The organism is Maridesulfovibrio spiralis (SeqCode), assembly GCF_048571135.1.
Lineage (GTDB): Bacteria > Desulfobacterota > Desulfovibrionia > Desulfovibrionales > Desulfovibrionaceae > Maridesulfovibrio > Maridesulfovibrio spiralis.
In genome coordinates this window covers 4,146,543-4,204,213 of record NZ_CP182344.1, presented here as the reverse complement: position 1 = coordinate 4,204,213, position 57,671 = coordinate 4,146,543, and the positions used below count along the sequence as shown (strand labels likewise).

Annotated in this window: 44 protein-coding genes and 3 tRNA genes (2 of these 47 cut by a window edge); 32 read left to right on the top strand and 15 right to left on the bottom strand. The window is 45.1% G+C overall.

Going from position 1 to position 57,671, the window contains the following annotated elements; all coding sequences use genetic code 11:
* The 5 genes from ACNI29_RS18900 to ACNI29_RS18880 form a co-directional block, all read left to right on the top strand.
* On the top strand, positions 1-554 hold the 3' portion of the coding sequence (locus ACNI29_RS18900) for a DUF3431 domain-containing protein (protein ID WP_419779915.1). Its footprint begins 112 nt before the window's first position; 554 of the gene's 666 nt are visible here — the last part of the coding sequence; its start codon lies off the left edge, out of view; it ends in the stop codon at positions 552-554.
* 327 nt (positions 555-881) lie between these two features.
* Positions 882-1,112 (top strand): thioredoxin family protein, encoded by a 231-nt coding sequence (locus ACNI29_RS18895; protein ID WP_419779914.1) that lies wholly within the window; start codon positions 882-884, stop codon positions 1,110-1,112.
* 19 nt (positions 1,113-1,131) lie between these two features.
* Entirely contained in the window at positions 1,132-1,554 is a 423-nt protein-coding gene (locus tag ACNI29_RS18890; protein ID WP_419779913.1) for a thioredoxin family protein, read from the top strand.
* Between the two features lie 3 nt (positions 1,555-1,557).
* The gene (locus ACNI29_RS18885) at positions 1,558-2,256 is read left to right on the top strand and encodes a cytochrome c biogenesis CcdA family protein (RefSeq protein WP_419779912.1); all 699 of its coding nucleotides are present in this window, start codon (positions 1,558-1,560) and stop codon (positions 2,254-2,256) included.
* 151 nt (positions 2,257-2,407) lie between these two features.
* Positions 2,408-2,953, top strand: a complete 546-nt coding sequence (locus ACNI29_RS18880; RefSeq protein WP_419779911.1) for a nitroreductase family protein — start codon at positions 2,408-2,410, stop codon at positions 2,951-2,953.
* A gap of 112 nt (positions 2,954-3,065) precedes the next feature.
* On the opposite strand, the gene ACNI29_RS18875 is transcribed toward ACNI29_RS18880, so the two are convergent.
* The 5 genes from ACNI29_RS18875 to ACNI29_RS18855 form a co-directional block, all read right to left on the bottom strand.
* Positions 3,066-4,136, bottom strand: a complete 1,071-nt coding sequence (locus ACNI29_RS18875; protein ID WP_419779910.1) for a GGDEF domain-containing protein — start codon at positions 4,134-4,136, stop codon at positions 3,066-3,068.
* A 191-nt stretch (positions 4,137-4,327) separates the two neighbouring features.
* Entirely contained in the window at positions 4,328-5,614 is a 1,287-nt protein-coding gene (locus ACNI29_RS18870; RefSeq protein WP_419779909.1) for a TRAP transporter large permease, read from the bottom strand.
* Positions 5,611-6,099: a TRAP transporter small permease gene (locus tag ACNI29_RS18865; protein WP_419779908.1), complete on the bottom strand. Its 489-nt coding sequence runs from the start codon at positions 6,097-6,099 to the stop codon at positions 5,611-5,613. Before ACNI29_RS18865 ends, ACNI29_RS18870 begins: the two co-directional genes overlap by 4 nt.
* A gap of 54 nt (positions 6,100-6,153) precedes the next feature.
* Positions 6,154-7,131, bottom strand: a complete 978-nt coding sequence (locus tag ACNI29_RS18860; RefSeq protein WP_419779907.1) for a TRAP transporter substrate-binding protein — start codon at positions 7,129-7,131, stop codon at positions 6,154-6,156.
* A 126-nt stretch (positions 7,132-7,257) separates the two neighbouring features.
* Complete coding sequence (locus ACNI29_RS18855; RefSeq protein WP_419779906.1) at positions 7,258-8,031, bottom strand: DUF169 domain-containing protein; 774 nt, start codon at positions 8,029-8,031, stop codon at positions 7,258-7,260.
* A 355-nt stretch (positions 8,032-8,386) separates the two neighbouring features.
* Here ACNI29_RS18855 and ACNI29_RS18850 point away from each other — a divergent pair, with 355 nt between their 5' ends.
* The 7 genes from ACNI29_RS18850 to ACNI29_RS18820 all read left to right on the top strand — a co-directional run bounded on the left by ACNI29_RS18850 (position 8,387) and on the right by ACNI29_RS18820 (position 19,674).
* The gene (locus tag ACNI29_RS18850) at positions 8,387-9,487 is read left to right on the top strand and encodes an ABC transporter substrate-binding protein (protein ID WP_419779905.1); all 1,101 of its coding nucleotides are present in this window, start codon (positions 8,387-8,389) and stop codon (positions 9,485-9,487) included.
* Positions 9,488-12,553: an ATP-binding protein gene (locus ACNI29_RS18845; protein WP_419779904.1), complete on the top strand. Its 3,066-nt coding sequence runs from the start codon at positions 9,488-9,490 to the stop codon at positions 12,551-12,553.
* 41 nt (positions 12,554-12,594) lie between these two features.
* On the top strand, positions 12,595-15,039 hold the full coding sequence (locus ACNI29_RS18840; RefSeq protein ID WP_419779903.1) for a PAS domain-containing protein: 2,445 nt from the start codon (positions 12,595-12,597) through the stop codon (positions 15,037-15,039).
* A 197-nt stretch (positions 15,040-15,236) separates the two neighbouring features.
* Positions 15,237-16,382 carry a DNA-binding transcriptional response regulator gene (locus tag ACNI29_RS18835; RefSeq protein ID WP_419779902.1) on the top strand — a complete coding sequence of 382 codons (1,146 nt, stop codon included), beginning with the start codon at positions 15,237-15,239 and terminating at the stop codon, positions 16,380-16,382.
* A complete protein-coding gene (locus ACNI29_RS18830) occupies positions 16,375-17,622 on the top strand; it encodes a cyclic di-GMP phosphodiesterase (protein ID WP_419779901.1) in 1,248 nt (415 codons plus the stop codon). The genes ACNI29_RS18835 and ACNI29_RS18830 overlap by 8 nt, the downstream gene beginning before the upstream one ends.
* Positions 17,622-18,005, top strand: coding sequence for a bacteriohemerythrin (locus ACNI29_RS18825; RefSeq protein WP_419779900.1), 384 nt, complete (start codon positions 17,622-17,624; stop codon positions 18,003-18,005). The genes ACNI29_RS18830 and ACNI29_RS18825 overlap by 1 nt, the downstream gene beginning before the upstream one ends.
* 25 nt (positions 18,006-18,030) lie before the next feature.
* Entirely contained in the window at positions 18,031-19,674 is a 1,644-nt protein-coding gene (locus ACNI29_RS18820) for an ATP-binding protein (protein ID WP_419779899.1), read from the top strand.
* 23 nt (positions 19,675-19,697) lie between these two features.
* On the opposite strand, the gene ACNI29_RS18815 is transcribed toward ACNI29_RS18820, so the two are convergent.
* Positions 19,698-22,598: a PAS domain S-box protein gene (locus tag ACNI29_RS18815; protein ID WP_419779898.1), complete on the bottom strand. Its 2,901-nt coding sequence runs from the start codon at positions 22,596-22,598 to the stop codon at positions 19,698-19,700.
* Positions 22,599-22,788: 190 nt separating this feature from the next.
* Between ACNI29_RS18815 and ACNI29_RS18810 the strand changes: the two genes are divergently transcribed.
* The 5 genes from ACNI29_RS18810 (at position 22,789) to ACNI29_RS18790 (ending at position 29,584) form a co-directional block, all read left to right on the top strand.
* Positions 22,789-23,208 carry a bacteriohemerythrin gene (locus tag ACNI29_RS18810; protein WP_419779897.1) on the top strand — a complete coding sequence of 140 codons (420 nt, stop codon included), beginning with the start codon at positions 22,789-22,791 and terminating at the stop codon, positions 23,206-23,208.
* A gap of 66 nt (positions 23,209-23,274) precedes the next feature.
* The gene (locus tag ACNI29_RS18805; protein ID WP_419779896.1) at positions 23,275-26,175 is read left to right on the top strand and encodes a PAS domain S-box protein; all 2,901 of its coding nucleotides are present in this window, start codon (positions 23,275-23,277) and stop codon (positions 26,173-26,175) included.
* Entirely contained in the window at positions 26,165-27,412 is a 1,248-nt protein-coding gene (locus tag ACNI29_RS18800; protein ID WP_419779895.1) for an HDOD domain-containing protein, read from the top strand. The genes ACNI29_RS18805 and ACNI29_RS18800 overlap by 11 nt, the downstream gene beginning before the upstream one ends.
* 9 nt (positions 27,413-27,421) lie before the next feature.
* The gene (locus tag ACNI29_RS18795; protein ID WP_419779894.1) at positions 27,422-28,561 is read left to right on the top strand and encodes an HD domain-containing phosphohydrolase; all 1,140 of its coding nucleotides are present in this window, start codon (positions 27,422-27,424) and stop codon (positions 28,559-28,561) included.
* A 9-nt stretch (positions 28,562-28,570) separates the two neighbouring features.
* Positions 28,571-29,584, top strand: coding sequence for an HD domain-containing phosphohydrolase (locus ACNI29_RS18790; RefSeq protein ID WP_419779893.1), 1,014 nt, complete (start codon positions 28,571-28,573; stop codon positions 29,582-29,584).
* Positions 29,585-29,822: 238 nt separating this feature from the next.
* Here the strand turns inward: ACNI29_RS18790 and ACNI29_RS18785 are convergent.
* Positions 29,823-29,899: transfer RNA gene (locus ACNI29_RS18785), tRNA-Arg, on the bottom strand.
* Between the two features lie 60 nt (positions 29,900-29,959).
* Between ACNI29_RS18785 and ACNI29_RS18780 the strand changes: the two genes are divergently transcribed.
* The 4 genes from ACNI29_RS18780 to selB all read left to right on the top strand — a co-directional run bounded on the left by ACNI29_RS18780 (position 29,960) and on the right by selB (position 35,977).
* Complete coding sequence (locus tag ACNI29_RS18780; protein ID WP_419779892.1) at positions 29,960-31,174, top strand: bifunctional folylpolyglutamate synthase/dihydrofolate synthase; 1,215 nt, start codon at positions 29,960-29,962, stop codon at positions 31,172-31,174.
* Between the two features lie 81 nt (positions 31,175-31,255).
* Positions 31,256-32,656 (top strand): L-seryl-tRNA(Sec) selenium transferase, encoded by a 1,401-nt coding sequence (gene selA / locus ACNI29_RS18775; protein ID WP_419779891.1) that lies wholly within the window; start codon positions 31,256-31,258, stop codon positions 32,654-32,656.
* 5 nt (positions 32,657-32,661) lie between these two features.
* Positions 32,662-34,056, top strand: a complete 1,395-nt coding sequence (locus ACNI29_RS18770; RefSeq protein WP_419779890.1) for an aminopeptidase — start codon at positions 32,662-32,664, stop codon at positions 34,054-34,056.
* Between the two features lie 13 nt (positions 34,057-34,069).
* Positions 34,070-35,977, top strand: a complete 1,908-nt coding sequence (selB, locus tag ACNI29_RS18765; protein WP_419779889.1) for a selenocysteine-specific translation elongation factor — start codon at positions 34,070-34,072, stop codon at positions 35,975-35,977.
* A 45-nt stretch (positions 35,978-36,022) separates the two neighbouring features.
* Here the strand turns inward: selB and ACNI29_RS18760 are convergent, their stop codons facing one another.
* The 3 genes from ACNI29_RS18760 to ACNI29_RS18750 all read right to left on the bottom strand — a co-directional run bounded on the left by ACNI29_RS18760 (position 36,023) and on the right by ACNI29_RS18750 (position 38,368).
* A complete protein-coding gene (locus ACNI29_RS18760; protein WP_419779888.1) occupies positions 36,023-36,298 on the bottom strand; it encodes a type II toxin-antitoxin system RelE/ParE family toxin in 276 nt (91 codons plus the stop codon).
* Positions 36,298-36,534, bottom strand: coding sequence for a CopG family ribbon-helix-helix protein (locus ACNI29_RS18755; protein WP_419779887.1), 237 nt, complete (start codon positions 36,532-36,534; stop codon positions 36,298-36,300). Before ACNI29_RS18755 ends, ACNI29_RS18760 begins: the two co-directional genes overlap by 1 nt.
* Positions 36,535-36,649: 115 nt before the next feature.
* Complete coding sequence (locus tag ACNI29_RS18750) at positions 36,650-38,368, bottom strand: SulP family inorganic anion transporter (RefSeq protein ID WP_419779886.1); 1,719 nt, start codon at positions 38,366-38,368, stop codon at positions 36,650-36,652.
* A 322-nt stretch (positions 38,369-38,690) separates the two neighbouring features.
* Here ACNI29_RS18750 and ACNI29_RS18745 point away from each other — a divergent pair, with 322 nt between their 5' ends.
* Complete coding sequence (locus ACNI29_RS18745; protein WP_419779885.1) at positions 38,691-39,224, top strand: hypothetical protein; 534 nt, start codon at positions 38,691-38,693, stop codon at positions 39,222-39,224.
* Positions 39,225-39,303: 79 nt separating this feature from the next.
* On the opposite strand, the gene ACNI29_RS18740 is transcribed toward ACNI29_RS18745, so the two are convergent.
* Positions 39,304-39,379 (bottom strand) — tRNA-His (locus ACNI29_RS18740).
* 41 nt (positions 39,380-39,420) lie between these two features.
* A tRNA-His gene (locus ACNI29_RS18735) sits at positions 39,421-39,496 on the bottom strand.
* A gap of 324 nt (positions 39,497-39,820) precedes the next feature.
* On the opposite strand from ACNI29_RS18735, the gene murA reads away from it, so the two are divergent.
* The 5 genes from murA (at position 39,821) to metG (ending at position 47,759) form a co-directional block, all read left to right on the top strand.
* Positions 39,821-41,074, top strand: a complete 1,254-nt coding sequence (murA, locus tag ACNI29_RS18730) for a UDP-N-acetylglucosamine 1-carboxyvinyltransferase (protein WP_419779884.1) — start codon at positions 39,821-39,823, stop codon at positions 41,072-41,074.
* A gap of 15 nt (positions 41,075-41,089) precedes the next feature.
* A complete protein-coding gene (locus ACNI29_RS18725; protein WP_419779883.1) occupies positions 41,090-43,492 on the top strand; it encodes a DNA internalization-related competence protein ComEC/Rec2 in 2,403 nt (800 codons plus the stop codon).
* Between the two features lie 124 nt (positions 43,493-43,616).
* Positions 43,617-44,015, top strand: coding sequence for a response regulator (locus ACNI29_RS18720; RefSeq protein WP_419779882.1), 399 nt, complete (start codon positions 43,617-43,619; stop codon positions 44,013-44,015).
* A 241-nt stretch (positions 44,016-44,256) separates the two neighbouring features.
* The gene (locus ACNI29_RS18715; RefSeq protein ID WP_419779881.1) at positions 44,257-45,570 is read left to right on the top strand and encodes a PSP1 domain-containing protein; all 1,314 of its coding nucleotides are present in this window, start codon (positions 44,257-44,259) and stop codon (positions 45,568-45,570) included.
* Between the two features lie 248 nt (positions 45,571-45,818).
* Positions 45,819-47,759 (top strand): methionine--tRNA ligase, encoded by a 1,941-nt coding sequence (gene metG, locus ACNI29_RS18710; RefSeq protein ID WP_419779880.1) that lies wholly within the window; start codon positions 45,819-45,821, stop codon positions 47,757-47,759.
* A gap of 85 nt (positions 47,760-47,844) precedes the next feature.
* Here the strand turns inward: metG and ACNI29_RS18705 are convergent, their stop codons facing one another.
* The 3 genes from ACNI29_RS18705 to ACNI29_RS18695 are packed head-to-tail and all read right to left on the bottom strand — an operon-like array spanning position 47,845 to position 48,712.
* Positions 47,845-48,078, bottom strand: a complete 234-nt coding sequence (locus ACNI29_RS18705; RefSeq protein WP_419779879.1) for a SlyX family protein — start codon at positions 48,076-48,078, stop codon at positions 47,845-47,847.
* A 55-nt stretch (positions 48,079-48,133) separates the two neighbouring features.
* Positions 48,134-48,400: a hypothetical protein gene (locus ACNI29_RS18700; RefSeq protein WP_419779878.1), complete on the bottom strand. Its 267-nt coding sequence runs from the start codon at positions 48,398-48,400 to the stop codon at positions 48,134-48,136.
* Positions 48,401-48,448: 48 nt separating this feature from the next.
* The gene (locus ACNI29_RS18695; RefSeq protein WP_419779877.1) at positions 48,449-48,712 is read right to left on the bottom strand and encodes a FeoA family protein; all 264 of its coding nucleotides are present in this window, start codon (positions 48,710-48,712) and stop codon (positions 48,449-48,451) included.
* 180 nt (positions 48,713-48,892) lie between these two features.
* Here ACNI29_RS18695 and carB point away from each other — a divergent pair, with 180 nt between their 5' ends.
* The 5 genes from carB to ACNI29_RS18670 all read left to right on the top strand — a co-directional run.
* A complete protein-coding gene (carB, locus tag ACNI29_RS18690) occupies positions 48,893-52,126 on the top strand; it encodes a carbamoyl-phosphate synthase large subunit (protein WP_419779876.1) in 3,234 nt (1,077 codons plus the stop codon).
* A 73-nt stretch (positions 52,127-52,199) separates the two neighbouring features.
* Positions 52,200-53,588 carry an amidophosphoribosyltransferase gene (purF, locus tag ACNI29_RS18685; protein ID WP_419779875.1) on the top strand — a complete coding sequence of 463 codons (1,389 nt, stop codon included), beginning with the start codon at positions 52,200-52,202 and terminating at the stop codon, positions 53,586-53,588.
* Between the two features lie 27 nt (positions 53,589-53,615).
* The gene (locus tag ACNI29_RS18680; protein WP_419779874.1) at positions 53,616-54,146 is read left to right on the top strand and encodes a YkgJ family cysteine cluster protein; all 531 of its coding nucleotides are present in this window, start codon (positions 53,616-53,618) and stop codon (positions 54,144-54,146) included.
* A gap of 12 nt (positions 54,147-54,158) precedes the next feature.
* The gene (locus ACNI29_RS18675; protein ID WP_419779873.1) at positions 54,159-56,570 is read left to right on the top strand and encodes a penicillin-binding protein 1A; all 2,412 of its coding nucleotides are present in this window, start codon (positions 54,159-54,161) and stop codon (positions 56,568-56,570) included.
* Positions 56,571-56,746: 176 nt separating this feature from the next.
* Positions 56,747-57,671: the beginning of a methyl-accepting chemotaxis protein gene (locus ACNI29_RS18670; RefSeq protein ID WP_419779872.1), read on the top strand. 1,247 nt of this gene lie beyond the right edge of the window; the window shows 925 of its 2,172 coding nt (coding positions 1-925); its start codon is at positions 56,747-56,749; its stop codon lies beyond the right edge, outside the window.

The following is a 57,671-nucleotide window of genomic DNA, read 5'->3' as shown; positions in this document are numbered from 1 at the left end:
CTGCCGGAGATGACCGGGCTGTTCCTTTGCCCAACGTGGGTCGGGAGGCGCATACATATTTCACTCATATTATTGAAAGATATCCTGATTTTCCTGACTACACCATCTTTTTACAGGGCGATCCTTTCTTTCATACACACGATTTAAGCGCAGAACAGCTCTTTGAATTGGCTGATGAAAAGATGGTCCGCAATATCGGTTTTTTTGGGTTTGCATGGTTCAAGATCAGATGCGACCGCTTAGGTCGGCCCCACGATATGCATGATCCTGCTAAAGAAGGTAAGTGGAAAGGGTGGGGCAAGGATATTCCTGTCGGTGAGATTTTTGAAAAACTGTTCAAAAGAACATCTCCGGAACAGTTTATTGCTAATGCTCCTACTGGAAATTTCATTGTCGGCAAAGAGAGGGTTCTGACTCGGCCCAAGTCTTTTTATGAAAACGCATTAAGGCTGATTATGGCTGATCCGGAGGACGTGAACAACACCGGGCATGCATTTGAACGTCTTTGGCAGATTGTTTTTAATGGATCAGGTGCTATTAACCCACCGGAGTAGTTTGTTATTGGTCTGCTAGGGAATTGTAAATATAATGCTTTTGCTTGACATCAAGGCTGCTTGGCAATATTGCCAAATGAGAAACTATGGTTTGGTGATAGTTGTTTGATGCGTTGTGTCGGCGATCTTTACATAGTTGCAGCGGCTAGCGCTGTTTTTTTTGTTTTGAGATTGGCTATTTTGCCAAATAGCATACGCACAACTGTTATTGAACTGCGGTTTGTATGACGTTTGTTTTCGGTTTTAGTTAATTGGCATAATGCCAGAAGATGTTTGACGTACTAGGCAAATGAAATAAGGTATAATTCTAAATTACAGGAGAAAATAATGAAAATTCAAGTTCTTGGTCCCGGTTGTCCCAAGTGTGCACTGGCAGAGAAAAATGTAAAAGAAGCCGTTGCTGAGAGCGGTGTTGAGGCTGAGGTTGTAAAAGTTAGTGATTTTCAGGAAATTGCCATGATGGGCGTATTTTCAACCCCGGCAGTTGTTATTGACGGTGTAGTGAAAGTTACTGGTAAAGCTCCGGGCAAGAATGAAGTGCTTAAGTGGCTGAAGTAGTATTGCGGCAGGAGTCATTATGCGAAATAAAATTATGTTGTTGGGGTGTCTGTTAATTGTGTCCTTTGCTCTTTGCGCCTGTTCTGCAGATGCCGAAGAGTCGGGAACAGCTTCGGTGACGGCTTCAGATTTTATCTCCGGTAAGCCGCATGAACTGCCTATCGCCGGGAAAGTTACTATGGTTGATCTCGGTGCACACTCCTGCGTACCCTGTAAGATGATGTCCCCGATAATCAAGGAGTTGTCCCGCGAATATGACGGGAGAGCGGTCATTGCGTTCATTGATGTCTGGGAGCATCGTGAAGAGGCTGAAAAATACGGAATCAGTGCTATCCCAACTCAGATTTTCTATGATTCACAGGGCAAGGAGCAATATCGCCATGTTGGCTTCATGGATAAGAAGAGTATCATCAGTAAATTAGAAGAGCTGGGTGTCCGGTAGATTATGGATCAGTTCTTGTTAGCCATTAACAGCTGGATCATAAGCGGCACAGTCTGGGCCGGACTTGGTTGTTTTCTGTGGGGTATGGTGAGTGTGCTGCTTTCGCCATGCCATCTGGCTTCAATTCCGTTGATTGTCGGCTATGTCGGTGGACAGAATGTGCTGGTGGAAGGGCGCAAAGCCTTCGTCTATGCCGGATTGTTTACCGTGGGACTCTTCATTACTATTGCCTTGATCGGTACAGTCTGCGCCATGTTCGGGCAGATGATGGGCGATGTCGGTCCTTGGTGGACGGTTTTTGTCGGCGGCATTCTGCTTTGGGTTGCGCTGGATATGCTTGGTGTTGCCAGTTGCTCAATGTCAGGAAGCCTGATGGGGCGTTTCAAGCTCAAAGGCTACAGCGGGGCATTTGTGCTGGGGCTGGCTTACGGCATCCTTTCGGGGTCCTGCACTTTCGGGTTCATTGCGCCTATTTTAGCGATTATTACTGTGCAGGGTAAGATTGCTGCCGGAATTCTGTTGATAATTCTTTTCGGGATAGGGCATTGCCTGCCTATCGCTGTGGCAGGAAGCTCCACTGCAATGGTTCGACGTATGCTGGAAAGCAGCAGCTGGCAGCAGGGAGGGGCGGTTTTCAGAAAAGCGGCAGGCGTAACCATCGGTCTGCTTGGTGTATATTTTTGTGTACGCCCTTTTTTTTAGATCTCTAAGTGTTTGATTAAACTCAATTGTCACCTATTGAATACTACGTTAAAAAAATGTGCCTACTTGTATGAATTGAATATACTGCTATTCTTCGAAGAACTTGGATTTGGTTGCGCTTGAGTGATTAATTTTAAAGCAGGAGATTAAAATGAACGCAATCGACATGATCAAAGAACGTAGAAGTGTACGCAAGTATAAGAATGAAAAAGTTGACCGCGAACTCATGAAGGAAATTATTGATATAGCCCGTTGGGCTCCTTCATGGGCCAATTATCAGGTTGCCCGTTACACCCTTGTTGATGACGAGAAGATAATCAAACAGCTTGCAACTGACGGTGTTAAGGGTTTTACATACAACATCAAGACTCTCGAAAATGCGAAAGGTGTTGCCGTACTCAGTTTTGTAAAAGGCAAATCCGGAAAACTCCCGGATAATGAAGATTATGCTACCGAGAAAGGTAGTGTCTGGGAAGTTTTTGACGCCGGTATCGCCTGTCAGACTTTTTGTCTTGCAGCTCATGCCAAGGGTATCGGGACCTGTATTTTCGGTGTTATTGATGAAAATACTATCCCCGGTATCGTTAACCTGCCCCAAGACGAAACCGTTGCAGCACTGATAACTTACGGCCATCCTGATGAAGAGCCTCCGGCAACCAAGCGTAGAGAAGTCGATGAAATTGCAAGGTTCCTGTAGTTTTACAGATTTATAAATCTTAGAATAATTAAAGGCGGGCGCTGATCGTTAAGATCCAGTGCCCGTCTTTTTTTATATTTAATAGAAAATGTCAGTGTCTTTGTACAATCTTTTATCGGCTGCCTTCATCAATAACCAGCAGGTTACGACCATTGTTTTTGGCTTTGTAAAGGGCCGCATCTGCACGTCTTAGGATGTTGGAAACAGGATCATCTGACAGGGGGCTGCTTTGCGCTAAGCCCATGCTGATGGTCAGGCCTACCTCGACCTGTTTTCCATTGTCATCCTCGATTGCCAGCTTCATGTTCTGTACGGATTTACGCAGGTTTTCGCCGATTTCGACTGCCTTTTCGAACTCAAAACCGGTAAGGCATAAGGCGAATTCTTCTCCACCGAAGCGCGCGGGAAAGTAGATCAGATCCTCGCGGTTTTCGTATTGCTTGCCCGGTTGTTTCAAGAGATCGGCTACGGCCTGTAGGACATAGTCACCGACCAGGTGACCGTATGTGTCGTTGATATTCTTGAAGTGGTCGAGGTCGAGCAGGAATACCTGCATTGGCTGCATGGTGTTTTTGTTGATCAGAATATCTGCGAGAAATGCATCCAGCGAACGCCTGTTGTATAGTCCGGTCAATCCGTCTTTTTTGGTGATAGCCCGCAGGGCGGCGATGTCTTTTTCCATTCCGGCAATTACTTCACGGAATGATGACTGGATATTTTTGATCATGGCCTCGGGGTCAATGCCGGACTTGATGTCGCGGACAGTGTTTTCCCCCAGATTTGAAACACGGCTTTTATTTTTATCAAGGAACATGCTGTATTCTTCAGCTATGGCCGCTGTTTCCATTAAGGCTTCCTGAAGTTTTTGCTTCAGCGGGCTGTTCATGATGTCCTGCATTTCCTTGATCAGCTTTTTATAGCTTTCGTCAGAGTAGTCCCGCTCTTTTGTCACCTGAATGACCAGTTTACGCATATTTTTCTGTTGATTCTGGTCAAGGGAATCCTGATCGGATAAGCTTCTGAAATATAGAATTAAAGAACGCCATTTTCCCTGATTTGGAACACCTGCTTTATCCAACATCTCGCACATGGGTTTTTTCCCTGAAAAAATGCAGTATTCCTTTCTGCAAGGAAGTGCGGATGTGTTTTTCCATAACTCTTTTCTGTTCTTATTCTCTGACATGATTCCTCTTTGCTCGACGAAATGCGGACAAGAAGCATAATGGAAAGTTATATTCCAGTCCAATCCTAAGTAGCAGTGTAGCCAATTTGTTTTTAGGCTTAATTGAGGTCTTCGTGCAGAGAGATTAAGTAGTTCTTTTTGGCATGACAACCGGAACAATTGGAAGCGGTTTCAGGATATTTGAGACTATATTACTGGTGTCCCGGATAAAGCACGCCCGGAAGCCAGAGTGATATTTCGGGGATGTAGGTGATAATTCCAAGGCAGAATATCGCCAGTCCAAGCCATGGGAGTATTGCTTTTACCATCCTGAAGTAGCTTACACCGAAAGCTCCGCTGGCAATGAATAAGTTCAGCCCGAATGGCGGAGTAATGTTGCCCATATCCGCATTGACCGAGGCAATTATTCCGAAATGAAGTTCACTGATTCCTGCGGAATGGAGTAGCGGTTTCATTAGTGGGGTAAAGATCAGTATGTTGGAAAATACATCAATAAACATACCCGAGATCAGCATAAAACCATTGGCGAACATGAGTACTGCCCACGGTGGCGGCTCCAGGGCCATAACCGGGGCTACCAGTTGGGTGGTTATATTTTCCACTGTCAGCAGCCATGAAAACAGGGTCGCCGCCGCAACCATTATCAGAATTCGGGCTGAAACATTTCCTGTCTCGCAGCATATGTCCCACAATTCTTTTATGGAAAGCTCCCGGTGAATTGCCATGGTAATGAACATTGCATAAGCCACGGCAACAGCCGCAGACTCCGTAGGGGTAAATACACCGGAATAAATTCCGCCCAGAATGATTGCCGGAAATCCGAGTCCCCATCCGGCCTCGCGTCCGGCTTGTATAATTTCATCTAGCCTGGCTTTCGGGGCAAGACGGAGTCCATTGCGTTTGGCGTAGAGTACGCACCAGCCGGAATAGACACTAACAAAAACAAGTCCGGCCCCGATGCCGGCCATGAATAAAGCTCCAACCGAAACTTTGGTGATGGAGCCGTAGATGATCATGGCGTTACTGGGCGGGATGATCATGCCCAGCAAAGCAGAGCTGGTTACCAGTCCGAGGGAAAAATTTTTATCATAGCCCGCTTCTCGAAGGGCCGGATATAAAATGCCGCCGATGGCAACCACTGTTGATGCGGTCGAACCGGTGATAGCCGCAAAGAACAGGCTGGAAAGCACGGCGCAAATTCCAAGTCCTCCGGGTAGATGTCCCACAAGAGTTGAGGCAAAACGGATAAGTCGCGCCGTAACTCCGCCTTTACCCATAATTGAGGCCGCGAGCATATAAAAAGGAATTGCCAGCAAAGCCATTCCTTCTACACCTGCAAACATGCGCTGCGGAAGAATATCGAGCGGCATGTTGGTAAACAGGGCGAAAATGACAAAGGCCGTACCTGCCAGAGCAATGAAGATCGGTATGTTCAATCCGATGAGTATGAGTAATAAAACGAAAATGAGTGCTGTCATCTGGCTGCCCCTTTTCCTTTGTAGCCGAACAATTGAAAAGCATAGCGCAGAGACATCAGCGCGCTTCCGGCGGGAACAGCCAGATAAGCCCACCACATGGGCAGATCCAGTGCGGCTGTTACCTGCTGCGCATTACAGACGCGCATGGTGTGTTTCCAGCTGTAGTATGTCAATGCCACGCAGAAGATGAGGCTGAACAGGTTTCCAAGTTTCGAAAGATACAAATTCCCGCGCGTACCGAGGATTCTGGTAATGATATTGACTGAAATGTGTCCTTCGACCCCCGCAACCTGACTTGCCCCCAGAAAAATAAGCCAGACCATGAGATAGCGTGCCAGTTCCTCTGCCCAGAAAATAGGGGCGAGGAAAAGGTAGCGCATGACCACATTGGTGAATAAAAGCACACTGGCAAAGAGAATTATGCTGCCGAGCATGCTTTTGATGATGAATGACAGGACGTTGTCAGCGGTGTGGATCAAAGACATGGTATACCATATGATAACGGCCCGGAGCGCTGGGTCTCCGGGCCTTATTTTTAATTATTTACCGATCATATCCAGATATTTGGAGCCGCCGCTGACGTTTTTGCGGAACCATGCGTAAACAGGTTCAAGGGCTTTCTGGAAATCAGCGGTCTGCTGCGGGGTAAGTTCATTTACCTGCACACCGGCTTTTTTGATGGTATCAAGGTAACCGGCGTCACGCTTTTCAATCAGGTCCAGCTGATAAGTTGCAGACTTGGCAGCAGATTCCTGCAGAAGCTTCTGGTATTTTGCGGGCAGGCTTTCGAAGAAGGGTTTGTTGATCACAAGTCCATACGCGAGAAAAGCGTGGTTGGACATAGCCATATATTTCTGCACTTCATAGAGCTTCATGGTGCAGATCCCTACGAGGGGGTTTTCCTGACCGTCTACTACTTCCTGCTGCAGTGCATTGTAGAGTTCGTGGAAGTCAATGGGAACCGGACTTGCGCCCAGAGCCTTGAACTGTTCGCGGATAACAGGGGAAGGCATTACGCGGATTTTCTTGCCTTTGAAATCCGCAGGTTTGTGGATGGGAAAATTACCGGTGAGTTGTTTAAAGCCCATGCCCCAGTATGAAAGTCCGTGAATCCCCTTGGCCTCGAGAGGTTCGTACAGGGCTTGGCCAAAGTCGGTGTAGAGCCTGTCATAGAGACCCTGTTTGGTGGGGAAGAGAAAGGGCAGGTCAAGAATCTGGAATGTGGGGGCGACAGCCTGAATCTTGGCGGTCGGCACGGCAATCATTTCAACTGCACCGGCTTGTACCATCTCCACCATCTGTGTACCGGAACCAAGTAATTGGTTGGGGTACAGAGTGACTTCAATTTCTCCGCCGGAACCTTCTTCGATGAGCTTTTTAAGGTATTTTGCAGCATCATGGTGAGGGCTTTGTTCCCTCTGGTCATGACCGAACTTGATTTTGTATTTGGCCGCCATGGCAGGGGCGGTCGGCAGAATAAGAGCCGCAGCAAGAAAAAACAGCACTAGTTTACGCATAATCTCTCCCTCAGAATTAAAGTTTTAAACTTATCATTGATAGGGGAAAAAGCACGGCTGTTACAAATCGAAAAATATAATTAATTTAATGTCTAATGGTTAGAAAATTCAATGGATGGAAAATAATCAGGCGCGCAGAAAGTAGCAGTTCCCGGCAGGGATGTTCAAATTGATTCCAGCCGCTTCACATCTTTGGGCAATAGCTGTTCTCCTGTACTCCGGTTCCACCGCGGGGATGGTTTTGATTAAACCGTCTAATAATGACTCCACACAATCAAATGGCATGCCGAATCCAAGTTCGGCATCAGACCATTTAGCAGTGTAGCGGGTATTCGCGCATAATGGAGTCAGGTTCGGTTTCCCCTTTACGATGGGCCGCGCAACCCCTTCAGAACAAATTCCCCGGTTGCCTACAAGGTACATGTTTTCCAGCGGGCCGTTATGGTAAGCCCAGCCCTGTACCAGCCGCATAGCCTGATATCCGTTTACCAGTAGCAGGAGTGAGTCAGGCGAGTTTTTTGATGCGGATAGGGGAGACGTGAGGATTCCGTATCCCGAAGTTTCAATACGGGCCATGGAACTTTGTACGTTGGCTGCGAGATTTTGATTCGCGTAAAGCCCGAAACCCTGCAGCCGTTGACCGGAGATAGCTTCCGGGGATGGCTTTGATAAGCCTAGAGCCTCTAAGGCTCCGGGGCAGCAGATATCTTGAGCTGTGGCTTTGCGTTCGTGTCCAAGAGATGCAATCCGTGCCATTGCACAGAATGAGAGCCTTCCTTTGAGTTTGGCAGCGGTTGTTTTGTTAAAATTATTTTCGGAACCAAGCATAGTTACGGCGACAATGTCGCGGCTGAGGTCCAGAATGCATGAAAGAATATGAGCTGATTTTTGTAGGTCCATGTGGTTTCTCATGTGCTGAAAGGCAGAAAATGCATAATGCTGTGCATCAGATTCCAACCCGATAATTAGTTTGATCCGGCAATACGAAGCAGGACCATATTTTGTTTTATCGGAAATCGCAATAGGTGGTAACGGTATTGGTGATATGTGGAGAATGGGTATCCTTTCTCGTTTGTAAGTACTTGATTTAAAGAAGATAGTGGTTGTGCTGAGTGGGGCGGTGGAAATGTTGAGCTAAAGGTTTGTTAAATGTTTTGTTGAACTAGAATAGAATTAATAACTGTGCTATCGTTAGGTAAATTTTTTGTGCGTACTGTTCTTGATTAAGTGAAAATAAATGCAAATGGGGTTAATTATGCAAAAGAAGCTTTGTTTATTAATCATTTGTATAGCATCTTTTCTAATATCAGGTTGTCCTGACTCTAAAGATGATTATAGAATTGGTGCGATATTTGTTCTTAGTGACCAAAGTGATGAAGAATTTATAAATGAACATCAGGTTCTTACTGGGATGGAGGTTGCTGTAAACAAAATTAATGAAGAAGGTGGCGTTAGGGGTAGGAAATTAAGTTTGATTGTACGTGATTGTGAGCGGGATAGTGTGTTGGCCAGTAAGCAGGCTTTAGAAGTAATGGAGTATGATCCTGTTGTAGTTATATCGATTTATAGTCATATTTCAAAAGCCATAATACCTGTTGCTACAAAACATGGCTTTACTCATGTTGCAGCTCTTTCTACTGCTGAAAATATTTTCAAAAATGCGACTCATAGTTTTAGATATGGTCCGTGGGCCTCGAAGGAAGTTGAGTCTGCATTGCCAATAATGCATAAATTAAGTGCCAAAAAAATAGCTTTGGTCAATATAGATAATATATATGGTAATTCTGTTTCTGATCAATTGGCTGCACTTGCAAATTCAGAAGGGATTGCAACGCAAAAAATCGTCTACAATAAGATTGGTAGTGAGCTTGAGGTTAAGCTTAGGGGTATGCAAGATCTCGATTTGATATATTTCTCCTGCTTCCCTGAGGATGTATCAGGGTTGGTGAAAATGTTTAAGAAAGTGTTTCCCGGACTTCCGATTATCGCACCGCAGATAGTTGCCAGTCCTACGTATGCTAAGAGGCCTGAGCTTGATGGTGTATATGTTGCCGCACCGCTTATTTATAATTCGGAATTTCCGTTTATTGCTGATACAAATAATTATTTTATGAAAGAAACCAATGAAGCTCTGACTCATTATTCAGCAATAGGCTACGACCTTGTAAACTTGCTTGCGCAGCTGATTGGCCGTTCAGATGAGTCTCCGCCTGCACTGACTCGCGAACTGTTTTCCGGATTTGTTTATCCCGGACTATTTGGTGATGTTGTTAATGAGTCCGGATCGAATGAGTTTTCATTCCCTTTATACCCTGCTCAAATTCAGGGCGGTTCTTTAGTTTATCAAGAGCGATAAATGAAACTTAATACCCGTATCCTCATATTTATTACAGTTTTTACTGTTCTGTTTCTTGGTATATCAGCGATTGTATACCAAAAAAGTTACAATGCCCTTAATGAAAGAATCTTGATAGATGCTTCACTTGTTGCCTCGAGAATTAATAAGCATTTGCAGAATAATATTAAATTTATAGAAGAGGATATGAACCTTTTTAATGTTACTGTTGATTTAAGTAAGTATATATTAAATAGGGAGGGGCGTGCCCAGATCGAATCCATGCTCAAAAAAAGATTTATATCTTTCTTTGAGAGAGAGTACGGGTACAAAATATATGAGAATGTTATTATCTATGATGTTTCCGGTAATAATATTGCGTCTGCTGTATCAGGTGAGCTTGTAACGTATCCTTCGTTGCCGGTCAGTTCAGAAGGTAAAACTGCAGTGGAGATTGTACGGCTGAAAAATGGGAGGACGGCAATCAGCACTCTTATCGTTTTGAAAGACAATCAGAGGCGAATTATTGGTTTTATGCAGGGGGTCTCCCCGCTTTCTGCTTTGATCCACGGGGAGAATATATCGCTTCGAGACCTTAATGTCCGTCAGGTAGATATCCTAACCTACGATGGTAAAGTTATATATTCCACAGCATTACATAAACCGAATGAAAAGTTTAGAGATCAGGAATTATTTAGGAGATTGAAGTCGGGTGGTCAGGTCGTTGTCGAAACTGCGGGTGTTGGGGAAAAGCTGATAGTCAGTAAAGAGTTTAAGCATGATAGGTCGCCATATCTTTCATGGACGCTAATGTTGTATCTGGACCACGAACAGTTGTTTTCTAAAGTTTTGGCTCTTCGCTGGTGGATCGCTTTTAGTATGGTTTTCATCATTGCCATAAGTGTCGTCTTTTTTTGGCTTATTTCCAGATCCATAGCCAATCCTATTAGAACGATTTCCAGTGCTGCCCGAAGGATTGGCGCGGGCAATCTGTCTGAACGAATCGGAAATGATCTGCCTGTTGATTTCAGGGTGTTAGTGAAAGTTTTTAACTCCATGGCTGAAAGCGTGGAGAAGAGTCAGGATATTCTAGAAGATAAAGTCAAAGAGCGAACAAAAAACCTTGTTCAGGCCAATGTTAAACTATTGCACGAGATAGATGAGCGTAGACTTATTCAAAATGAACTAAAGAAAAGTGAATCTCGCTTAAGGGATGCCCATCAGCTTGCTGGTCTGGGCTACTGGACTTGGGATATTGAGACAGGACACGTGGATTGGAGTGATGAAGTCTATGATATTTTTCATCTTTCACCTAATGTATTTGCTCCTTCTATAGATTCTATAATGGCTTTGTCGCCTTGGCCTGATGAAAATTCACGAGATGAAGAATTAATAGAAATTGCTTCCAACGACGAAGCCAAGGGTGAGTTTGAACAAAAATTTTTGCGGCCGGACGGAAGTCATGGGTACTATCAATCCTCGTTCAAGGGGGAATATGATGATGGGAATCTGGTCAAAATACATGGAACCGTGATTGATATTACTAAACGTAAAACAGCGGAACTTGCTTTCAGGGAGACCTCAGCTATTTTGCAGGCTGCACTCGATTGTAGTCCTGCAGGAATCGTTATTGCCGATGCCCCGGATGGTCAGTTGCGCTATGTGAACAAAGCAGGGCTTGGGATAGCGAAGAGAAATGAAGATGAACTCGTAAGTGGCGTTAAGGTTGAAGATTACGTATCCCGGTGGATCATGCTCCATTTTGATGGAGAGCCTTATGCTTCTGCTCATGTACCCCTTGCCCGTGCACTCAAAAATGGTGAAACTGTCAACGAGCGGTATATTTTACGCAGGCCTGATATTGAAGACCGTATTGTCTGGGCTCATGCTGCCCCAGTTTATAATAACGGTGACCTGGTTGCCGCTGTCGTCGTATTTCCTGATATCACAGATGTTGTGCAGGCTGAAATCGAGATTAAGAAGTCTGAAGCTCTTTTAAATCTCGCAGCGCAGAGTTCCGGTCTTGCTCTTTGGGAGTATAAGAAAGATGGAAATAAAGTTACTGTAAGTGATCATTGGTACTCTATTAGAGGGATTTCAAAATCAGAGTGGGATGGTTCAATAAAACAGGCTGGTGAACGGATTCATCCTGATGATATGGTTCGTATAGTGCGTGAAATTCAGGAATTGCAAAGTGGTAAGTCGGACAAAGTTGATATTGAATATAGATATGAACGTAATGACGGTATCTGGATATGGGAACATGTTGTTGCGAAAGTTACCGAAAGAGCAGAAGATGATACAATTTTACAAGTAATGGGTTCTTTAAAGGATGTAACTAAGAAAAAAAATATTGAGCAACAGTTGGCTTTGTCTCGAAAGATGGAGTCTGTCGGGCAGATTGCAGCAGGTATTGCTCATGAGATAAATACTCCACTACATTATATTAATGGTAATTTGAAGTTTATGAATAGTTCTTTGCCGGAATTGAAAAATACTGAGGATTATGAACTGTTGCAGGATCTGATGGGCGCTGTTCAGGATTCTATAGTGGGTGTTGATCATATTTCTAAGATTGTGCGTGCAATGAAACAATTGTCACATCCCGGTGGAACCGGATATCAAAAAGTCGACTTGAACAGTATCGTAGAAAGTGTTGTGACTATAACAAAAAATGAATGGAAATACGTATCCGATATAAAGTGTGATCTTGATACAAATTTAGCACTACCCACGTGTGATCCTAGTGAAATAAGTCAGGTTGTACTTAACTTAGTAGTAAATGCGGTAGATTCAATTAAGTTGAAATATGACAAGTCGCAAGAGCAAGGGCGTATAGTCATTTCATCAAGAAATAAAGGCTCTGATTATATAGAGCTAGTTGTCGAAGATGATGGTGTTGGTATTCCTTCAAATATTATCCACAGCATTTTTGATCCATTTTATACCACAAAGGATGTTGGTGAAGGGACAGGCCAAGGATTGGCAATTGCTTATTCTATTGTTGAAAAGCACAGAGGTATTATAAGTGTGGAGTCAGTCCCTGGCGAAGGGGCAAAATTCATATTAAAGATACCGGTTGAATAACTTCATACGTGAAATAGCAAATTGTAAGCTAGTGGGTGTGTATGAGAAATAAGTTTATTTGTTATCTGCTGATGCTTTTTGTTTTTATGTTTGGCTTTATATCAATTGTTAATGCAGGTGAATCAGTTCTTTCAAATGAAGAACGTAAATTTCTAAGCCGTAACCCAGTTATAAGTTTGGGTCTGGATAGTCATTGGGAGCCAGTTGTCATAGATGAAGATGGTAAACTGAGTGGGTATGCTGTTGATCTTGTACATGAAGTAAACAAGTTGACCGGGGCAAACTTCGAAGTTGTTGCCGGAGAGTGGGCGAAGGTTCTTCAGCAAGTCAGGGATGGTGAACTTGATGGTATGATGTGCAGTGTTGCTCTTCAGGAAAGAAGTACGGATTTTGTGTTTTCTTCTCCCTATCTTTCAATTGACAGGATGGCAATGATCCTTCGTGGTAATTCTTCGAAGTATAAGAATATTATAAATTTACAAGGAAAGCGCATAGCGTATCAGAAGGGTCTTTTATTTGACAAGAAAATGGCCGAAAAAGTGCAAGGTGCAAAACTGGTTGAAGCAGAATCGGTTGATGAGATGTTACGAAAACTTGCATTTGGTCAGGTTGATGTTGTGTTGGGTAATGCCGGATATATGATCAGGGCTGCTGGTCTTGGTATTACAACGATCGAATTTGCTTTCAATTTGCCTGAAAAAATGGTTTTAGTCGCATCTTTTAAAAAGGATAAATCCATTGCAAGAGATATTTTTAATAAAGGCTTAAGTGCTCTTTCTGCGGGAAAAAAAGCAGAAATCCATAATAGGTGGTTCGGTTCGTCTTATATAGATACTTCAAGTTCTGAAAAATTGTTTCGGATGTACGCGGTTTTGCTGGTTTTTGCGATTATCTTTGGCGGCTGGATAACCTATCTCTTCAGGATAAATAAAAGGCTTAAGTTGGCTCAAGGTAAGGCTCGCAGAAATGAATTGTTGTGGCGTGAGTCTGAACGGCAACTGAAAAGTTTTATAGCCAACCTTCCGGGTGCTGCGTTTATTTGCCAAAATGATAAGGACTGGACAATGGATTTCATAAGTGACCGAATTGAAGATATTTCCGGATATAAGCCAGAGCAGATAATTAATAATGAGCAGCTTTCTTACAATGAGATTATATTTGAAGGCGATAGAAAGAGGGTTCGGGAAATTGTGATGCATGAATTGGCCGTAGGTTCGGCTTATGAGTTAGAGTATAGAATTGTGAGCTCGGATGGAAGCTTGCGTGATGTTTGGGAATCTGGGTGTGGTGTTGTGGAGGATGGCGAAGTTGTAAGACTTGAAGGTCTTATCATTGATATTTCGGAAAGGAAAAAGATTGAAAATGCTTTAAGGGAGAGTGAGACCCGTTTCAGCTATGCTTTTGGTGGAACAAACGACGGTCTGTGGGATTGGAATATCGAGAGTGATAAAATCTATTTAAACCCCAGATGGTACACTATGCTGGGGTATGATTATCTCGAATTTCCTGGGACTTTTGAAAACTGGAAGGCTCTTTGCCATCCAGATGATAAGGATAGGGTTGCGGCTGCTATTAAAGATCATTTACGAGAAGGAACTCCGTTTTCTGTTGAGTTTCGCATGAAAACAAAAAATGACAAGTGGCTCTGGATACTTAGCCGGGGGAGAGCCGTAGAGTTTGATGCGCAGGGTAATCCTGTCCGTATGACTGGAACACACGTTAATATTTCGCCGCGAAAAGAGCTGGAGGAGCAACTGTTGATGTCCAGAAAGCTTGAGTCTATCGGGCAGCTGGCTGCAGGGGTTGCGCATGAAATAAACACGCCAATACAATACATTAAAGCTAATTTAAGATTTATATATGACGTTCTTGCCATGACTGATGATGGTGGGAAGGAAGTTTGTTCTGAAATGAAGGATGCGGCAAAGGAATCAATTTCGGGTATTGATAAAATCAGCAGGATTGTTGGCACTCTTAAAAGGATATCTCATTTGCAGCCGGGAAGTTTGGTACTTGTAGATGTCGTAAGCGTCATAAATGAAGCTGTTCTTGTGAGTAAGAATGTCTGGAAGTACTTTGCTGAAGTCTCTCTCGACCTTCAGGATGAAATGCCAATGCTGTATTGTGATCCCGTCGAGATTGAGCAACTTGTTCTTAATTTAATTGTTAACTCTGCGCATGCTCTTGAGGATAAATATACAGGTACTGGTAAAGTCGGTAATTTGAATATAAAGACCACATTTGATGAACAAAATATTTATCTTGAAGTTTCCGATGATGGGTGTGGAATATCGGAAGAGCATATCTCAAAAGTATATGATCCTTTTTTTACAACGAAAGAACAGGGTAGGGGCACAGGGCAGGGGTTGTCGCTTGTTTATAGTATTGTAAAAAAGTATGATGGATATATTGATATCAGTTCTGAGTACGGTGATGGAACAAAGGTTCGCATAGCTTTTCCCTATAATAATGGAATTGGTCTTTAGGTCATTTGGGTGCGGTTCTGTTTTGCCGTATCGAATGCAAAATGGGCTTGAAGCTTTCATCTCTAAGCGTCTGGACGCTGTTTGCATATCATTGGCGAATTTTCCTTAAAATATAAAAATTGTATTAATTGTTGAAAGTTATGATTAAATTCTGCTATTAAGAAAGTAAGTTTTTTTCAGATATTTAGGAGGACTCCTTGAAGCAGGTTTTAATCATTTCAAACAGCAACACTCTTTCCAGTTTATTAGTAAAGCTACTGCATGAGAAGTATCATGTATTGGTTGCGGAAAATGATTACTCTTCAATCGTGTTGACTATAAGCGATGTTCGGCCTGATGTTGTTGTATTTGAATGTAAGACTTATTCTGACGTTAAAGATAATATTTCAAAAATTCGTTCAAAGTTTATTTCAGCTAATATTGTTTTAATTTCATCATATCTGGATTCTGCAGACCGGGAAGAGATTAAAGATGATAACAATGTTGATCAGATAATTGTCAAGCCGTGCAGCAGGAAATCTATTCTCGCCGCTGTTCAAAGCTCTCCTCAAAGAAAAAAGAGGAATATTGATCAAAAGCTTTTGCACCTTATTGTTGAACTTTATGGTTCAAAAAGCATCCTTTTTCAAAGGAGCTATTCAAGAATTAGTAATTATCTTCAGAGGATGAATTCGCATATAGATTATGATTTGGACTATGTGCACGATCTACTTGCTTACTACTTAAGCATTATGACCACAATGGATGACACTCTTACAATGGATTTATTGTCGGGCAACCATACAAAAAAAGAAGCTACACCTTCCCTAATCAAGCAAATTGACAAGATGGAGGAAATGGCCGGATTTGTGATGGTTGAAATTGATACGAAGCCATTAAGGGAGATGAAATACATAAATAAAAGGTATAACGGAAAAGGTTTGCCTAGCGATGATGTAAAAGAAACGGAAATACCATATGCTTCCCGTTTGCTTAGAGTGCTTTTCGATGCTCATTATCTTGAAGAGAAAGGTAAGAGCCTTGGCGAGTGTATCTTCATTCTGAATAGTCGTAAGGACTGGTATGATAGGGATATTTTGAGTGTTTTTAAAGATTCTTTAGGCGATGAGGCTTCATACTATAATCGTGAAGTTTTTCCATTAGGCTTGCAAAGAGATATGATTATGGCTCAGGATTTATATGGGGTCATAAAAGGTAAGAAGGTTTTACTGATCAAGCAGGGGCAGTCTTTAACTGAAAAGAATATTGATTTTATACACCGACATGCGCATGACATCCTCGATGTTACTGAACCGGTCCTGATCCGGGAAAGTGTTCTTCTTTGTGAGGATGATGATGCTTAAGAAAATTTCTGTCAAAAGACTGCAGGCCGGGATGCATATTCATTTGAAGGATCTGCCCTGGTTTAGTCATCCTTTTTTTCGGTCAAATTTTAAAATTAAAAAGCAGAGTCAGATTAATGATTTAGTAAATGTCGGGTGTGAATTCGTATACTACGATCCTGACAAGAGCGATGCTCATCCTATGGAAGTCGACTCTAAGGTAAAGCCCGTTAAACCTGCTACTGACCATGCTGCCATAAAAGAGAAAAAAGCTTCTGCTCTCAGGAAAAGAAAAGAGGCTTATGTTCAAACGGAAAAAAATTTTTTTGAATCGGCAAAAGAAGCAAACCGTATAATGCAGGGCGTATTGAACGGTCAGGTTTCTTTTTGTGATGAAGCTGAGAAAATGGCTCATAGTTTTGCCGATTTCTTTTTAAGCGATGTAGAAACTACGCTGAACTTAATTAATCTTTCTGCTTCAGACGATGAAGAATTGTATTATCATTCGTTAAATGTTTCGATTCTTTCCTGCATGCTGGGAAAAGAGCTTGAGCTTGAAGATGAAGAAATGAAAGATCTTGCATTCGGTGCGTTGGTCCACGATATAGGCAAGTCCAAAATACCTAAGCGAATAACCTACAAAAAAGGCCCTCTAACAGCTCCTGAATACAATTTATATAAAATGCACCCTTTGTTCGGGGTCGGGCTTCTCTCAGGGATGAAGTCGGTTACTCGTGGAGTAATGAGGGTCGTATACCATCACCATATATATGAAGATGGCAAGGGATACCCTGCACAGATTCCTTATGAGAATTTAGGCCTTCTGCCAAAAATTGTCTCTACAACAGATATTTATGACAATCTTATTAACAAGAGAGATCATACCAAGTCTTTGACCCCTCATCAGGCTCTGGCACTTATGTTTAAGTCTTATGGTAAGAAGCTGGATGATCAGATTTTATCTGTATTTATCAGGATGCTGGGAGTTTATCCGCCCGGTTCTCTGTGTGAACTTGATTCAGGCGAAATTGCTATGGTGGTCAGTATCGGCGAAAATCCGTTGCTTCCGGAGGTTGTTATCTGTGACCTTAATGTCCCTAAGCATGAGGCGATGATATTGAGGTTGGGGACAGATCTTGATTCGAGAGTGGAGCGGGTGCTTTCGCCGAAAGAATTAACCAAGGATCAAATGAACTATCTGGCTCCTAAAGCCAAGATAGGATATTATGCAGATACCAAAAAGAATCCCAAGGATAATTAATGGATAAGATAGTCTGGGATAAAAAATATTCTGTCGGAAATGCTGAAATAGACGAACAGCATAAAAAATTGTTCGAAATTCTTAATCGCTGCGCCGTTGCAGAAAAACGCTCCAGCTCAAAGTATCTCGTGATTGTCCGAGAATTGTTGAACTATTGTCAGGAGCATTTCAGGCTGGAAGAGCAATTGATGCTTGAGGTAAATTATCCGGATATGGCTAGCCATGTAGCTGAGCATAAAAAAATACTCAATGCTGTCGAGACGTTGGTTGAAAAACTCTATGCCGGCGAACAAATTGACAGTGATGTTATCGATCGTTTTGTGGCTTCATGGGTGAAAAAACATATAATTACTAAAGATTTACCGCTGAAGAAATATTTATAGTTTTAAGGAAAAGTGTTGGTGAATTATGCATGAATTGGCGATTTATCTCAAAGAGAATGAGTCAGAATTGATGGAAAGGATTCTTCATTATGCCAAAATTCAAGGTTATGCAGAATATACCTCTACACTTCTTGAAGCATGGCGGGTGTCCATCGTTGGCCTGTCGGATGCCATTATTCAGGGTTTGGATATTGCTGAGAATAAGTTGCCTGAGTTTTCACCGGAAGATCGGTTCGAAAACAGTTTAATTGCAGATTTTGGGATTAAGGAGGCTCGTCTTCACCGTAAACGTGGCATCAGTCTGCAGATGTTTCTAGGATTGTATAAATACTACAGGTATGTTTTTGAAGAAGTGGTCATGGAGATGGATGTAGCGGATACGCAAAGGGAATTTTATAAAAAGTTCGTGGAAAGAGTCTTTGACTTGATTGAGATAGCTTTCTGTTCAGAGTGGTCCGGTTTGAATTCGGATAATGTAATTTTAGAGCTTCAGCATTCGAACAGGGAGATGACTAACGAAAAGAATAAGTACCTGACCCTCTTTGAAAGTATAAGTGTCCCTGTCTTTCTTGTTGATGCCCATGGAAACGTTGGCAATCTCAATTACGCCGCGGCTGTACTACTTGGAATAGAGACAAGCTCTGGTGCTGGTTATTACGGTGATGATTATGTAAAAGAACATTTGCCCATTGGTAAAAAGATTACCTCTATATTGCCCTGGCTTTCTATAGAGAGTAATGAATTTTTAACTGGTGATTTGCCTAAAAGAAGTTTTGAAAAAAATGTTTTTATCGGAGGTAAAGCTAGTTATTTTATGATTCATTTTGCCAGGATGAAAGATGTGAGTGGCAAATTTGAAGGCGGTATATTTATTGTTCAGGATATAACCAACCGAAAGGACATTGAATTCCAGTTGGCTCAAGCGCGCAAGATGGAGAGTGTTGGTCAGCTGGCTTCAGGTATCGCGCATGAAATTAATACCCCGATCCATTTTGTTGGCCATAATCTCGATTTTATCGAAGAGAGTCTTTCATCTCTCCTGTCGGGGAAAGGTAAAGATTTATCTCTTGCAAGTGATGATTTGCAATATCTGAAGCAAGAGCTTCCTTCTGTCATTAAAGAGTCGAAAGACGGAATTAGGCGGGTTTCAAGAATTGTTAAAGCATTTAATAAGTTTGCTCATCCTGAACACGCAGATAAGAGCGTTGTTAAACTGAATGAAATAATTGCTAACGTCATTGAAATTACCAGAAATGAGTGGAAGCATGTTGCTGAAATAACAAAAGACTACGACCCCAATCTGCTATTGGTTGACGCAATTTATAGTGAATTGAATCAAATTATTTTGAACATTTTGATGAATGCCATTCATGCTGTTCGGGCAAAGTTTGGTGAGAATCATTTGGGTGAAATATCAGTGCGTACCCAAAATATTGGAAGGTTTGTTGAGGTTGCTATCAAAGACAATGGGTGTGGGATTACTGAAGATATCCAGCATCGAATTTATGATCCGTTTTTTACGACCAAGGATATTGGAGAAGGGACAGGGCAAGGGCTTTATATAGTCCACACATTAACCACCAAGAATGGTGGTGAAATTCGGTATTCTTCTGAAAAAGATGTAGGCACTACCTTTTTCATCCATTTCCCGGCTCACAATAAAAATTAGTCATAACTTATGGCTGTGCCGACCTACGTTGGTAGCTTGATAGTCAAAGTTGTTCCTTCGCCTTCTTTTGAATCAATCTGAATACTTCCACTATGGGCAGTAACAATTACATTATGCGTTATTGCGAGTCCTTGTCCTGTTCCTTTGCCTACTTGTTTGGTGGTGAAGAAAGGATCGAATGCCCTCTCTATGACTGATTGCGACATCCCACAGCCGTTATCTTTAATTTTCAATACAACGGAATCTTCTTCCAGAAAAGTGGAAATAGCTATAGTCCCTTTGTCTTGTTGTTTTTTTTCTTCAATTGCATGAGCACTGTTGACTATCAAATTGAGGACAACCTGCCCCATTTCCCCTTTTAAGCAGGGTATTTCCGGTAAGTCCGGCTCTAAGTCAAGCTCGATGTCAGCGATATATTTCCATTCGTTGGCAGATACAGTTACAGCATCATTGATTATTTCATTCAGGCTGTAATACCCTTTTCGGGTTTCTCCTGGATGGGCCAATTGCCTGACTGATTTTACTATTTCAGATATACGCCTTAAACCTTCCTCTGATTCATTGATGGCGTTGGGAATGTCTTCAGCTAAGTACGAGATGTTGTCATCGTCTATCATTTGATTCAGGTCAGCAGCGAGTTCTTCAATAGAGCTGTTATTTAAATTGGATCTTATGTTTTTGATTTTATTCAAGTTTTCAATTAGTTCGCCAAAGCTCTCGTCAAGAAATTTGATGTTGGTTGTTACGTACTGTGTTGGCGTGTTGATTTCATGGGCTATCCCTGCTGCAAGCTCGCCTATGGATTCAAGTTTCTGGGCTTGTCTGAGTTGGGCTTCCACCATTAATTGCTGGCTTATATCTTTGGCTACGCCGACAAAGCTGACAATTTGACCATTTTCATTTTTAACCGGTGTGATTGTTGCTTCCTGAGTGTATCTTTTCCCGCTCTTGGTATGGTTGATGAATCTGCCGGTCCAGGTTTTGCCTTGAGTGATTTTTACCCACATCTCAGTATAAAAATAATCGTCGTGTTCGCCACTTTTCAGAATGCTGGGATTCATGCCGATTGCTTCCGCTGCACTGTATCCCGTGATTCTTTCAAAAGCCGGATTGACATACTCGATGATTCCAGATGTGTCCGTTATGATAATTGCTTCTGCTGCCTGATGAATTGCTGTACTGAGCCTGCGGTGTTCCTGCTGCGCCTCTTTAACATTGGTGATATCTGTTATGGTTATGACGTATCCCGTCATCGTGTGGTTGTCTTCCAGTTCAACGAGCTGGCCCAATACCCATCGGGGTTGACCGTTCTTTCTTATGATTCTGAATTCAGCCTTGTTTGAGAGAGCCGGAACAGTCTTGTACCAGTTGTTTTCGAGTTCAGTCTGGTCTTCAGGATGGATCTTTTTTGTCCAGCTTTCAGACATAAGTTCTTCGCGTGTTGATTCGCAGATCTTGACCATGCGTTTGTTGACATATTGAATCTCGCCATGCGTATCTGTAATCATGATTCCTACCGGAGAAGCTTTGGCTATGCCTTTGAATCGCCTTTCGCTTTCTGCCAGCTCATGTTCCACAGTTTTGCGGGCGGAGATGTCTTCAAGCGTGGCGATAACTTCATATGGTGGCTCATGGCTTTTAACAGGGTTGAATACCGCCCTTAAGTAGGTTGTTTTTTGGCCTGTAATGGAGGTGTATACCCCCTCGAACGAGGAAAACCGACCATGAATGGATTTTTTTAGAGCATTTTGCATGTCAGGGTAGCTTTTTTCGGCTGTATTGAAGCCGATTATTTTGTTTCTGGGTGCACCCATCAAGTCTAAAAAAGTGTCATTACAGTCTGAAATTTCACCGTTGTTTTTAAAATACACCATAGCTAGCGGGGCATTTTCAAATATGTTTCGATATCTTGATTCGCTCTCTTTGAGTTTTTCAAGGGCGTTATACTTAGCTGTGATATCGTTACCTATGCAGAGTAAGCTCTTGGGGGTTCCGTCTGGATTATGGGTGGTTCTAATTCTCCAAGCAAGCCAAACAATGTTTCCTTCCTTAATGCAGGGGCGTTCATATGGCCCACCATCTGGGCCAAAAAAGCGGATTGCAGAGTGGATGGATGGAGTTTCTCCTGTGTCAGGCTTTAAATCTCCTGAGAGAATAGCCAGAAGCGGCTCTCCGATGAGTCCAGAGTTCTCCTGTGCAAGAATAGTTGTTGCAAAACTATTGGCAAAGCTTATTAAGCCTTTTTCGTTAACTCGTATAATCAGTGAATTGGCATTTTCAACCAATTCACGGTATTCATGTTTGCTTTTTTCCATTTTTTTAAAAAATGGATCACTGAAAAAGTGAAGTACTGTGATGCTTATTGCAAACAGCAGGATTCCAATCGCAAAAATTTCAATGCTGACGATGATAAATGGTTTTTGTATGTCTACGAGGTCTATTTTAGCAACCATGCCCAGTTTTAAGCCGGCTCCTGAAACACAAGTATATGCAGCAAGGACTTTTTGTCCCTCATAGTCCAGACCGATAATTGTTCCTGAATCACCTTCCAGAGCTTTTTGCATTGGAAGTGCTCTAGGGTCTCCGAACGTTATTTTGTTCAATGGGCTTTCATTTTTTACCCTTTGCCCGTTTACAACTAAAAAGTTAATCAAGTTGTTGTTTTTTACAGCCATGGTGAATTCACCGCTATTGCTGTTAACTGTGAATTTCTGTTGGGCGTTTGCCAGATGGTTCAAGGCGTATTCAAGGTTAAGGGTGTCTTTGTCCCTTTTTGCGTCAGGGGAATGGTAATTTATAAATTCTTTGGCAAGGCTGGCTTGGCTGACTACGAGGTCATTTAATCTGTTTCTTTGTTCAGTCAGGAAGGTTTGGTAAAGCATATAAGATTGTATGCCGGAAACCAGAAGAGTAAGAGTAGCCATGATACTGGCGAGAATAATGAAATTCAGTTTGTTTTTCCACATATAGAACTTTCTTATTTGTTTCAAATTATGAACTTTTTATTCCAGAAAATAAAAATTGATGCTAATTTTTAGATAACATCATAGACGCGATTCGCAAAGCTAAACCTTACACAAGATTCAGTACTCATTGCCTACACACGGAGGTGGGATGAAGAGATTGGAGTGGTCTGATAAACTTAACCTAGGTGTGCCTCAGATTGATAATCAGCATAAGGAGTTGATCCGACTTGTAAATGGTTTGATCAGTGCCGTCTCATTGGATCGCCCTGAAAAAACCATCAAGAATGTGCTTAAAAAACTTCGTGAATATACAGTATTTCATTTCAATTCAGAAGAAGTGTTTATGGATAGTATTGGCTATGATAATTTAAACAAGCATGTTGCCGAGCATATAGACTTGAAGAAAAAAGTTAAAGAATTTCAGCGTTCTATATATAAAGGCGAAAGTGTTGAAGTGATGACATTACTTGATTTTTTGAAGCCATGGCTTTTGAATCATATTCTTGAGTCCGACCGTGAAATTGCTGCGTTTATTAAAAGGGAGAAAATTTCATTGGAGCACTTTTGATTGAAGAAGCCTGCATGGATCGTAAATTAGAGATCAAGGAAGAAATTTGTTAAAGGTTAGCTAATCATGCGAAAAGAAATTGAAAAATCTAGAGATGAGCTGAAAGCTGAAGTTCAAAGGCTACAGCAGAGAGTTCACGAGCTTCAGTCAAAGCAGGCATTGCTCAGCAGTGACTTGTGTTCTTCTTCAGAGGAGATTCACAAAATAGCTATTGATAGTCTTATTGAGGGTGTATGGATTATTAATAAAGATGCTAATACTGTGTTCGTAAATGGAGCCATGGCGGATATTCTCGGATATACTACTGAAGAAATGTTGGGCAGACATTTATTCGATTTTATGAATGATGATGTTGTTGAACAATGTAAGAAGTATATAGAAAAGAGAAAAGTAGGTATTAAGGAAGTTCATGATTTCGTTTTTATGCATAAAAAAGGTTTTCAAGTTTACTGTAGGATATCGACTTATCCTGTTAATAGTCCAGATGGGTCATATTTAGGAGCTGTTGCTACTATTGTAGATGTTAGCGACATCCATATTTTGCAGGAAAGGTTGCATTCTGAATTTGATAATGCTCCTGTCGGTATAGTGCATATGGATCTCTCGGGGAATATCTTACGTGTGAATAAAGCCTTTTCAGCCATGATGTCTTTTTCTGCAAAAGAATTAGTTAATATGAGTTTTCTCGATATTACACATCCGGATGACCGCGAAGAGTGCAGAGCACATAAAGAGAGTGTACTAAATGAAACCACTGCTAAGAAATTGATCAAGCGGCATATAACTAAGGATCAACGCATTATCTGGCTTGAGGTCTCTTTTTCAGTTGAAAGAGACGAACATGAAATCCCAGAGTATATAGTTGTTTTTGTCGAGGATATTACAGCACAAAAGAGGTCAGAGCAGGTTCTGGGAGCAAGGTTGCATCTAATGAATTATGCTGCCGGTAATTCGCTGGGAGATTTGTTGGTTGAAACTGCAAATACCATAGAAAAATTAACAGAAAGCAAGATCAGTTTTTTCCATTTGTTTGAAGATGATGAAGAGTTAGTTGATTTGCAGAGGTGGTCGACCAGAACTACATCCGAGTTTTGCAAAATCGAAGTTATTGAAAAGAATTACCCTTTATGTGCAGCCGGAATATGGGCGGATTCCATACATAGCAGAAAGACAGTTGTCCACAATGATCTAAAGGTGCAGAAGAAAATGCGCTTTCCTGACGGGCATCCTGTGCTGATCAGGGAAATGACGACTCCGGTAATACGAAATGAGCGTGTTGTCGCGGTCTTAGGTGTTGGTAATAAGATTATTGAGTATTCTGATGAGGATGTTTCTCTTATAGAACTTCTCGCGGATTTTGCTTGGGATATTGCAGAGCGCAAAAAGAATGAAGAAAAATTAAGACTGAGCGAGCAGCGGTTTAAGAAATATTTTGATTTGGGTCTTGTGGGGATGGCCGTTCTTAATGCGGATGGCAGCTGGCAGTATTATAACAACCGTCTGTGTGAAATTTTAGGATATTCTTACGAAGAATTATCTGAAGTAAGCTGGCAGGATATTACTCATTATGAAGATATTGAGGAAAACAGAAGATTAATGGATTCCTTAAGGAATGGATTAATCGATAATTATTCATTGGAAAAGAGGTATTTAAGAAAAGATGGAGCCATTCTTCATGTTGCGGTCTATGCTACTTGTACTCGTAAGGAGGATGGGTCCTTAGAATATGTCATGGGCCATATTCTTGATGTGACTGAGAGTGTTAAAGCAAAAGAACAGTTGCAGGAGTCAAAGGATATTCAGGATAAGATTCTTACAGGAATCAAGGCCGGAATCATGATTATTGATCCTGAAACTCGGGTTGTTGAATTCATAAATTCAGTTGCGTTGGATATATTTGATGTCAGTGAAGAGGATGTTTTAGGTAAGACTTGTGATGTTTTTCGCTGGAAAAAAGCTGATGGTCATTTGTTTACGCATTGCCCTGCAAGGGAAAAGTCGTTTTTTGGTATGCAGCTTAGGGCTAGAAAATTATCCGGACATACAATACCTATTTCTAAAACTGTTATTTCTGCATCTTATGAAGGTAAAACAAAGTTTGTTGAAATAGTCTTCGATATATCTGAACAGAAAGATTTGGAAAGAAGGCTTTCCTTGGCTCAGAAGATGGAGGCTCTTGGTAATTTGTCTGCTGGTATAGCCCATGAAATCAATACCCCGGCGCAATATCTTGGTGATAATATAAAATTCCTCAATGAAAGTTTTGATGTAGTATTGAATGCGATCATGAATGTAAAGAATAAGTGTAGAGTCAAAAAAGGTTGTGAATTGTTTAAAAATGATATTTTTAACAGTGACATGGAATATTTCATGGAAGAAATTCCGACAGCTTTGGAGCAGTCGGAAGATGGCGTGAATAGGATTATAAGCATTGTTAAGGCTATGAAGGTTTTTGCTCACCCTGCAGTAGAATCATTCCAAAGTGTCGATATCAATGCCATATTACTCAATACAGTCACTGTCTGTAGAAATGAATGGAAATATAATTCCGAAGTTGTATTTGATCTTGATCATAATTTACCCACCGTTCCCTGTTATGCTAATGATATAAGCCAAGTCTTTCTAAATGTTATAGTTAATTCAGCCCATACAAATTCAAACAAATATGCATCTGGCAATGAACTTGGGTTGATAACTATCCGAAGTTTTGTGGAAAATGGTTATGCTGTCATTGAGGTTGAAGATACCGGAGAAGGTATCGCGGATGAAAATTTGGATAAGGTTTTTAATCCATTTTTCACAACAAAAGATGTGGGTAAGGGTACAGGGCAGGGTTTAACACTCTGTTATTCTATAGTTAATAAAAAACATAAAGGCAGCATTGCTTTTACCAGTAACTATGGTGAAGGCACGACTTGCAGGATCAAGCTCCCATTAAAAGTTACTGAGGTTTCTTATGAGCAATAAAGTCAGAGTTCTTTTTGTAGATGACGAGCCAAATGTGTTGGCGGCTATTCGGCGTATGTTGCGCTCCAAGCATAAAGAGTGGGAGATGGCCTTCGCAGAATCAGGTGAAGATGCACTTGTCTTATTTGAGAAACATTCTTTTGATGTCATAGTTTCTGATATTCGTATGCCGAAAATGGATGGGGCCGAGCTTTTGCAGAAGGTAAAAGATGCATATCCCAGTACTATACGTATTGCTTTGTCCGGCCAAGTGGGGCTTAATGAAGTTGTGCGCAGTATACGCGCTGTGCATCAGTATATCTCAAAGCCCTGTGATGCAGAGGATCTTATTGAAAAGATTGAAAGTGCCTTGAAATCACGTAAGATTTTAAATGATCCTATGATGCAGGAACTTGTGACTGAGATTGATGCGCTTCCTGTTATTCCTAATGTTTTCAAGGAAATTGAGGAAGAACTGAGAGCTCCGGAACCATCTATCAACAAAGTTGCTGATCTGATTTCCATGGATGTCGGTCTGGTGGCTAAAACACTTAAGCTGATAAATTCACCATACTTCGGTTTACCCTCACAGATTGATTCTATTTTTCAGGCTATTACTATGCTTGGTCTGGACACGATTAAGGCTCTTGTTCTCGGAACACATCTTTTCTCCATGTATGATGAGAACTTGCTTCCTAATTTTTCTCTAAGCATGCTTTGGGAACACAGTTTCAGGGTTTCCAATATTGCTCGACTTATTGCAGAGTATGAAGGAATGTCCAGGGACCAAGTAGTTCAGGCGCGTATGACAGGACTTTTACATGATGTAGGAAAATTGGTTTTAGCAAATAGTTTTCCTGAAAGGTATAAGAGGGTTCTGGACAATGTTTCTGATGTAAAAAGAACTATATATGATTGCGAACAGGAAGAATTCGGGACTACCCATGCTGAAATTGGAGCCTTTTTGATGGGGCTATGGGGGATGCCGGGTGATCTTGTACATGGCATTGGTTACCACCATTCTTATGATTTGTATGACCTTAGTTCCCCCATGCTTGTCTCAGTTGCAGACCTGATAGATCTCCATTGTGTTGTGATTAATGAAGAGTATATTCGTCCATCAATCCCGATAGAACTCACGGTCCATAGTGGGGCAGATAAAATTAAAGAGTGGGTTTTACATGTTTCCGAGAACTGGCAGGGAGTTGTTGAATTTAATGTTCTTGATTCGGATATGCTGGAGCAGTTGAGGAAATAAGGAGCGGAAATGAAGCCAAGCATTTTACTTGTCGATGACGAACCGAATGTACTGTCGGCCTTAAAACGACAGTTGAGGTCCGATTTTGACGTATATACAGAAACAGATCCTGAAATGGCTTTAATTGAACTTGGACAACGTAAACCGTTTGCCGTTGTTGTTTCCGACTACAGAATGCCTCAGATGAATGGTATTGAATTTTTGAAACGTGTCAAAGAAATCTGTCCGGAAACAACCAGAATGATTTTGACCGGATATGCTGATCTGGAAAATGCTATAAGCGCGGTTAATGATGGTCATGTTTTCAGGTTTCTTACTAAACCGTGCGACAGCGTAGTCTTGATTGAAAATATTAAAGAAGCGGTTAACCAGTATGATCTTGTTACCGGTAGAAGGATATTGCTTGAGAAGACCCTCAAGGGTAGCGTGGAGTTGCTTACTGAGATTACTACTCTTGTCAATCCAGAAGCCGGAGCAAGGATAAACAGAGTTCGTCGATACGTTAAGTATTTAGCTAAAAAGAAAAAAGTTAAGGATCTGTGGCGGTATGACATCGCGACCATGCTTTCTCAGCTTGGAACGCTGATACTTCCTCCGGGAACTTTGGATATTCTTATCTCAGGAGATGAGCTGACTTTGGAGCAGGCCCAGATTTTTGAAATGCACCCGGTTGTCGCAAGTAGCCTTATTTCCAAATTACCTAAACTTGAAACCATAGCAGAGATGATAGCCTATCAACTTAAAGGTTTTGACGGTTCCGGTACGCCGAGAGATAAAGTTGAGGGAGAGGCTATTCCTCTTGGAGGCAGAATTCTTCGTGTAGCTCTTGATTATGATCTTTATTTAAATCTGTACAACAATCCCAGACAGGCTTTTGCAAAAATGGAAGAGCAGGTTCAAGTTTATGACCCTGAACTTCTATATTATCTTGAAGGTATGCTTGGTGTTGAAGCCCGTTATGAAGTTAAAGTTCTTCGTAGAAATGAATTACAATCGGGTATGATTTTATACGAAGACATAGTTTCAGCAAAAGGAGCTTTGTTACTGCGTAAAAGCCTTGAGCTTGATAAGGACAAAATAGATAGAATACAGATGTTTGCTGATAAGGTCGGTATTGTTGAGCCGATAAGTGTTTTAGTGCCTAATTAAGGGGATTTTATGTTTGGTAATTACAAAAGTGAAAAGATTCTCCTAGTTGATGACGAACCGAATGTCTTGACCAGTTACACTAGAGTTCTCAGTAAATGGTTTACTATTCAGACTGCGTTGGGAGGGCAGGAGGCACTTGATATATTGAATAGTAAAGGACCGTTTACTGTGATTGTCTCAGATGTGAAAATGCCGGGTATGACCGGGGTTGAACTTTTGGAAAAGGTTCGTGATCTATATCCGGATACCGTACGAATGGTTTTGACCGGTTTTGCTGACTTGCAGACCGCAATTGATGCTGTCAACAAAGGAGATATTTTCAGGTTTTTGACCAAGCCTTGCGAGACTGAAGATTTGATTGGTGCTATAGTTGCGGGGATTCAGCATCATCAAATGGTTAGGGATTCTCGTGAGTTCGCAGCTATGCGCCGCCTCAAGGAAGGTTTGCAGGGTACTTTAACGGCGTTTACGCGTCTTGTAGAGTTTCGTGATCCATACACAGCAGGGCATATGGAACGCACTGCTCGTCTTTCGGTTAAAATTGCCAGCAGTCTGGGTATGGATGAGAATACGATTGAGGGACTCCGGTTGGCAGCTCTGGTGCATGATATCGGCAAAATTGCTGTTCCGGCAGGTATTTTGAATAAACCGGGCACATTAAGTGAAGCAGAGTTCTCAATTATCAAAACCCACCCAATGGTTGGTGCAGAAATATTCAAAACTATGAAAACTCAATGGCCGATACAGAGAATTATACGCGAACATCACGAAAGAGTGGATGGTTCCGGTTATCCCTATGGGCTTAAAGATGATGAGATATTGCAAGAGTCGAAGGTTTTAGCAATTGCCGATTTCATCGATGCGGTCCTTACTGACAGGCCTTATCGCAGAGGTTTAAGCGAACAGAAGGTGCTATCTTTGCTCGCGCAGGATAGGGGGGTGAAATTTGATTCAGATGCAGTTGATGTTGGTGTGTCATTGATTGAGTCCGGGGCGATTGATAACGGACTTAAAGTTCTGTAGTCCAACAAGTGAAGTTAATTAATGACTCTGGTGGGGTGTACTGAACTGGTTGCGCTTCACTGGGTATGCCAACTTTTCCCTTGAACGAACCTCACCAACTGTGTAGTCCTCACTTTTTGAATCCAGACGAAGGACTTCATTTTATGGACTTTTATCAATTATCATCTCATATGTGGAATAAGCAGATCCCAAAAGAAAAAGGGTTACAAACTTTCGTTTGTAACCCTGTGATTTCTAATGGCGGGGCAGGAAGGATTCGAACCCTCGGCCAACGGCTTAGAAGGCCGTTGCTCTATCCAACTGAGCTACTGCCCCGCGAGAGATGCATATGTATATAAACCGTACTTGGCGGTCAAGCAAAAAATGGAAAAAGTTTTGAAATTTAAAAATTTTGTTGAATTTAGCAGTTATCTGGATGATCTGGGGCTCTTTCATATGGATTTGAGTCTAGATAGGATGGAAGAATTTGTACGCAACTGGGGAGGTAAGGAGAGTTTTCCTGTGATCCATGTGGTCGGGACTAATGGAAAAGGGTCGACCTCTTCATATTTAACCTCGATTGCCAGCGAATACGGTCTCAAGGTCGGGACATTTACCTCGCCGCATTTTGTTACTCCCCGAGAGCGGATTACGATTAATGGTTCCATGCTTTCTGGGGGTGAGTGGTGCTCCATTGCCAATCAGGTTATGGAAACTGCACCTGATGCAGGATTGACATATTTTGAGTTGTTGACCTGTATGGCGCTGGTGGCTTTTAAAAACAACAGGGTTGATCTGGCGGTTATGGAAGCCGGGCTTGGCGGGCGTTTTGACGCGACCAATACAGTTGATCCCGACCTGACGGTATTCACTCCTATCGGGCTGGACCATGAGAAAGTGCTTGGCTCAACCATTGATCTCATTGCGGCGGATAAAGCTGACGCGATGCGCGAAAATGGAATTGCTATCACTGCCGTACAGGTTGCAGAGGCGGAAGCTGTTCTTAAGCGGCGCGCAGCTGAATTGGGTTGCAAACTATACTCTATTGATGAATTTGGTACGGTTGCGGACCTCAAACCATCTTTAGTCGGGGAGCACCAGAAGCAAAATGCGCAGCTTGCGGCGGGCGCGTGGAAGTTGTTCTGTGAAAAGGCTGATTTAAAATTTGATGAAGACAAGGTTCGCGAAGGAGTTGCCAAAGGTTTTATTGCCGGACGGTTGCAGATTGTTAATGCTGGGCGGACTTTCATCCTTGATGGCGCGCACAATACCCATGCTTTCGATGCACTTGAAGCCGAACTTAAGCGTTCAGGTCTTAAGCCGGATGCGATAGTTTTCGCTTGTATGAGGGATAAGAATCTTGATCCGGTTAAAGAAACCCTGTTCCGGTTGACCGACGGTCCGGTTATCGCTTGTGGAATCAAAGATAATGAACGGGCTTATCCATTTGCAGATCTGGCTGCGGTCCTCGGTGAGCGGGCAAAAGCAGCTGAGGATATTGACGAAGCTCTTGCGATGCTTAATTCCGGTGATAGAACAGTTCTAATTTGCGGGTCCTTGTATTTGCTGGCAGCTTTTTATACAAGATATCCAGAATTTTTGGAAAAGTAGCTCCCGGCAGCCCTCCGGGAGTCATTGTTTGATTGGATGTGTTTTTCAGACAGTGGGCGTAATTCGTTATTGGAGATTAATTTGTCTAATCTTTTTAAATATCTGCCTTCGGTTGATTCTGTTCTTACCCGTCTTGAAGAAGAAGGTGTAATCGACGGATTGCCGAGGACCCTTTCCCGTGATCTGGTTAACGGCTTTCTTGATGTCTGCCGTGAGGAAATCAAGGGCGGGATTATTACCGAGGAAAAACAGCTTTCCCCTGAAACTCTTTTCCCGCGCCTGACCTGCCACGTGCGGGCCGGAGCAAAGCCGCATTTCCGGCGGGTGCTGAACGGGACCGGAGTGGTTGTGCATACCAATCTCGGGCGTTCTTTGCTGGCTGAAAGTGCTGTGAAGGCGGTGACTGAAGCCTGCGCATGCTATTCCAACCTTGAGTTTGATCTCAATACCGGGGAGCGGGGCAGCCGCTATAGCCATGTGGAAAAGCTGATCTGCCAAATTACCGGGGCCGAAGCCGCTCTGGTGGTCAACAATAATGCCTCGGCGGTGTTGATCACCCTTGAGACTCTTGCCAAGGGTCGTGAGGCAATTGTTTCACGTGGTCAGCTGGTTGAGATCGGCGGTTCGTTTCGAATCCCGGACGTGATGACCAAGAGTGGGGCTTTTCTGCGTGAGGTCGGAGCCACCAACCGTACCCATCTGCATGACTATGAAAATGCTATCAACGAGGAAACCGCGCTGCTCATGAAGGTGCATACCTCCAATTTCCGGGTGATCGGTTTTACTAAGGAAGTTTCCGGTGGCGAGCTTGCAGAGCTTGGTCGTAAACACGATCTTCCGGTCTATGAAGACCTCGGCAGCGGTAACCTGACCAATTTTTCAGGGCTTGGACTCATGCGCGAACCCACAGTACAGGAAGTGGTTGCCGAAGATGTGGACGTGGTTTCCTTTTCCGGAGACAAGGTTCTCGGTGGACCGCAGGCGGGTATCATTGTCGGTAAGAAGAAATTTATCGACATGATCAAGAAGAATCCGCTTAACCGGGCTGTGCGTATCGATAAGATGACACTGGCCGCCCTTGAGGCGACCCTGCGTCTTTATCTCGACCCCGAAACAGCCAAGCGTGAAGTCCCCACGGTACGCATGATTACCGAGAAACCGGAAAATCTCAAAAAGCAGGCTCAGTCTTTGGCGCGCACCCTGCGCCGTGAACTTGGCGAATCTGCGAAAATCGTTGTTTGTGAGGGTGTTTCCCGTGTCGGGGGCGGCGCATTTCCAGAACAGGATTTAAAGACTTTTCTGGTAACTATAGTACCAAATGTTAAAGTAACGGTTGAAGAACTTAAAGAAAGTCTTCTTTCGACCGAGCCGCCGCTGGTAGGACGCATTGAAGAAGATGCCTTCTGTCTTGATCCGCGTACGCTCACCCGCGAAGAATACAAGCTTTGTGCTGAAGCAATATCTCAAGTTTTGAAAGGATAATTATTATGAATAAATCACTTGAACATGATCCGAAAAGTTGTTGGGAAATTTTTAAAGACGAAGAACACCAGCAGGGCATGGATGACCTTGCCGCCCGTTACATTGATTTTTTAACCCGTTGCAAGACTGAGCGTGAGACGATCAAATACGTGGAAGAAAAACTGCGTGAAGCCGGATTCGCCGACTATCTTGGAGCTGACCAGTGCTTCCGTTCTTTCCGCGACAAGACAATATTTATTGCCCGCAAAGGTCAGAAGCCTCTGTCTCAGGGCTTCCGCTTGGTTGGTGCGCATGCCGATACCCCGCGTCTCGACCTGAAGCAGCATCCCCTGTATGAAGATCTCGGTATGTCTATGGCCAAGACCCACTATTACGGCGGTATCCGCAAGTACCAGTGGCTGGCGCGCCCCCTTTCGCTGCATGGTGTAGTTGTAAAAGCGGACGGAACCAAGGTTGATGTTGTGATTGGGGAAGATTTGGATGATCCGGTTCTTTCCATCCTCGATCTGTTGCCGCATCTTGCCTACAAGCAGGTCACCAAGAATGTTACCGATGCTTTTGAAGCTGAAAAGTTGAATATCCTCATGGGGCATTCCCTGTCTTTTACCAAAGACGAGGAAACTGAGGACGGCGAAGAGAAGAACGGCAAGCCTTCCGTGAAGCGCAAAGTGCTGGAGCTGCTCAACGAAAAATACGGCATTGTTGAGGAAGATCTTTTCAGTGCTGAACTGCATATCGTTCCGGCTGGTCCGGCCCGTTACGTCGGCTTGGATAAGTCTGTTGTCGGCGGTTACGGACAGGATGACCGGTCCTGCGTTTTCCTCGCACTGGAAGCTTTCCTTAATGCTCCCGAGCCTGAGCATGCGCAGATTGTGCTTTTCTACGACAAGGAAGAAGTCGGTTCCGAAGGTTCCACCGGTGCCAAGTCGCTTTTCTTTGAATACTGCCTCGAAGATATCATCGAAGCATGGGAACCCAATGCCAAGATGTCACGGGTGATGATGGCCGGTAAGGCTCTCTCAACTGACGTACATGCGGCAATTGATCCCGACTATCAGGATGTGCATGAAAAGCTGAACTCAGCTTATCTCGGATACGGACCCAGCTTCAGTAAATTTACCGGACATCGTGGTAAGGTCGGCGCAAACGATGCCCATCCCGAATTTGTGGCATGGCTGCGCAACATCCTTAACGAGGCCGGAGTTCCCTGGCAGATGGCAGAACTCGGCAAGGTCGATCTCGGTGGCGGTGGAACTGTTGCCAAATTCCTCGCCCTTTACGGTATGGATGTAATTGATTTCGGACCTCCGGTATTGTCCATGCACAGCCCGTTCGAATTGACCAGTAAGGCCGACCTCTACGCAACAGAGTTGGCATTTCGTACTTTCTTGAAGAATTAGGAAGGGAGCATAAATGCCAGTAGTTATGGGTACTGCGGGTCATATTGACCACGGCAAGACCAGTTTGATTAAAGCTTTGACCGGCACGGACTGCGACCGTCTGGCTGAGGAAAAGAAGCGCGGTATTACTATCGAGCTTGGTTTTGCAAGCCTTGATCTGGGCGGTGATGAGCATCTGAGCATCATTGACGTTCCGGGCCATGAGAAGTTTGTTAAGAACATGGTTGCCGGGGCGGCGGGTATTGATTTCGTTTTGCTGGTTATCGCTGCCGACGAAGGTGTAATGCCTCAGACCCGAGAACATCTGGAGATCTGCACGTTGCTTGGCATTGAGAAGGGCTTTGTGGTCCTGACCAAAGCCGATACGGTTGATGAAGACTGGATGGAGATGGTTCAGGAAGATGTGCGTGAATTCCTTGCGCCGAGTTTTCTGGCTGAGGCTCCGATACATGCTGTTTCATCACATACCGGGCAGGGGTTGGATGTACTGCGCTCAGAGATCGGGAAATTCATGAAAGGATTTGCTCCGAAACGCAGGACTGATCTGGCGCGTCTGCCGGTAGACCGCGTTTTCACCATGAAAGGTCACGGTACGGTTGTGACCGGGACTTTGATTTCCGGTCAGCTTTCCGTTGGCGACGATGTGGTGCTTTATCCTAAGCTTACCGAAACCAAGGTGCGCAGCCTGCAGTCGCACGGCTCAAGTGTTGAGACGGCCCCTGCAGGACGCAGAACCGCTATCAATCTGCACGGTGTAGAGGTTGAGGATATCGAGCGTGGTGAGGTGCTGGGCCGTCCGGGGACACTTTTCCCTTCCACTGTCTGGGATGTGGAGTTGACCTGTCTGCCTTCTTCCCCGAAAAGTTTGAAGCACCGAAAGGAAATACATTTCCACCACGGCTCCAAGGAAGTGATGGCAAAGGTATATTTCCTTGACCGCGAAAAGTTGAAAAAGGGCGAGCGTGCTGTTTGCCAGATCCGTTTTGATAAACCCATGACCGGGGTTTATGGCGACCGCGTGGTTCTGAGATCCTTTTCCCCGCTGCGGACTATCGCCGGGGGTAGCATTATCAACCCGCTGGGGCGGAAGGTTAAGCGTTTCTCCGATGATGTAAAACGTCTGGAATCGCTGATCGGTGCAGAGCCTGAAAATCTGGTGCTGACTCAGCTGGAATTAGCGGGCAGGGCGGGGCTTACTTTTCAGGAGCTTTCCATCCTGAGCAATGTCGCCTCCAAGCCGTTGGAGAAAATTCTCCAGACCATGGGCGGACAGCAGAAGGTATTTCTGTATGACAAGGAAACCCGCAGCTATGTTTCCGGCGTTCACTATGAAAATCTGGTACAGGGCTTGATCCGTCACCTTGAAGAATTTCACAAGAATGAACCCATGAAGCCCGGTGTTTCGCGCGGTGAAATAGGTTCTACTTACGGTAAGGGATTGCCGGATAAGCTTTTTCATTCCATCGTGGAGCGTCTGCTCAAGAAGGATGAAATTGTGGCTGCGCAGGAGATTCTGCATCTGCCCGGACATAAGGTTTCCCTTGCTTCTGATCAGCAGAAACTGCGCGATACCCTGATGGATACTTATGAAAAGGGCGGTCTTACTCCTCCTAACCTGAAAGACGTGCTTGATCCTTTGGATCTAGTCTTTAAAGAGGCCGCACCGGTTTACAAGCTCTTGCAGGATGAAGGCTTGCTGGTCAGGATCAAGGACGACATGTATTTCGCCAAGTCCGCCGTAGACGGACTACAGGAGACTCTGGAAGGGTACTTCGCGGAAAACGAAGAACTCGGCCCGCAGGACTTCAAAACATTGGTTGGACTGTCGCGCAAGTTCTCCATTCCATTGCTTGAGTATATGGATAAGGAGAAAGTCACCATCCGCGTCGGTGATAAGCGCAGGTTGCGTAAGCAGAATTAAATTGAGCATTAAACAAAGCCCGGATTCAAATGAATCCGGGCATTTTTATTTAAGCATACGCATCCGTTCATGCAAAAAACGGATAATTTCAACGCGGTTGTTTTTTATGCGGTAGACGCAAATATATGGAAGCTTGGGGATAACCAGCTCCCGTGTCCCGGAGACTGTTCCATCTCGGCCTAATTGCGGGAAAGCATCCAGAGATTCGGTTGATTTTCTGATCTGTACGGCAATACGGGCAACAATGTCTGGGTTTTCCCGTTTAATGTATTCAAGCTGAGCTTGCAGGTCTCTTTGAGCGGGCTTGGTCCAGCGGGGCATTATCCACCGAACCTGTTGAAGAGGTCATTAATTTCTTCGTCGGTTGCGAACTCTTCTTTATCGGCTGCCTCCAATCCTTCCTGGACCTGATCCTTGAACCACTTCTGGTATTCTATGAAATCCTTGATAGCTTTATTCAAAACCCAGTTACGACTTCTGCCCATGTCTTTGGCGATTTCATCAAGGCTGGAGAGAGTTTCCGGGTCGGTCCGAAAACTTGTGCTTGATTGCGGCATGATTCACCTCAAATATGTTTGATATCGTTTGTAGTCATTATGAATGATAATAACTACAGAGCGCGAAAGCAAGGAAATATAAAGCCCGGATTCGTTTGAATCCGGGCTTTTGTATTTAAGCATGTGTGGGAATGTTCTGTGCCGGATGAACACATTTTGGATAGGATGAGTCCTCGTGCAGAACTGTTTTGGCTACCGCTGTGGAGAAATCCGGAAAGATGTTTTCCGGCCCTACCAGTTTGTCAGTTCCGAGGCGGGTCATAATTTTTTTGATCCGGGGATGCACCCCTGAGAGGAGTATTTTTATGTTCTGGGTGTGCGCCCTGCGTATTACGGTCTCAAGTGCTTCGATTCCGGTTGCGTCCATAGTCGGAACATTTCGCATGCAGAGAACGATTATTTCCGGTTTCTTGCGGGTGAAGCTCATTACATCCACGAATCTTTGAGCCATGCCGAAAAACATGGGACCGTTAATTTCGTAGACAACCACTTTTTCGTGTCCGTTTGTGCGGTCGATGATTTCTTCCCGAGGCAGGCCGGTATCAAGGCTGTGTACGTCCGTCAGCTGGCTCATGCGCTTCATGAACAGCATTGCGGCCATAACTACTCCTACTTCCACCGCAACAGTCAAATCCACGAAAACAGTAAGCAATAGAGCGATAAGCATTACCAGAGAATCTGATTTCGGTGCGAAGAGCAGCCGTTTAATGCGGTGGAGTTCGCTCATATCCCACGCGACAAGCATGAGAACCCCGGCAAGCCCAGCCAAGGGGATCATGGAAGCAAGTGGTGCGCAGACCTTGATGAATAGAATCAAGGTCAGTGTGTGGATTATTCCCGCGAGCGGGGAGTACGCGCCGGAGCGGATATTGGTTGCAGTACGTGCAATAGCACCAGTTGCGGGCAATCCCCCGAAAAGAGCAGAACCGATATTTGCCAGACCTTGAGCCATTAGTTCATTGGATGAATTGTGGCGGTCGCCGCTCATGCCGTCGGCAACGGTTGCGCTGAGCAGGGATTCTATCCCGGCAAGGATTGCAATGGTCAGTGCTTCCGGGATCAGTGTTTTAAGCTGGAGCAGGCTGATCCCTGAAAATGAAACAGGATCAGGCAGGGCTGTGGGAATGCCTCCGAAGCGGCTGCCGATGGTTTCTGTATGAAGTCCGAATGCCCAAGTGACAATGCTTGCCAGTGCAATTCCTACAAAAGGCGCAGGAATGCGGGGGATAAATCTCCTGACGAGCAGCATTGAAATTACAGTCAGTAATCCAAGTCCTAAAGTTACCGTGTCAACATAGGGCAGCGCCTGAGCGCAGGCTTTGATCCGGGGCAGGAAATCCGCCGGAAGATGGGCGATGTTGAGTCCGCAAAAATCCTTGATCTGGGTTGAGAAAATCAGGATGCCGATACCGGAGGTGAATCCGGTAGTTACCGGATAAGGGATGTATTGCAGCAGCTTGCCGAGGCCTAATGCTCCCATTGCTAAAAGTATGATCCCTGCCATGAGCGTGGCGAGGATCAAACCTTCATACCCGTGCCGGCTGATGATTCCTGAAATGATAATGACGAAGGCCCCGGTAGGACCTCCTATTTGAAAGCGGGTTCCGCCTAATCCTGAAATAATGAATCCGGCTATGATGGCGGTGAAAAGGCCGGTTGCGGGGCTTGCACCGGAAGCAATGGCAAAGGCCATGGCCAGCGGCAGGGCTACGATGCCTACCGTAATTCCTGCTGCAATATCCTGTCTGATTGTAGCCGGTGAGCAGCCGGATTTAATGAATTTGAAGCTGGCCGGAATAAAGCGGTTAAGTTTTGAATAGACGCAAGTGTCCATTGAGAAACCTCCTGATTTTGGTGGTGTCTCCGTGGGGCTCAGTCAGTGGTCATAGTTGTCGGAAATTATTGGCCGGTGGCTGGGTCACGCGCGGAAAAAAGAATCTGATAATGCCGCTGTTATTTTATGTCAATGGGGTTTTGGAAAAATACTTTGTGCTTTTATTCTCAAGAGTTGCGGTTCTGTTGTTGTCCGTTGAGTTAAACTTTAAGTCCCGGAGAGTTATGCTCCGGGGCTTTGTCAGTCTTTGGCTGGTCGCTTAGGATTATGGGTGTTATAGTGGGTACAGCCTGTAAAATTTTTAACCTGACGGAGTAGGGAGATGGCAAAGAAATTGTTACCGTTTTTGACGGGCTTGTTTTTGTTTTTTGGCATTGTCTTTGCGGTGAATTCATCGCAGGCCGGGGATGCTGAAGATATTCTGAATTTGAAAAATAAAATTATCCAGAAACAGAATAAAGGGACTCTTGGAGTTCAGGAATTCCTTCTCTGCTCAAAAGTTCTCAACTACGCCTCTTTTTACCCCTTGGCAGAGAATACCATTAAACGGGGCACTAAACTGCTGCTCTACTATGAACCGCTAAACTGGTTCACTTCTATTCGGGACGGCAGATATGAATTTTATCTTACTCAGGATGTTATTTTGGAAACTGCCGCCGGGGAAGTTCTTTTTGACCGTGATTCCCTTTTGAGCATGCATTACAACACCGGTAAGCCGATTTTGGATATTTACATGACCAATGACTTCAACCTCGGAAACCTGCCGCCCGGAAAGTATCGCTATATTATTGTTCTGCATGACCAGATCAGCGGACAGGAGTATAAGAAGGGGGTTGATTTTGAACTTGTGGATTAAATGCTGATTTTTGGGTGGAAAGAATTTTTAGGGCTTGAAAACAAAAAAGACCGGAATAAATTCCGGTCTTTTTAAAATATGGGGTGAGTGAGGGGACTTGAACCCCCGGCCACTTGGGCCACAACCAAGTGCTCTACCAACTGAGCTACACCCACCTTATTAAAGGGGTCAGGGAACCTGATCCCTAGATGTCAAATGGGGTGAGTGAGGGGACTTGAACCCCCGGCCACTTGGGCCACAACCAAGTGCTCTACCAACTGAGCTACACCCACCGCGTGTGAGAAGAGTGTCTATCTAAGCTGGGTCCGATGGTCAAGAAGTTTTTGGAAAAAAGATGAATTTTTTTGATAATAACGAATTACGCAAGCTTAAGAGATGATTAACTTGTTTATAAAACGGTATTTTTAACTAAATGGAAAATAGCTTACACACGGTCTTCACTAAAGGGGTATTTTGTGCCACAAACATTTTGTTCTGTCGTTACTAGAAGTAATCAGGGGTCGCGGAGAGGCCTAGTCTCTTTTCCGGTTACCGGAAGTTAATTTCAAGCTGCTGACTGTGGTAGTTTGTTACCTGATAAATATAAGGAATTTTAGATGGATAAATTAGTTATTGAAGGTGGTGTCGCCCTGAACGGTCCGATCAGGGTTAGTGGTTCTAAAAATGCGGCTTTGCCGATTCTTTTGGCCTGCATTCTTCCGGAAGGTCCGGTTAACCTTAGTAATGTCCCCCGTCTGCGGGATATTCACACCACTCTCAAGCTGCTTGATATTTTGGGTTGCGAAACATCTTTTGATGGGAATGACGTTACCAGTGAAGTAAAAGATCTCAAAGTAGAGGCTCCGTATGATCTTGTTAAGACAATGCGCGCTTCCGTGCTCTGTCTCGGCCCTCTGCTTGCGCTGAAAGGTGAAGCAAAGGTTGCATTGCCCGGGGGGTGTGCTATCGGTGCTCGTCCTGTGGATCTGCACCTGACAGCTTTTGAGCAGATGGGTGCAACGTTTGATCTTGAGTCCGGTTACATTCATGGTAAGTGTGATAAACTGAAAGGTGCTCATATCCACTTCGATTTCCCCACTGTGGGTGGAACCGAGAACGTGCTTATGGCGGCAGCGCTTGCTGAAGGTGAGACCATCATTGAAAACGCTGCCCGCGAGCCTGAAGTAGTGGATCTTGCCAATTTTCTGATCGCCTGTGGTGCGGTAATCTCCGGTCACGGAACCAGCATAATTACTGTTCAGGGCGTTTCTTCCCTTAAGGGATGCAGTTATAAAATCATGCCTGACCGTATTGAAGCAGGGACTTACATGGTTGCTGCCGCAATGACTGACGGCGAACTGCTTATTCAGGATTGTCCATTTCAGGAATTGGAATCCGTAGTTTATAAGCTGCGCAAGATGGGTGTATTTCTGGAAGAAGAAGAGGGCGGAGTCCGCGTGCGCCGCACCAACGGACTCATTTCCGGCGTGGATATCACCACCCAGCCTTATCCCGGATTCCCTACAGACATGCAGGCTCAGCTTATGACCCTGATGTGTCTTGCCAATGGCGCGGGAACTATCGAGGAAAAGATCTTTGAAAACCGTTTCATGCATGTTCAGGAACTGGTTCGCATGGGCGCAAATATTAAGCTCAAAGGACGAACCGCAATGATTCGCGGTGTTGAAAAGCTGGCCGGTGCTCCGGTTATGGCTTCTGACCTGCGGGCAAGTGCCTCCCTTGTTGTGGCTGGGTTGGCTGCTGGCGGACGTACCGATGTTCAGCGTATCTACCACCTTGATCGTGGTTATGAGAAATTGGAAGACAAGCTTTCAGCAGTTGGTGCCAGGGTCTGGCGCGAGAAAGAGTAGCCTGCTTTTTTACTCATGCTTCAAGTCGAGAATTCGATTTCAGGAAACAGGTCCGGTCTTCCGGGCCTGTTTTTTTGGGAAATTCTCATTCCTGCCTTTGTTTTTGGAATCCTTTCCATTAAATGGTTTATTCCTTCCCTCTGTGCTCTGCTGATATATCTTTTTGTCATTTTTTTTATTCGTCCTGAAAAAGGTGCGGCTCTTCTGCTTTTATTCCTTTTCGGGGTCGGTCATTGGTATGGCAATTATACGCTGCCGCCCGGCCCGGAAGCTATGCCGTCATGGATGGCTGAACGTGAGAAAGTTCAACTTAGCGGCACTGTTCACAGTATCAAGGGCGCGCCGGGAAAACGTTTTAAAATCCTGCTTGAAGATGTTGTCTGCGACAGCAGCAGCGGACAGACCCGGCTGAGAGGATTTCTTAACTGGACATGGGCGTGGCCGGATCAGATACCGTATGTCGGACAACAGGTCTCGCTCAATGTTCGGGTTAAGCCGATTCATGGATTCCGCAATAGCGGACTCTGGGATTATGATTTTTATTGCCGGACCAAAGATATTCGCTACCGAACCTATACCAAGGGAACGATTAAAAGTGGCGGACTTAGGCCGTATGCACCACAGGGCTTACAGAAACTGAGGGCCAATCTGCGTAAGCATATCCGTAATAATGCCCCCCCGACGCAGGGCGGTGCCATCTTTCCGGCTTTATTGACCGGGGATCGCTTCTATCTTTCGCATGACAGTGTTGAGTTGATTCGGCGGGCTGGAGTATCGCACATTTTGGCTTTATCCGGTTTGCATGTAGGGTTTATTGTCGCCCTCGGGTTCGGTCTTTCTTGGCTTGTGGGGCTTGTTTGGCCCTTAATCTATCTACGTCTTTCACGTCTGCAGCTTGGTGTGCTGTTTGCTGTGATTCCGGTTTCGCTTTACCTCTGGTTGGGGCAGTTTACGCCTTCGCTGCTTAGGGCGGTTTGCATGTTCGCATTCTGGGGACTGCTCATGTTCCTTAACCGGGGCAAGGTGCTTTTGGATGGGCTGTTTCTGGCAGTCGTTTTGATTCTGGCTATTTCTCCTTTAAGCGTATTCGATCTCGGGTTTCAGCTCTCTGTGCTGGCTGTCGGTGGGATTTCCTTGTTTTATCCGTTGCTGGCGAAGCTGATGCCTGCGGGGCAGGGATTCATGTGGCGCGTAATGCGCTTTGCCTTGGGGCTGGTTTATGTAAGTTTATGTGCAAACATTGCCTTGCTGCCGGTTCTGATCTGGAATTTCGGTGTTCTTTCACCCAATCTGCTTTTCAATGTTATTTTCGTGCCAGTTCTCGGCTTTTTTCTTTTGCCTGTCTGTGGCGTTGGCGGGCTGATTGCGTCATATTTCAGTCCCGAAGCAGCTCAATTTTTATTCTCAATCGGGGCCGCTGTTTTTGAATGGCTGCTTTCCATTGTGCGTGAGGCTGTTCAGGCTGGAATGTTGCCGGAGTACGCTTTTTACCGTCCGCACTGGGAAGGGATGCTGATTTATTATCTGCTGCTCGGGGCGTTGTTCCTGATCATGCATGGTAAATTCAATCGTGCTCGCGTGCTGGCGTTGCCGTTGCTGGTGTTACTTTGCGTGCGTGTGTACGGGGCTGTCGGTCCGGAGCGGGTGCGGGTGGATATTCTGGATACCGGGCAGTCTCAGTGTGTTGTGATCAGCGGTCCCGAAGGGTCACGAACTGTTGTGGATGGTGGCGGAGGATTCGGCAGGACCTTCGATATGGGCCGTTCTATCGTTGGCCCATGGCTCGCATACGGGCATATGCCGCAGGTTGATAACATTGTCATGACTCACGGCGACCGGGACCATGCCGGAGGACTGGCCTACCTTCTGGAAAAGTTTTCGGTCGGCCGTTTTTATTTCAATGGAGATATTCCTTCAGGACATACCGGGGAAAGGTTTGAGGCTGTTTTTGCGAAAAATGAAATTGTGCCTGAGGTATTGAACAGAGGGGATCAGGTCTTTCTCGAACCGGGACTTATTCTTGAAGTCCTTCATCCCTATGCGGAATTCGAAGGCAGTCGCAATGATCGTTCTCTTTATCTGCGTTTAATGTGGAACGGAAAACCTTTACTTTCTATTTCCGGTGATCTGGACCGTAAGGGGATCAAAGCCTTGTTGAAAAGCGGAGTCGATCTTTCTTCACGTGTGCTGGTTCTGCCGCATCATGGTAGCGCGGGGTCCTTTTCCCCTGAGCTGTATGACCGGGTGAACCCTGAAATTGCGCTTGCAGCCTGCGGCTTTTTGAATCATTTTAAATTTGTTTCACAAAAAGTCGTCCAAGAACTGGAAAAAAGAAAATTATGCATGTATACAACTGATGAATATGGAATGATTTCCATTGAATGGAGTATAGATGGGGAGATATATATTTTGCCCTGAAATTAAATGTTTTTTTTGCTATTTTCCCGATTAGGAAACTTGATTTTCCTGTGCAAAAGTGCCAAGGTCAATCCATTGGCAGAATATTTTCTATGTAGCCCTAGAGGAATGGAGGTTTGCCTGCATGCGAGTGCTGATTGTTGATGATGATTTTTATTGCCGCAATATGTTGCATGAGATCATGAAACCATATGCACAGTGTGATATCGCCGTTAACGGTGAAGAAGCTGTTTTTGCTTTTAAAAAGGGCCTTGAGTCCGGCAATGCTTATGATCTGGTTTGTCTGGATCTTGTTATGCCGGAAATGGATGGCCAGCAGGCTCTGCGCGAAATCAGGTCCATTGAAAAAGATTTCAAAATCAATAATGACGGCGAAGTCAAAGTCATTGTGACCACTATGCTTGATGATCGCAAAGAAACCCACGATGCATTTTTCTTAGGTGGGGCGACCTCTTATCTGGTTAAGCCTATTGAAGAAGATAAGCTGGTAAAAGAGCTTAAAAACCTTGGGTTCTCCGTATAACCGGAATTTTGATTAACAACAGGGATTTTGGTTCCTGATATATATTTTTTACCCGTTATTTGTGGGTTGAATCCGCGGCATTTGCTGCGGATTTTTTTTGCTAAATATTAAAAAATGTATTATTCAAGGTGATTAGAAAAAAATAACGGAATTGAAGTTCCGATGGAAGTGGTCTATTGTACCTCCTTCATATTAAGTTTTATCCGCCTTCAGTTGCGGTTTTATATAAGGTTTTTTAATAATGTCACAGATTTTAGGTGTTAAGTTTAACGATTTCGGACAGATATACTATTTTTCGTCCGGGCCTTTCGTTGTGCGCGAAGGGCATTCGGTTATTGTAAAGACCGAGCAAGGAATGGGGTTGGGCAAGGTCTTCGTTGTCCAGCAGGATTTGCCGGAAGATATCAGCGAAGACTCAATTAAAAGCATCTATCGTTTGGCTGGCGATGAAGATCTTGAAGCAGAAGCAGAAAATAGAGATCTTTCTAAGACTGCATACAGGTTCTGCAAAAATTGTATTGATCGCCAGAAGCTTGAAATGAAGCTTGTTGACGTTGAGGTCTTTTTTGACCGCAGTAAGATGATTTTTTACTTCACCGCTCCGGGCAGAATTGATTTCCGTGAGCTGGTCAAAGATCTGGTTAAGGAATACCGGACCCGCATTGAGCTTCGCCAGATCGGTGTTCGCCATGAAACCCAGATGCTTGGAGCTATTGGTAACTGCGGCCAGATTTGTTGCTGCCGCCGTTTCATGCGTAAATTCATGCCGGTGACCATCAGGATGGCTAAGGAGCAGAACCTGTTTCTTAACCCGACAAAAATTTCCGGGATCTGCGGTCGACTGCTTTGTTGTCTTTCCTTTGAGCAGGAAAACTATGAAGAATTTCATCGCAAAAGTCCGAAAACAGGTAAGAAATACAATACTGTACATGGTACAGTTCGTGTTGCGCGGACCAACTTTTTTCGCAACACCCTGACTGTGTTGCCGGAGCAGGGAGACGAGATAGAAATCCCGCTGGATGATTGGCCGGATATGCTTAAATCTCCAAGTCCGGACCGTGATCACGGGCCTCGCGATGGTGGTGATTCCCGCCGTGGTCGCTCCGGTGGCAGAGATCGTAGCTGGGGTGATAATGACAGTGGTGAAGGAAGACCACAGCGTTCCCGTTCTGATCGTTCAAGGTCTGACAAGGGACGCCCGGATCGCTCCAGACAGGATCGCAGCAAGCCTGAGCATCCCAAGCAGGAGCGTCCTAAGCCCGAAAGTAGTAACGAAGGTCTTGAAAAAGTTGATGATTCCGTTGCTGGAAATAAAAAACGTGATAACGCAAGACCGGAAAAGCGCAACGATGATTCTCAGCAGGATCGTCGCAGACGTCCTCCTAAAAAAGAACGTCCGCAAAAGAAACAGGGACAGGATCAAGGCGCAGCTCCTGTAAAGTCCGGTGAGAATGATGAGCCAGGTTCCGATAAGGCGAAGAAGCCTTCAAACCGCCGCCGTCCTTCAAGACGCAGGCGTAAGCGTAAGCCTTCCGGACCACGGAAGAATAAATAATAATTTATAGTTCGGGCCGACTGGAAAAAATCGGCTCGAACAAAGTTGCTTATATTCGGGTTCTCCGCTATATGCGTTCTGCCCGTAAACGGTAATCTATCTTGCGGCCGGTTGAAAATGTCAGTATTCTCATCCGGCTGTTCGGTTTTTGCCGTCGTTTTCATCTCGGATTTTGTGTGCGGCTGATGCCGTTTTTTAATAACCCTGATTAAATCCGATTGTTATCACCTTAACAGGAGTGACTGATTTTGGATTCGTTTTTTATTACAACTCCCATCTATTACGTTAATGCAAAGCCGCACCTCGGCCATGCCTATACTACAATTCTTGCTGATTCCATGAACAGGTTTCACAAGCTGCTGGGAGATGAAACTTTCTTTCTCACCGGAACAGACGAGCACGGTGACAAGATTGTACAGGCCGCAGAAAAGGGCGGTCAGACACCCCGTGAATACGTCGATGAGATCAGTGCGCTTTTCAGCGGAATCTGGCCCGGACTGCAGATTGAAAATGACGATTTCATCAGGACTACAGAAGAGCGTCACATCAAGACCGTTCAGGAAGTTCTGCAGAAAGTTTACGACAAAGGTGATATTTATTTCGGTGAATACGGCGGCCACTACTGCTTTGGTTGTGAAAGATTTTATACCGAGAAGGAACTTGTTGACGGCAAATGCCCGCAGCACGAGACCGTTCCCAAATATATTGCAGAGAAGAATTACTTCTTCAAGATGTCCAAATATCAGGATTGGCTCATTGGTCACATCAATGCCAACCCGGATTTCATCCGTCCTGAAAGATACCGCAACGAGGTCTTGAGTCTGCTTAAATCCGGAGCTCTGGAAGATCTTTGTATCTCCCGCCCCAAGAGTCGTCTGGAATGGGGTATCGAACTTCCTTTTGATAAGGATTTCGTGACTTATGTATGGTTTGATGCTCTCATCAACTACATCACAGCTCTCGAGTACCCCGAAGGCGAAAATTTCAAAAAATTCTGGCCCAAAGCCAACCACCTTGTTGCAAAAGATATCCTTAAGCCTCATGCGGTTTTCTGGCCGACCATGCTCAAAGCTGCCGAGATTGAGCCTTACCAGCACCTGAACGTGCACGGTTACTGGCTGATCAAGGACACCAAGATGTCCAAGTCTTTGGGTAACGTTGTTGCCCCCTTGGAAATGGCTGAGAAATACGGCGTAAATGCATTCCGTTATTTTCTGCTCCGTGAAATGGTTTTCGGTAATGATTCCAGCTTTTCCGAGGAAGCACTTGTCGGCCGTCTGAATGCAGACCTCGCCAACGACCTCGGGAACCTGTTCAGCCGTACCCTTTCCATGACCCACAAATATTTTGAAGGTAAAGTTCCGAATCAGGGTGACGAAGCCGAGGAAGATTGTGAAATCAAGAGCCTTGGGCGTAAAGCCATGGCTGAATTCCAGAACAATTTCCTCGAAGCGAAATTCTCCCGTGGTCTTGAAGGTCTTTGGGAGCTTGTTCGCGGCTTGAACAAATATATTGATACCACCCAGCCTTGGACTCTTTACAAAGAAGAGAACCTTTCCCGGCTCGGCACTGTGATGTATGTTCTGCTTGAGAATATGCGTAAGATTGCGGTTCACCTCTGGCCGGTAATGCCTGAGGCAAGTGAGAAGATGCTTGAGCAGCTGGGCATTAAATTCGCTCCTGAAAAGGTTAATTTACAGGGTGAAATTGATGTTTGGGGTCTGCTTGATCCAGGAACTGAAGTGGTTAAAAAGTCCAACTTGTTCCCTCGCGTAGAACTGCCCAAGGAAGAACCCGCTCCCAAGAAAAAGGAAGTGAAGAAATCCGAGAAGCAGTCTAAGCAGGCCAAGGAAGAGATTCCCGGAGTGATTGAGTTCCCTGATTTCCAGAAAGTGGATATGCGAGTGGGAACCGTGCTCTCCGTAGCCAAGCACCCTGATGCTGACAAGTTGCTGCTGGTTAAGATCGACACAGGTGACGACGAGCCTCGTCAGGTAGTGGCCGGTCTGGCTGAATTCTTCAAGCCTGAAGAGCTGGAAGGACGTCAGGTTGTCGTGGTTGTAAACCTTAAGCCACGCAAGCTGCGCGGTGAAGTCTCGCAGGGCATGATCCTCGCCGTACGTAACGGCGATGAAATGCAGTTGTTGAGCGTTTCCGCTCCGGTTGGTAATGGGTGCAAGGTTTCTTAGCAGCTGTTTTTACGAAAATTAAAAAGCCCCGTGCTCAGATGAGTGCGGGGTTTTTTTGTGATTTATAAAATTTCCGGGCCAAATTTTATACCTGCCCGTAATGGGGCGGAGGCACATCGTCCTGCGGTGCGGTATGGGCGACGGCGTCTTTCAAATCTTTCATCTGCCTGACCATCAGATCAAGTTTCTTTTCAAGTTCACTGATCTGTTTTTGCTGGGCGATGACGAATTTATTTAATTCTTCAACGTTCTGATCTTGAAGCGCAAGGGCGGTTTCAAGAGATTCAATTCTTTCTTCTGTGGATTTAGTATTGCTCATGGCTTGGAAAATGCCAGAAGAGCAGTGCAATGGCAAATGAAAGGAACGGGAAGAATCAGGCTTTGGTTTTTTTGGGAAGATCGTAAGGTACGTCCGCACCACTGATAACCAGATTGATGACCCGGCCTTCGGTGCGTTCAACAAAATCTTTGTAGTTTTTGAGGGAAATCATAGCCGCGATGGAGTCTTCGGTGTTGGCCCATACTCCATAGGATGCTTTGTTCTGGTCATGAACTTTTTTCATTTCCAGAATGGTGAGAGACCACCATGACTTGTCTGTGGCAAGAATTTCAAGTGCTTGCCATTTAGCATCTGAGCCCATGACTAACTACTCTTGATTTGTTTGGATAAAAGTGGTGATGCGTGTATATTAGAATGCACTGCATTTATTGCAATCACAAACGGGGATGGCCAGAATCTTTTGCGCCATTTCTCGGCCGATCGCAAACTGGGAGCCGCGTACCCGGATATTCATCCGCCCGTTGTTGCTGATGACATCAACAATGGTTCCGGGAATAATGCCCATAGAAAGTAGTCGGCTACGACAGCATCTTCCGCCGTCGAATCCGTTTATTCTTACCGACATACCTGCTTTGTAGCTGGTGAGCGGTCTTCCGTTATTTGTGTTTGCCATAACATTCATTGCAATTGATATTTAAAGTCAGTTATGTGGTTTGTCAATGGTGCAGCCGAATTATCATGCAAATAAGGTTGGCAACTCTATGCTTGCCCATCTGCGAGGAATGTTTTATGTGTTTCTGTCTCACCCACAAGTCCTAACGCCAATATTTCAAACCATTATTGGATGGAGTTCATGCCTAAACGCACTGATATCAAGAAAATTATGCTCATCGGCTCCGGGCCGATCGTCATCGGTCAGGCCTGCGAGTTTGACTATTCAGGAACTCAGGCTCTTAAAGCCCTGAAAGAAGAGGGGTACGAGGTTGTTCTCGTCAACTCAAACCCCGCAACCATCATGACCGATCCCGTTCTGGCGGATCGAACCTACATTGAACCCATCGAACCCGGCACAATTGCCAAAATTATTGAAAAAGAACGACCGGATGCACTGCTGCCTACTCTTGGTGGACAGACTGCATTGAACACTGCTCTTGCTGTTGCAGAGATGGGTGTTCTTGATAAGTTCGGCGTTGAGCTGATCGGCGCATCCGTTGACGTTATTGAGAAAGCTGAAAGCCGTGAGCTTTTCCGTGCTGCCATGGATAAGATCGGTCTCAAAGTTCCCACCAGCCGTATCGCACGCAACCTCGACGATGTTCGCCGCTGCGGTAAGGAAATCAGCTTCCCTATCATTATTCGTCCTGCATTTACCCTTGGCGGAACAGGCGGCGGTGTTGCCTACAACATGGAAGATCTCGAAGATATAGCCATGCAGGGTATTTCCGCCAGCCTACAGAATGAGGTTATGCTTGAGGAATCCATCCTCGGTTGGAAGGAATACGAGCTTGAGGTCATGCGTGACCGCAAGGATAACTGTGTAATCATCTGTTCCATTGAAAACATCGATCCTATGGGCGTGCACACCGGTGACTCCATCACCGTTGCTCCGGCACAGACCCTGACCGATGTTGAATACCAGATGCTCAGGGATGCTTCCCTTGCCATTATGCGCGAAATCGGTGTTGAAACCGGTGGTTCTAACGTCCAGTTTGCAATTAACCCCGAGAACGGTGAGTTGGCAATTATTGAGATGAACCCCCGTGTTTCCCGTTCTTCCGCACTGGCATCCAAAGCTACCGGATTCCCCATTGCGAAGATTGCAGCGAAGCTTGCTGTCGGCTACACTCTTGATGAAATTCCTAATGATATTACCCGCGAGACAATGGCCTCCTTTGAGCCGACCATTGACTACTGCGTAATCAAGATTCCCAGATTTACTTTTGAGAAATTCCCCGGTGCTGAAGATTACCTGACTACCGCCATGAAAAGTGTCGGTGAAACCATGGCAATCGGCAGAACCTTTAAAGAGTGCCTGCAGAAAGGTCTGCGCTCACTCGAAGTGGGGATGCCCGGTTTCGGCAAGGTTTTTGAGCCGAGTGACATCGACCGCGAAGAGCTGGTCGGCCTGTTGCGCAAGCCGAACTCCAAGCGCATGTTCTTCCTGCGCGAAGCCTTCCTTGCCGGAATGACCCTTGAAGAAATTTTCGACATTACCAAGATCGACCCCTGGTATCTGCACCAGATGGAAGATCTTGTTACTTTCGAAAAAGAACTGCGCAAGTTCTCCCTTGAAACCGGCTTGTATTCCGGTGACGAGCGGGTTCCGGTTATGCTCAAGAAAGCCAAGGAATACGGTTACTCCGATCCCCAGCTGGCTACCATGTGGAGGGAGACCGAGCAGAATGTCCGTAAATTCAGGAAGGACCTCGGACTTATCCCCACTTATTATCTGGTAGATACCTGTGCTGCGGAATTCGAAGCATACACACCTTATTTCTATTCCACCTACGAGTCAGGTCAGGAAGCTGAGTCCATGCCTGAACGCAAGGTCATGATTCTCGGCGGCGGACCCAACAGGATCGGACAAGGAATCGAGTTTGACTACTGCTGCTGTCATTCCGCTTTCGCGCTGGAAGACATGGGTGTCAAATCCATCATGGTCAACTCCAATCCTGAGACTGTATCTACTGACTACGATACTTCCGACAGACTTTACTTTGAGCCGCTTACTTATGAAGACGTGCTCAACATCATTGAGTTTGAGAAGCCGGAAGGCGTCATTGTACAGTTCGGCGGACAGACTCCCCTGAACCTTGCTATCCCGCTGCTCAAAGCCGGAGTCAATATTCTGGGAACATCCCCGGACGCCATTGACCGTGCAGAAGACAGGGAAAGATTTCAGGCTCTGCTCCAGAAGCTTGATCTCAAGCAGCCGCCGAACGGCACTGCCATGTCGCTGAGTGACGCAAAAGCTATTGCCGAGCGTCTCGGTTATCCTCTGGTTCTGCGTCCTTCCTACGTTCTGGGCGGCCGCGGAATGGATATTGTCTACAGTGACGAAGAATTTGATACTTATTTCCGCGAAGCTGCAGTTGTATCGCCGGAACATCCCATCCTCATCGACAAATTCCTTGAGAATGCAACCGAAGTTGATGTTGATGCTCTTTCCGATGGTGAGCAGACTTACGTGGCCGGCGTAATGGAGCATATCGAAGAAGCCGGTATCCATTCCGGTGACTCCGCTTGTGTTCTGCCTCCGCACACTCTCAGTGAAGAGATTGTTGCTGAGATCGAACGCCAGACCGTCGCTCTCGCAGAAGAACTGGAAGTTGTCGGACTGATGAACATCCAGTTTGCGGTTAAGGATGACCTGGTTTACATCATTGAGGTAAACCCCCGTGCATCCCGTACCGTACCTTTTGTAAGTAAGGCGACCGGTATTCAGCTTGCCAAGATGGCTACCAAAGTCATGCTTGGTGAGAAACTTAAAGACCTCGACCCGTGGTCCATGCGCAAAGAAGGGTTCTACTCCGTTAAAGAAGCGGTGTTCCCGTTCAACAGGTTCCCCAACGTAGACGTTATGCTTGGGCCTGAAATGCGTTCCACTGGTGAGGTCATGGGTATGGATTACACACCCGGACTCGCTTTTATGAAAGCCCAGCTCGGCGCGGGAATCAAGCTGCCTATGGAAGGTTCAGTCTTCATTTCCGTTAAGGACAGGGATAAGGAAGCGATCCTTTCCACTGCCCAGAGATTTGAGGATCTTGGGTTCAAGATCCTGGCAACCGGTGGTACTGCGGATTTCCTTTTCAGCAAGGGAATCGCCACCAAAAAGATTCTCAAGGTTAATGAAGGTCGTCCGCATATTGTTGACTACATCAAGAATGGCGACATTGACCTTTTAATTAACACGCCTTCCGGCAAGCAGACTGTCACTGATTCGAAAGAAATCAGGCAGACAACTCTGCTCTACGGTCTGGCATATACAACCACTGTCACGGGTGCTCGCGCCATGAGTCTGGCGATTGAGGAACAACGTGGCAAAGGGCTGGATGTGCAGTGCTTGCAGCACTATCACAACATGTAAAGAGTTAATAAGCAGGAAAATGGACCGGGCATAACGCGCGGTCCTTTTCCTTTTCTAATTAAGAGCAGGAAAAATGAAAAAAGAATATTGCGGATTGTTTGGGATTTACGGACATCCTGAAGCGGCAAGAATGACTTATTTCGGCCTTTACGCCATGCAGCATCGCGGGCAGGAATCTGCCGGTATCGTCACTTGGGACGGCGCAGCTATTCGTGAGCAGAAGGGCATGGGTCTTGTGGCTGATGTCTTTAACGAGCGTCATCTGGGTAAGGAGCTTAAGGGCGATATTTCCGTCGGTCATATACGTTACTCCACTACCGGTGCGTCCCTGATCAGAAACGCACAGCCTTTTCTGGTCAAGTTCGGTGATCTGCACCTCTCAATCGCGCACAACGGCAACCTCGTGAACACCCTTGAGCTGCGTAAAGAGCTTGAGGCACAGGGTTCTATTTTCCAGACCACTATGGATTCCGAAGTTTTTGTGCATCTGATCGCCAAGAACTTGAATGGAAATACCATTGAAGATGCGGTCATGAAGGCCTGCCGTAAGGTCAAAGGAGCATTCTCTCTGCTGATCATGGCAAACGACAAGCTTATCGCGGTTAAAGACCCCAACGGCTTCCGTCCTCTGGCAATCGGCCGTGTGGGGGATAACTATGTCTTTGCTTCCGAAACCTGTGCTTTCGACCTGATCGACGCTGAGGAAATCCGTCCCCTGAATCAGGGTGAGATGGTTGTTGTGGAGGGTGGCAAGATGACTTCCTACACCTACTGCGAATCAGCTCCCAAGCGTCAGTGCATCTTTGAATTGATCTATTTCGCCCGTCCGGATTCCACTGTGTTCGGTGAAGTTGTTTACGAACGCCGTAAGAAAATGGGTGCTGTTCTGGCTCAGGAACATCCGGTTGATGTTGATTTCGTCATGCCGTTCCCTGACTCCGGTAACTACGCAGCCGTCGGCTATTCTCAGGAATCCGGCCTGCCTCTTGAACTGGCTATGATTCGTAACCATTACGTGGGCCGTACTTTTATCCAGCCCTCTCAGGATATGAGAGACTTTAGCGTGCGCGTAAAGCTTAACCCGGTCAAGTCCATGATCAAGGGTAAGCGTATTATGATTGTGGAAGATTCCATTGTACGTGGAACTACCACCCGCACCAGAGTAAAGAAACTCCGTGAACTTGGCGCCCGTGAGATTCACATGCGGGTCAGCTGTCCTCCCATTCGGAACCCATGTTACTACGGCATTGACTTCTCCTCCAAGGGAGAACTTATTGCCGCGAACAGCACTGAAGAGGAAATCGCACGTTTCTTAGGGCTTGATTCCTTGCACTATCTGTCCATCGATGGCCTGCTCAGCTCTGTTGAAGAGCGGGATTCATACTGCCTCGCCTGTTTCAACGGTGATTATCCCATTCCTCCTTGCGAAGGTTACGGGAAAATGTGCTTTGAAAACGATTAATCTCTTGCCCGGGAGTTAATAAATATCATGAGTGATCCTTTTGTTTGTGCCAGATGCGCTGCTAAGGGGCCGACATGCTGTGAGTTGACTCCGGGGTGTGAAGAAGTTTGTTTTCCTGTTTCGGATTATGAACGGGAACGCATCATGGAATGCGTTCCCGATTCCGGGGACTTTGCCCTGCAGGTCAACAGCCCTGCGTTTATTGAAAATATGTTTACTCTTTTTCCCGGACAGCGCAGAAAGGTGAAAGAGTTGTTTCCTCCGGGAGGCATGCATTACCGTCTTGAAGTTGATTCCGGGGGAAGATGTTTATTCCTCGGCAGCAAGGGATGTGTTATTCCCAAGGAAGCCCGGCCCTTGTATTGCCGGCTTTTTCCGTTTTGGACGGATGAGAATGGACGTATCACCCTGCTTGAAGTTTTAACCTGCCTTGCACAGCAGGAAAACAAGACTCCGGGCAAGCTTTTCAAAGCTCTCGGGGTAACTCAATCTGAAGTGCGCGAATTGCACAGTCAATTACGAATCGCTTGGGGATTTGTTCCTCATGCAGACGATTGATGAGAATCATAAATGAAAAAAGTATATAAAATTCTTCTGATTATGACGCTGGTGATGGGGATTCTCGGTGTGGGGTCGCTGGCGGGATTGTATTACTGGGCGGCAAGTGACCTGCCCGGATTCAAGAATATTACCGATTATAACCCCCCGCTGGTTACTACAGTATATTCCCGCAACCACAAGGTTCTCGGATATTTCTATAAGGAAAAGCGTTTTCTGGTTCGTATGGACGAGATGACACCGCTGTTGCCAAAGGCATTTCTGGCGGCGGAAGATGCTTCCTTCTATCAGCATGACGGTGTTGATTTCACCGCTATTTCCCGTGCATTTGTGGCGAACCTGAAGAAGGGCGCACGCACACAGGGCGGGAGTACAATTACCCAGCAGATCATCAAGCGTCTGCTGCTGACCCCTGAAAAGAGTTACAAGCGTAAGCTCAAAGAAGCTATTCTCGCTTTTCGTCTGGAGCATTATCTTGAAAAAGATGAGATTCTGACCATTTACCTGAATCAGATTTATCTCGGTGCAGGAGCATACGGTGTTGAGGCCGCTGCACGTACTTATTTCGGTAAGCACGTTGATGAGTTGACCATTGCGGAATGCGCACTTCTGGCCGGTCTGCCGCAGGCTCCCAGCCGCTATGATCCCCTGCGTCATCCTGAACGGGCTAAAGCACGCCAGCTCTATGTTCTCGGACAGATGTATGAGCACAACTGGATTTCCCGTACCGAGTATAACGAAGCAGTAGAGCAGCCGCTGGTTTACAAAAGCATGGAAGATCCTTCATGGAAGCACGGACCTTATTTTCTTGAGGAAGTGCGTCGTTGGCTCATCGACAAATACGGTGAGGAAACCGTCTACAAGGGCGGCCTGAATGTCTATACTTCCTGTGACATGAAGCATCAGGACGCTGCAGATATTGCAGTTAAAGAAGGTTTGGAATCTTCCACCAGACGGCGTGGATGGAGAGGCCCGCTGCTTGAGCTTAAGCCTGCCGAGTATGCCGGATTTCTTGCTTCTGAAATTGTTCCTGAATCTGATCTGCGTCCCGGAAAGTGGGTCAAGGTACTGGTTACCAAGGTCTCCAAAAAAGAGGCCGCTGTTAAGTTCGGAAAGTATGCGGCGACCATGCCTGTTACGAGTATGAAATGGTGTCGCACCCCGGATGTGAAAAAAGCTCCTGAGGATGTTCGTCCTAAAAAGGATGCCACTAAAATCCTCAAGAACGGTGATGTTGTCTGGGCAAGGCTTGATAAAGCCTTTTTCAAAGATGGCAGCGAAGTTAATTTTAATCAGGTCGATCCTGATACCGATACACTCGGCGATGTCAGCTGGCAGGTTTCCCTGATGCAGAAACCAGTTGTGCAGGGTGCTCTTGTTTCCATGGACCCCAAAACCGGGGATATTCTGGCCATGGTCGGCGGATACGCTTTTGGCGGTAACGGCGGCAGCCAGTTTAACCGTGCAACACAGGCCAAGCGTCAGCCCGGTTCTGCTTTTAAGCCGATTGTTTACTCCACCGCAATGGATAACGGTTTCACTCCGGCATCTATCCTCATGGATGCTCCATTTGTCTATACTGACATGGAAGCCGGAAAGCTCTGGAAACCGCAGAACTTCGAAGGTGTATTCTACGGTCCAACCTTGCTGCGCACAGCTCTGGTTAAATCCAGAAACCTTGTGACGATCAGGTTGGCCCGCAAGATGAGTATCGATAAAATTATCCAGCGAGCCAAGGATATGGGCCTTGAAACCGAGTTTCCCAGAGACCTTTCTGTAGCACTCGGTTCCGCTTCCGTTACTCTGCTTAATATGGTTGAGGCTTACTCTACATTTGCTCGTGGCGGTTCTAGGGTTAAAGCCCGGCTGGTGCTTTCCGTAAACAGCGCGTGGGGTGAACTGCTTTATGATTCCAAACCGGAAGTCATTGATGCCATCAGCCCACAGACTGCTTACATCATGTGCAATCTGATGAAAGAGGTCGTGCAGCACGGAACAGGCTGGAGAGCAAAAGTGCTGCGTCGTCCGTTGGCCGGTAAGACCGGTACAACCAACAACGAGCAGGATGCCTGGTACATGGGATTTTCTCCCTATCTTGTCACCGGGGTATTCGTAGGCTTTGACCAGTTGACTCCCATGGGTAAATGGGAAACTGGTTCCCGTGCCGCCAGTCCGCTTTGGGTTTCTTACCGCAAAAAGGTTGAAAAAGATTATTCTTACGAGGACTTCCCGCAGCCCGACGGTGTGGTCATGGCTAAAATCGATGCCGCATCCGGTCTGCTTGCAGGTCCCGGCTCCAGTAAGACCTTCTTCCTGCCCTTTAAGGAAGGAACCCAGCCTACAAGGACTGCATCCGGTTCAGGAGAAGACGGCGAGTTCGGAGGATCTGGGTCCAGTGAAGATCTGTTCAAACAGACATTTTAATTTAACTTAGCACTTATTATCAATAAGAATGCCCACTGTATTAAAAGTACAGTGGGCATTTTTTTTGTTGGTGAAATTATATTACTGTATGTTACGGTTGTGTTTCATTGTTAACCCTGTAGCTGTTTATTTACTTGAATGATTTTTTTGCACTTTAATTGATAGCAGGGGGAAGTATGAGGTTCCTGGATAATTTTAAAATTAAAACCAAGTTCTTGGGTAACATTATCATTGTACTCACTCTGTGTGCTGCTGCGCAGGGAATGTATCAATATGCGCTTACTGAAACAGGGGACGGATATACGGGTGTTCTGGAGCAGGAAGTTTATATCTCTCAAAAGGTCCAGAGTGCAGAGGTAAGCATGCTTGAAGCTCGCAGGGCAGAGAAAGATTTCATGCTCAGGATGGATATGAAATATCCACCGAGCGTAGAGCAGAAGGTGAATGAAATTGTTACAGCCATGGATAGTATTTCCAAGGTCGGACATGAAATAGGATTGACCGAGATAGGACGGATTGCTGATCAAATCAGCAGTGATTCTAAAAAATATCTGAAAGCCTTCAATAGCCTTGTGGAAAGCTATTCAGTCAAGGGGTTGAAATATGATGAGGGGTTGCAGGGAGAATTCAGAAGTGCTGCCCACGATATCATGGAGACGGTCCCGGCTTATGCCGTTGATGATTTATATCAGTATTGGTTGCAGATGCGCAGATATGAAAAAGATTTTATGAGGTCAGGAAGCAATAAATACCGACAAAAATTTATTGCGGCGATTGATGAATATAAAAATGGTATTGAACAAAGTTCCTGTTCTGATGCTGTCAAAGAAGGGCAGCTTAGTGAATTGGAAACCTATAGCCAATCCATGACCCGGATTATTGGGGGAGTCGCTCCAGCCACCCAGACTGCATTGTATCTCAAAGCGCGAACTGCTGCCGGGAGTATGGAAGATATTTTAAAATCGGTATTCGTTCCTCGTGTTGAATCCATGATTCTCTCCGTTCGCAGGTATGAAAAAGATTATTTACTCCGTGGTAGTGAGAAATATGTAAAGAAGACGCTGGACGGAATTGAGAAGATCAATGCTGCTTTTGTCCGGT

What these genes read in the sequence shown, in the direction of transcription:
- ACNI29_RS18895 (WP_419779914.1), top strand. Translation starts at nt 882, where the DNA reads ATGAAAATTCAAGTTCTTGGTCCCGGTTGTCCCAAGTGTGCACTGGCA.
- ACNI29_RS18890 (WP_419779913.1), top strand. Translation starts at nt 1,132, where the DNA reads ATGCGAAATAAAATTATGTTGTTGGGGTGTCTGTTAATTGTGTCCTTT.
- ACNI29_RS18885 (WP_419779912.1), top strand. Translation starts at nt 1,558, where the DNA reads ATGGATCAGTTCTTGTTAGCCATTAACAGCTGGATCATAAGCGGCACA.
- ACNI29_RS18880 (WP_419779911.1), top strand. Translation starts at nt 2,408, where the DNA reads ATGAACGCAATCGACATGATCAAAGAACGTAGAAGTGTACGCAAGTAT.
- ACNI29_RS18875 (WP_419779910.1), bottom strand. Translation starts at nt 4,136, where the DNA reads ATGTCAGAGAATAAGAACAGAAAAGAGTTATGGAAAAACACATCCGCA.
- ACNI29_RS18870 (WP_419779909.1), bottom strand. Translation starts at nt 5,614, where the DNA reads ATGACAGCACTCATTTTCGTTTTATTACTCATACTCATCGGATTGAAC.
- ACNI29_RS18865 (WP_419779908.1), bottom strand. Translation starts at nt 6,099, where the DNA reads ATGTCTTTGATCCACACCGCTGACAACGTCCTGTCATTCATCATCAAA.
- ACNI29_RS18860 (WP_419779907.1), bottom strand. Translation starts at nt 7,131, where the DNA reads ATGCGTAAACTAGTGCTGTTTTTTCTTGCTGCGGCTCTTATTCTGCCG.
- ACNI29_RS18855 (WP_419779906.1), bottom strand. Translation starts at nt 8,031, where the DNA reads ATGGACCTACAAAAATCAGCTCATATTCTTTCATGCATTCTGGACCTC.
- ACNI29_RS18850 (WP_419779905.1), top strand. Translation starts at nt 8,387, where the DNA reads ATGCAAAAGAAGCTTTGTTTATTAATCATTTGTATAGCATCTTTTCTA.
- ACNI29_RS18845 (WP_419779904.1), top strand. Translation starts at nt 9,488, where the DNA reads ATGAAACTTAATACCCGTATCCTCATATTTATTACAGTTTTTACTGTT.
- ACNI29_RS18840 (WP_419779903.1), top strand. Translation starts at nt 12,595, where the DNA reads ATGAGAAATAAGTTTATTTGTTATCTGCTGATGCTTTTTGTTTTTATG.
- ACNI29_RS18830 (WP_419779901.1), top strand. Translation starts at nt 16,375, where the DNA reads ATGCTTAAGAAAATTTCTGTCAAAAGACTGCAGGCCGGGATGCATATT.
- ACNI29_RS18825 (WP_419779900.1), top strand. Translation starts at nt 17,622, where the DNA reads ATGGATAAGATAGTCTGGGATAAAAAATATTCTGTCGGAAATGCTGAA.
- ACNI29_RS18820 (WP_419779899.1), top strand. Translation starts at nt 18,031, where the DNA reads ATGCATGAATTGGCGATTTATCTCAAAGAGAATGAGTCAGAATTGATG.
- ACNI29_RS18815 (WP_419779898.1), bottom strand. Translation starts at nt 22,598, where the DNA reads ATGGCTACTCTTACTCTTCTGGTTTCCGGCATACAATCTTATATGCTT.
- ACNI29_RS18810 (WP_419779897.1), top strand. Translation starts at nt 22,789, where the DNA reads ATGAAGAGATTGGAGTGGTCTGATAAACTTAACCTAGGTGTGCCTCAG.
- ACNI29_RS18805 (WP_419779896.1), top strand. Translation starts at nt 23,275, where the DNA reads ATGCGAAAAGAAATTGAAAAATCTAGAGATGAGCTGAAAGCTGAAGTT.
- ACNI29_RS18800 (WP_419779895.1), top strand. Translation starts at nt 26,165, where the DNA reads ATGAGCAATAAAGTCAGAGTTCTTTTTGTAGATGACGAGCCAAATGTG.
- ACNI29_RS18795 (WP_419779894.1), top strand. Translation starts at nt 27,422, where the DNA reads ATGAAGCCAAGCATTTTACTTGTCGATGACGAACCGAATGTACTGTCG.
- ACNI29_RS18790 (WP_419779893.1), top strand. Translation starts at nt 28,571, where the DNA reads ATGTTTGGTAATTACAAAAGTGAAAAGATTCTCCTAGTTGATGACGAA.
- ACNI29_RS18770 (WP_419779890.1), top strand. Translation starts at nt 32,662, where the DNA reads ATGAATAAATCACTTGAACATGATCCGAAAAGTTGTTGGGAAATTTTT.
- selB (WP_419779889.1), top strand. Translation starts at nt 34,070, where the DNA reads ATGCCAGTAGTTATGGGTACTGCGGGTCATATTGACCACGGCAAGACC.
- ACNI29_RS18760 (WP_419779888.1), bottom strand. Translation starts at nt 36,298, where the DNA reads ATGCCCCGCTGGACCAAGCCCGCTCAAAGAGACCTGCAAGCTCAGCTT.
- ACNI29_RS18755 (WP_419779887.1), bottom strand. Translation starts at nt 36,534, where the DNA reads ATGCCGCAATCAAGCACAAGTTTTCGGACCGACCCGGAAACTCTCTCC.
- ACNI29_RS18750 (WP_419779886.1), bottom strand. Translation starts at nt 38,368, where the DNA reads ATGGACACTTGCGTCTATTCAAAACTTAACCGCTTTATTCCGGCCAGC.
- ACNI29_RS18745 (WP_419779885.1), top strand. Translation starts at nt 38,691, where the DNA reads ATGGCAAAGAAATTGTTACCGTTTTTGACGGGCTTGTTTTTGTTTTTT.
- murA (WP_419779884.1), top strand. Translation starts at nt 39,821, where the DNA reads ATGGATAAATTAGTTATTGAAGGTGGTGTCGCCCTGAACGGTCCGATC.
- ACNI29_RS18725 (WP_419779883.1), top strand. Translation starts at nt 41,090, where the DNA reads ATGCTTCAAGTCGAGAATTCGATTTCAGGAAACAGGTCCGGTCTTCCG.
- ACNI29_RS18720 (WP_419779882.1), top strand. Translation starts at nt 43,617, where the DNA reads ATGCGAGTGCTGATTGTTGATGATGATTTTTATTGCCGCAATATGTTG.
- ACNI29_RS18715 (WP_419779881.1), top strand. Translation starts at nt 44,257, where the DNA reads ATGTCACAGATTTTAGGTGTTAAGTTTAACGATTTCGGACAGATATAC.
- ACNI29_RS18705 (WP_419779879.1), bottom strand. Translation starts at nt 48,078, where the DNA reads ATGAGCAATACTAAATCCACAGAAGAAAGAATTGAATCTCTTGAAACC.
- ACNI29_RS18700 (WP_419779878.1), bottom strand. Translation starts at nt 48,400, where the DNA reads ATGGGCTCAGATGCTAAATGGCAAGCACTTGAAATTCTTGCCACAGAC.
- ACNI29_RS18695 (WP_419779877.1), bottom strand. Translation starts at nt 48,712, where the DNA reads ATGGCAAACACAAATAACGGAAGACCGCTCACCAGCTACAAAGCAGGT.
- carB (WP_419779876.1), top strand. Translation starts at nt 48,893, where the DNA reads ATGCCTAAACGCACTGATATCAAGAAAATTATGCTCATCGGCTCCGGG.
- purF (WP_419779875.1), top strand. Translation starts at nt 52,200, where the DNA reads ATGAAAAAAGAATATTGCGGATTGTTTGGGATTTACGGACATCCTGAA.
- ACNI29_RS18680 (WP_419779874.1), top strand. Translation starts at nt 53,616, where the DNA reads ATGAGTGATCCTTTTGTTTGTGCCAGATGCGCTGCTAAGGGGCCGACA.
- ACNI29_RS18675 (WP_419779873.1), top strand. Translation starts at nt 54,159, where the DNA reads ATGAAAAAAGTATATAAAATTCTTCTGATTATGACGCTGGTGATGGGG.